The organism is Acinetobacter sp. C26M (assembly GCF_023702675.1).
Lineage (GTDB): Bacteria > Pseudomonadota > Gammaproteobacteria > Pseudomonadales > Moraxellaceae > Acinetobacter.
The window spans coordinates 1,324,293-1,381,963 of the sequence record NZ_CP098478.1; the positions used below are offsets into that span (position 1 = coordinate 1,324,293).

Sequence of the window (57,671 nt, forward strand, 5' to 3'; positions counted from 1 at the left end):
GTGTTCTATGAAAGAAAAACTCAAGTGGAATTGGGGCAACCCGCTGAGCGACTACGATTAGGTCACTATTATCGAATTGATGGAGCTATCAAACCTGCACATAGTTATGCAGTCGCAGGTGTATTTGATCAAGAAAAATGGTTCTTACAGCAGAATGTGATGTCGGCATTTTCAGTAAGACATATTCAGCCTCTAAGTCGTGATGAAATCTATCGCCTAGGTTATCAGCAGCATCTCAAGCAGCAACAAAGGCTTCAAGCAAGATTCTTATTAAAAATTGAGACTATGCGGCTGTCATTTCGAAACATGTTTCAAACTTCGGAATTTCAACATAAAGGGCTACTTCTCGCATTGCTGACAGGGGATGAAAGTCTTTTATCGAATCGTTTAAAGCAGCAATTTCAGCAGTTGGGAATTTCACATCTATTGGCGATTTCAGGGCCCCATGTGCTGATTTTTGCATTGCTGCTGACATGGTTATTGAAAAGTATTCTGCAACGTTACTGCCCAAAATTATATTTATGGCAACCGCGACAGATATTACTGTTATTTCCCTTTGTACTCAGTGTATTGCTTTATGTCGTCTTTGTTGGTTTTGAAATTCCAGCGATAAGGACGTTATTAACCGTCATTATTGCGAGTCTTTTTCTATTATTTCGTCAGTCGATTCTACCCTTATCACTCTTGGTTTATAGTGCCAGTTTGTTACTCATCTATGATCCATTTAGCATTCTATCCGCTGCATTTTGGCTGTCTTATGGAGCGTGTTTTATTTTGCTGAGGATTTATCAAACTTTAGCGCAACTTCCAAAAGATCATGTGTTGACCGCTGCTCAACAAATGATCTTTGGTGCAAAAATTTTAATTGAATCACAATGGAAGATTTTTGTTGCTCTATTACCTTTGATTTTAATTTTCTTCCAGCAAGTTTCATGGCTTGCACCATTGGGCAATCTTATTGCAATTCCATTATTGAGTGGGGTGATTGTACCTTTGAATATCATCGCAGCATGTGTTTGGTTAATTATTCCTGTGTGTGGACAAGTGCTTTTTCAATTCAATGACAGACTATTATCTGTATTGATGTGGATGCTAAATAGCTTAAAGCCGATTTCTCCAGACTTATATGGCGTCAGTTTTACCCCTGTGATGATACTGAGTTTAATATTAGGTCTGATCATTCTCTTTATGCCTAGAGGAACAATCCCAAAGATGTGGGCTGGGATTTGTTTATTGCCAATCGTGTTAGGAGTAAAAACCCAGCCTACCATCTTGAATATCCTTGATGTAGGGCAAGGGCAATCGATCTTTTTACAGCATCCGCAGCAGACTTTAATGTTCGATACAGGCGGCTCTTATGATGAAGCCAAATTTAATTTAGGTGAGCGGGTGGTGATTCCGTTTTTAAGGCAGCAAGGCATCCGCACATTGGATCACGTCATTTTGTCCCATTTAGATCAAGACCATAGCGGTGCATTTCCTTCCATTCAAAATGCGTTTGATATTACTCAGGTTCAATCTAATGAACGTAGCGATACAGTGCCTTTCAAAGATAATTTTTCATTATGTCAGCAAGGGCAAAATTGGTCTTATTCAAATCTAAAAATACAAATTCTATCACCCGATCTGGATGGTTTAGCGCTTACAAAACATCAGAAAAATGAGCAATCCTGCGTGGTATATCTTCAATTCTTAAATGCTCAACCTTATCAAAACTTCTTGATTATGGGGGATGCGGGTTGGGAAACCGAATATAAGCTATTACAGCAATATCCTGATTTAAAAGTAGATGTTTTGGTACTTGGTCATCATGGAAGCAAAAATAGTTCTGCATATGATTTTTTAGCAGTATTAAAACCTAAACTAGCGATTGCCTCAGCTGGGTTTGAGAATCGTTATGGTCATCCAAGCCAAGAATTACAAAGTCGTCTTCGAGCTTTAAATATTCCTTTGCTGAACACCGCGCAGACAGGCAGTCTGAGTTTTGTCTTTGAGCATGACACCGTAGCGTTAAAACAACATAGACAACAATTGAAGTGGTTGAGAAGAGAATAGCCTAAGTATTCTCTTTTTGTTGCGTTTGTAGACGAATTTCAGCAACTTTTGCGAGTGCTTCTTTTTCATCAATATCATAAATTTTCTTTAAAGCGGGATTTGCACGAAAACGTTTGTAGCTCCAGTGATAATGTTCTGGGTAGCGTCGAATTAGCTGTTCCAAAGTTTGGTGAACAATCAGGGTTCCATCTTCAGCATTACCTTCATAGATTTCAGGATTGATCGGTTCGATATACATATCAAAACCATCTTGATTATTTCTGATAGCATAAAATAATAAAGCTCGAGCTTTGGTTTTTTGGATGAGCTTGGCACTGAGACTACTCGATGCCAGCGGAATACCGAAATAATCGACCATATCTCCACCATGATCTGGGGTATGGTCTGGAAGAATAACAGTAGTACCACCTTGTTTTAATGCTTTAAAAATCTGTCGTACCCCACTTTCATCGGTAGGGACTAAATTTGCCTGATTGCGGCTACGTGCATCACGAACAAAACGATCAGCATCAGGATTTTTGACAGGTTTGTATAAAATGGTCATTTGCGTATGTTGCGCTAACCATGCGTTCATCACTTCCCAAGTCCCCAAATGAGGCATAATCAAGACTACGCCTTTTTTTTCTGCCAAAGCTTCAAGGAAATAATGCTCACCGTGAATATTGTGGATTCTCTGAATGTTTTTCGCATCTGTTGAGCCCCAAATACTGAAAAACTCAAAATAAGAAATCAGTTCATTTCGAATAGCTTGTTTGGTGAGTTGTTGTCTATGTTGCTGATCCATTGCTGGAAACGCGATTTGTATATTTAAACTAATCGTTTTGGAAAGCTTGGAAAGCGGAAGGGTAGTGACCAAGGCCGCAACCATACGTGCAAAGAAGCGCCCTAATTGAATTGGTTGGCGACTAACAAACTGAATAAGACGGTAACTTGTGCTGCTTGATTTAGGCTGAGTCATGTATCAATAATTAGAAAAAATTACAAAGGGAAGTATAAAGCAAAAAATAATTATAAGTTAAGACAAGTTATTTAAACAGTTTTGCCCAAATCCACGTATATAATAAAGCCACTTTAAAATATATTGGATTGGAATCTTATGTCCGATTGGCCACCAAAACCACAAAATGAATCTACAAATAGTAATAATGTAACAGGCAAAGAATGGCAGATTTTAGAAAAAGCTGTTCTTGCTTCTGTTGAAGAACAACGCCGTAGCCGTCGTTGGGGTATTTTCTTCAAATGTTTGGGCTTTGCATATTTGCTGATTGTATTATTGGCAATGACCAAGAGCTGTACCACCTCATCAGATAAATCAACCACAAGTATTAGTAGTAATCACTTGGCTGTGGTTGATATTGTGGGCACTATCGATTCATCTGCAGGACAGTCTACAGTGAATAGTGAAGATACCAACAAAGCTTTAAAACGTGCATTTGAGGCGAGTGGAAGTAAGGCAATCGCTTTGAATATTAATTCACCAGGTGGTTCACCAGTACAGTCTGATGAAATCTGGCAAGAAATTCGATATTTAAAAAAGCAGCATCCAGATAAAAAAGTTTATGCGGTGATTGGTGATATGGGTGCATCAGGTGCGTACTATATTGCTTCTGCAGCGGATGAAATTATTGTGAACCCATCAAGCCTAGTGGGTTCAATTGGTGTGATCATGCCGAATTATGGCCTAAGTGGCTTAGCTCAAAAATTAGGTATTGAAGACCGTACGCTTACTGCGGGTAGCAATAAAGATATTTTAAGTATGACCAAACCGCTTGACCCAGCACAGAAACAACATGTGCAGTCAGTACTTGATAATGTGCATACTCACTTTATTAATGCAGTGAAAGAAGGTCGTGGTAAACGTTTGAAGTCAAACGACCCTGCTATTTTCTCAGGTCTATTCTGGACAGGTGAGCAAGCGGTTGCTTTAGGTGTGGCTGATCGTAATGGCAGTCTGACGACGTTGATGCGTGATCTAAAAATTGAACAAAAAGTGGACTATACGGTGCAACGCAATCCGTTGGAGTCTATCTTGGGACGTATGGGGGCGCAGCTTGGAGCAGGTATTAGTAGTTCGCTTGCAGCACAACTAGAAACTCAGCAGAACGCGAAAATACAATAATATTTCAAAAAAGGGTTGTGTTGATCACAACCCTTTTTTTATTCTAAAAATAACTGGACAGTTATCCTTTTAATTTGCAATACCTATGTAGAGTAGGATAATTGACCAATCAGTGAAAATAAAAGACAAGCTTATGAAACCTTTGATTCATTTTGCCCATGCCAATGGCGTTCCATCTAAAGTTTATCAAAAGCTGTTTGATCAATTAAAAGATCAATACGACATTATTTATGTGGCAGAAATTGGAAACGATAAACGCTATCCAATTACCCACGGCTGGACGCATTTGGTCGATCAGATTATTGATAGCATTGTGCAGCAAGCACAAGGGCGTAAAGTGATTGGCTTGGGGCATTCATTGGGTTCAGTATTAACACTGATGGCTGCTTATCGTCGTCCAGACTTATTTTCACAAGTCATCATGTTGGACCCACCTTTGATCATTGGTAAGGCTTCTTTTGTTTTTCATCTTGCTAAAATCTTTAAGCCTAAACTCGTGGACAAGATTACCCCAGCTGGTTTGTCAGTACGTCGTCGTGATCATTGGGAGTCGCGTGAACAAGCTGCTGAGTTATTAGGTTCCAGAGGTTTTTATCAATACTTTGATAAAGATTGTTTCCAAGCCTATATTGATCATGCTTTGACTGATGATCCACAAAATGGTGGTGTAACACTCACCATACCTAAAGATGATGAAGTGGCAATGTTTAGAACTACGCCATCCATGTGGTGGCTGCCAATGCCAAAACCACCAGTACCGGTGCATTTGGTTGTAGGTCGTGACAGTATTTTCTTAAAGGAAAAGTTTCCGCAAGTGGCGAAAAAGAAATTAGGTATTCCTTTCTCTATTATGGATGGTGGACATATGTTTCCGTTAGAGCATCCGATGGAAACAGTAGAAAAAATTAAAAGTTTAGTTGTTTAAATTAATGAAAAACGCATCCTTAGATGCGTTTTATTTTTAGAATTGTGCAAACTGAATTGGCCGTTCTAAAGGTTTCTGATTGAAATAGGCTTGACCGTTTTGCCAAGTTAATTGACCTGTACAAAACCATTGTGCAACTTGAGGATAGATAAAATGCTCAAGTTCATGCACACGTTGCGCCAAGCTAGTTACAGAATCATGCAAACCAACTTGAATTGCCGATTGGGCAATGCTTTGTCCTGCATCGAGTTCGGCGGTGACAAAATGAACTGTACAGCCATGCAAACGATCTCCTGTATTTAATACTCGTTGATGTGTATTAATACCTTTATAGAAAGGCAGGAGAGATGGGTGAATATTTAACATTTTGCCTTGCCATTTGCTAACAAAACTTGGTGTTAAAATTCGCATGAACCCAGCCAGAATAACTAGATCTACTTGCCATGCTAACAATTGTTGATGCATAGCGTCGTCAAAGCTTTCTCGACTAGGGTAATCTTTATGAGAAATAACAGCGGTCGCAATATTGGTATCCTCGGCACGTCGCAATGCGTAGGCATCAGCTTTATTTGAGAGTACACCAATGATTTGCCCCGACAGATTTGCATCTATCAGGGCTTGTAAGTTGCTACCGTTGCCAGAGACAAGGACAGCAATTCTCATTATGCAAAGATCACACGAATTTTTTCGTCTGCACCTTCAACTGATTCAGCATTTTCTTGGATATAACCAATTTTCCATGCTTTTTCGCCTTGGGCATTTAAGAGGTCAATGGCTTTGTCTGCTTCACTTGCATCAACTGCAATCACCATACCAACGCCACAGTTAAATGTACGATACATTTCAAAGCGTTCTACATTGCCTTCACGTTGTAGCAATTGGAATAATTCAGACCATTCCCAGCTAGATTCATCAATAACCGCTTGTGCGCCATTCGGAAGTACACGTGGTAAGTTACCAGGTAAACCACCACCAGTGATGTGAGCCATGGCATGGACATCAACTTGTTTGCAAAGTTCTAATACTGGTTTTACATAAATACGTGTTGGTTCCATTGCGACGTCTGCAAGTGGGCGACCATCAACGATTTGAGTTAAGTCTACATTCTTAACATCTAAGATTTTGCGCAGTAATGAGTAACCATTTGAGTGGGCACCACTTGACGCAACACCAAGAAGTACGTCACCAGACTTTACTTTAGTCCCATCAATAATTTTGCTGTGCTCAACCACACCAACTGCGAAACCAGCTAGATCGTAATCTTCACCTTCATACATGCCTGGCATTTCAGCAGTTTCACCGCCAACTAATGCACAACCAGCAAGTTCACAACCCTTACCAATACCTGTCACTACATCTGCAGCAACATCAACATTCAAATGACCCGTAGCGTAATAGTCAAGGAAGAATAATGGTTCTGCACCACAAACGAGTAAGTCGTTCACGCACATTGCAACCAGATCTTGACCGATAGTGTCATGGCGATTGAGGTTTAACGCTAGACGTAATTTGGTACCTACGCCATCTGTTCCTGAAACTAATACAGGCTCTTCATAACCTTTTGGGATTTTGCATAGTGCACCAAAACCACCAAGACCGCCCATAACTTCAGGACGAGTGGTGCGTTTAGCGACAGATTTGATACGATCGACTAGTGCGTCGCCCGCTTCAATGTCGACGCCAGCATCTTTATAGCTTAAACCAGTATTTGGGGTAGAAGTTGAGTTGCTCATAGTGAAGTCTCCGCAGTGGCGGCAGATTATAACCTGAATATACGAAACTCTTATGTTATTTATGCTCGAAAATGCTATCTTTAATTAAAATTTTTTCCCATTTATAACGATTACACGAAAAAAGGCTAGATTTTATGCAAGATCAGGTACTACGTCGTATCTTTATCCTCGCTGGGCTCGCATTACTTCTTTGGGTGCTCTATCTATTGAAACCCATTGTAATTCCTTTTGTCGGTGCTTTTTTTATCGCCTACTTGTTTAGTCCACTTGTCGATGTTCTTGTTAAAATAAAACTACCGCGTTGGCTCGCAATTAGTATCGTGTTTATTGGCATTGGTGTGACTTTGACCATGGTTTTATGGTTTCTAGTGCCGCTGATCTGGAAACAATTGATGTATGCGCGGGATAGCATTCCTGCTGGTATTCATTGGGTTAATGCAACTTTCTTACCTTGGGTGTCACATACCTTTAATGTTGTGCCAATGGAAATTGATACGGAGCAGATTACCAAAGCATTGATGGATTATATTCAGACTAACTACAGTGCGGATAGCATTCAAACGATGGCGTTAAGAGTTGCCCAATCTGGGTTGAACTTTATTCAAATTGGCGGGGTAGTCATCCTTATTCCAATTATCTCTTTCTACTTCCTGCTTGACTGGGAAAGAATGCTGGAAAGTTTTAGACGTTTAATTCCACGCCCTTATGAAGCTTCAACTTTAAGAATTGTCCGTGAATGTCATAGCGTGTTGGGTGCATTTGTCAAAGGTCAATTCTTGGTGATGCTTTTATTAGGTATTGTTTATGCTGTTGGATTGCAACTGATTGGTTTAGAAGTTGGTTTAATCATTGGTATGATTGCGGGCTTGGCAAGTATTATTCCTTATTTAGGTTTTGGTGTCGGGATTATTGCTGCGGTGATCGCAACACTGTTCCAGTTTGGGTTAGATTGGACGCAGCTGCTTCTGGTTGGTGTTGTATTTATGATCGGTCAAATGGTTGAGGGGTATATTCTTCAGCCATTCTTATTAGGAGATAAAATTGGTTTATCTCCAGTAGCGGTTGTTTTTGCTGTATTGGCAGGCGCGCAGTTGGGTGGTTTCCTCGGTATGTTGATTGCTTTACCTGTGGCAGCCGTCATTGTTGTATTGTTAAAACATGCACGTGATAACTATGAAAAAAGCCGCTTATATGGATTACCAACAGAAGTTGTATTGGCACAAGGTGAAACTCAACATATAAATGTTGAAACAGGTCATGTAGAGCTTGATATTCAAATTAAAAACTCTCAAGATACAGAGACTTCAAACTCGAATGACTTAAAGTAATTGAGGAACAAATTAAGTATATGCGTCAACTACAACTGGATATAGAACCTCAACTCGATGCTCGAATTAGTGATTTTTCGGGGCCGGGTTGGGGACCTGTGGTTGATGCAGTTAGACAGTTACATGCAGGCTTAGTCAGTCGTTTTTATGTCTATGGTGGTGCTGGTACGGGTAAGAGTCATCTACTTTCAGCGATCTGTGATTCATATTTAGAATTGGGTCGACCTGCAATCAAAGTTTCTTTATTGGAATTATTAGATGCCCCAATTGAAGCAATTACCTCTTTAGAATTTTATGATTTAGTTGCGCTAGATGATATTGATTCGATTAGTGGAGTTCCGCATTGGCAGAAAGCGGTTTTTCATTTGATGAATAATCATGAAGGGCAATTGGTATTTTCATCTCGTGTTGCACCAATTGAGCTCAAGCTTGAATTACCAGATTTACAGTCAAGATTGACCCAGGCAGTCAGTGTCAAAGTACCTAATGGAAGCTCGTATATTGATCGGCAAGCCTTATTACAATCGGTGATGACGCGGCGTGGTATTCATTTTGATCAACAGATTGTTGATTATCTTTTAAGTAACGGACCACATCAGGCATCAATTTTATTACAAACACTTGCTCAGCTCGAAAAAATGTTAAAGGGCGAGAAAACTAAGCTTTCAAATACAACACTTAAGCAAATTTATGCGCTGATTGATGAATATCGCCAATAGTATAAAATTTCTTGAGTAATTTCGAGAGCTATGACAAAGTACGCACAAAGGAATGTGGTTGCAAACACTGAGTTTGCAATACGAAGAAAAATGAAAAATAGAAGGAGATCGGTATGCTCAAACGGACGCTTGCCTGCGCTTTATTTGCGATTACTGGACATGCATATTCTGCGGATATTCAAGTCACAACATTGGTTGATGAAGACAAAGATGATGCCGTTTGTTCATTACGAGAAGCTGTTGAGTTTTTAAATAAAAGAAGCCAAAAAGAATTCGAAAATGGTTATCACGGATGTGGTAATAAAGATGCAAGCGCTAATATTCTTTTAAAGCGTGATCAAACCTATCAACTCAATTCTGCATTAAATATTAAAGCAGCTACAACAATTAGGACAGCAAGTAGTGACGACTTTAATGATAATAAGCGAGGACTAAATAATGCAACCATTAAAATGCAGGGTTCTGATCGCCTTTTTGTAATTGATGATGGTAGTGTTGAGAATGCTGTACTTTCTGTAAACTTTATTGAATTAAACTTGCAAGGTGCTTCAGCTAAAATAAATGATGGTGGTTTAATTTTAAATCGAGAAGCTCTCATTATACAATATTCTCGTTTATCTGGTGGGTTTGCTAATAAAGGTGGGGCAATTTATAGTGCAGGTTTAATCTCTAATAGTCAGCCAACAGCTAGTTCAGTCACGATTAATAATAGTCTCTTGCAAAATAATAAAGCTGATCAAGGTGCTGTTATTTATACTGAGATGCCGTTGTATAATATTACTCAATCTGTTATTCGTGATAATGAAGGCGTGGCTGGTGAAAGTGGCGCATTATTTTATGTTCAAACAGGTTTTCAAGATCCAACAATCGGTTCAAATATTTTAAAAAGTGGTGTTGCAGGGATTAAAAATAGTACAATTTTTCATAATAAGGGTGGGTATGTTGCCAATATTCGCGAAGGTATGTTCTTCAATAATGTGACAGTGATTAAAAATGCGGCAGGATTGTATTTACAATCTCCGAAGTGGAAGGCTACAACCACTAATAATGGAGTGAGCACAGTAACCGAGGCTGTAAGTTCTTATATTTCAAATAGTATTATTGTTGCGAATGAGAAAAAAAATTGTAGCGCTGCTACAAATGATGAAACGGTCGTACAAAGTAATTTAACTGAACCTGAATGTGATCGGAATGCAAAAGACTCATTACCTAATTTTATGTTGGGGAATAATAAATTAATAGTTGGTAATGTGGATGAAAAGCAGACGTGTGAGCTTCCATCGGCAGACGGTTTGTTGTGCCCTTACTATACACCAAAGGATCAAATGTTAGGCTTTTTTAAGCCACGCCTATTGATATCTTATAATAAATTATCTGACTCTTTAATTGTGAATAAAGGGCGAATTTATAGTGATGGCTCAACCTTTAGTTCAGCTAGCTGTGAGTCTGCTGATCAGCGTGGGAAAAGCCGAAGTGGTTATGACGAGCTTTGTGATCTGGGAGCATTAGAACTTATGGTTGACCGTAGTGATATTCAAATTGCTGGTCAAGATATTCTTTATGGGCAAATCGCAAAGTTTAGTATTGCGGCTAATCTACAAGATGGTGAATTATTAGATCCTGAATCATGTAAGGTCATTTTAAAAAGAGAAACAAATTCAAAAGGACAACCATGGCAGCCAGGTTGTTTGGAGATAGTCCAAACACAAACCCCTTCTAAAGGTAAGCTAACAATTGATCAGGATGGCAATGTTACTTATGTACCAGATGGGGATTGGCATGGCGCGGATAAGTTTAATCTTAGAATAATGACGACAACCACTCGTTTCAATGATGAATCTAATTATTACATTACGGTTCCAACAACAATTGTTCAAGACCCACCAAATAATTTTCCAAGTAAAACCGTAAAGGTAAGTGGTGGAAGCCTTGGTGCTGGTGCAATTTTTGTATTACTCGGCTTGGTAAGATTGCGTCGCTTTAAATCAAAATTAGGGATGATGAGATGAAAAATTATAAAAAGACATTATTGGCAACGATGGTTCTAGCAACAATGCCATTGATGGCAGCTGGAACGAGTGGTACACCAATTAAGGTTACAACGTTTGCTGATGAAGATAATGAGAATATGAATGCCTGCTCGCTACGCGAGGCATTAATAACAGCTGAAACACGCAAATCATATGGTGGGTGTAGTGTTACAGATACGCTATCAACATCAAAAAAAGTTATTCAATTGGAGGCTGGTGTTTATACCTTAAAAAAAGAGTTAACACCGAATGTTGATGTTGCTATTTTAGGAGCAAGTCCATTAGATTGGCAGGAAAAGAGTGTTTTAACAAATGATGTTGTAATGCAATACCCAGCGCAAACAGCATTAAAAACAACCATTAAAGCAGAAAATTCACGTATTTTTAATACTACCTTTGGGGCAAAGGAATTATCTCTGAATAGCTTAATTTTATCAGGTGGGAACACTGCAGATCGAGGTGGGGCAATCTATGCAGGGGCGAATTTATTATTACAAAATACACAGATTTTAAACTCAAAAGCAAAAGAAGGTGGGGCAATCTTTTTAGCAGGACCTTCAGCCTCTTTAACATTAACCAATAGTTTAATTCAAGGGAATCAGGCTGAAATTGGTAGTGTATTATCAATGAGCTGTAAGAATGATTTAAGTTATTCGAAACGTGAGATCAATATTACAGCGAATAGCTTTATTGGCAATGGGGCTGATAGCTCAAGAAGTATGTTGGAGTTCTGTGGTGAGCCAAATGTAACTATGAGCGCAAATACAATTGCTAAGAATAGTGCAAATATAGCGTTTGGTAATTTAATTAAGTTTTCTGGTGATACTAGAGCAGGAACAGAACCTAATATTGATTCAAGTGTTTTAAGTAAGCTTAGTAGTTTAACGTTAACTAGTAATACAATTGTTGAAAATCAGTCATTTACAACGGTTTTATATGATAAATTAGGTACGAAAAAATTATACTTTAATGTTTTAGCATATAATGGTGATAATAATACCTACGCTTGTCGTTATTTGTTAGGGGCTGCTGAGAAGCAGGAAAAGGTTAATTTAACAATCCAAAATAATGCTATTTCACGAACAGGTAGTAATAAATGTGATTTACCTGAAGAGTCATTAAAGGATAATACAACGAATATTGATGTAGGAGGAGTTTCTTTTGGGACATTGTTAGGCCCACTTCAAACTCCCTCAGCCTATACCGTTTTTTTACCAATCTATTATCCTAAGAACAATCACACAAAAACAGATTTAGTTGATATCGATAAACCAGGATGTACTCCTACAGATCAGCGTGGTTTGGCGAGGATCACAGAAGGGACACTCTTTTTCGATCCTGATGCACGTAATAGTTGTGATATTGGTGCCATAGAGTTGATGAAGTTTACAGCGGGCGATATACAGGATTTAAGGAATACTTCGCTTAAGAAGTTGATTTCAGAATATCAAGCACAGTATGATTTCTATGACGATTTGGTGAAAAACCCGAATGATCCTGATTTGGTAACGTATTATAAATCTCGTGTAGCGCAATATAAGAGATTATTGGAAGGGACGAAAGCAAATTTCAAATATCGTGCTATTTATCTCGACCTAAGTACAATACCATTGCCTGAAGAAATAGAGCAGGCTGATGGATCACATAAGCTAAAGTTTTTTAATCAGGATGATTATAATATTAAGGTTGAAGCGTTAGGGACGGGTTTAATCAGTGACTCAGTGATGCATATTCAACCAGATGAAGGCCTAGTATGTAATTGGAACTCAAATTTACAGCAGGTCATTATTTATCGTAAAGATGATAAGATTACACAGGCTGGTGACCAAAGTTTCTGTAAATACACGCTTACATCTAAATTGGATTCTAATGTCACCTCATCGGGGTTGTTGAGCGCAACTTTTGTCAATATTGCACCTGTAGCAACAGACACATCTATAACGTTTAAATATCGCGAGAAACAGAGATTAAGCCTTAATTTGTTGAGTTTTGCTAATGATGCTGGCGATACTGGTGAGGGTGGTTCTGGGCCAGAAAAAAATCCTAATAAACCTCAGTTTTGGAAAAATAAAGATGGTGTAGAATTGCCGATCCGTTTAACGAATGTACCTAGAGATCTGACTATCTCTGCTGATCGCCAAGGAGCCTGTCCTGAACCTAACGAAAAAGAAACATGTTACGGTGGGAATATCTACGTTCAGGAATTAAATGCTTTTAACCCATTTAATTTCGATTTTAAATATCAAGTTTATGATGCAGATGCAGAGTCATCAAATGTGGCAACAGTCAGAACAATTAATACGGCTACAACCACTGATGATACTCGTCCTGCCGGTGGTGGTGGTAGCTTAGGTTTTTATTCTATATTTGGTTTATTGGGGTTACTGGCTTATCGTCGTTTTAAAAAATAAGTAGACCAAAGAGAAAATAGCGCCTAAAAGGCGCTATTTTTTTATTCTTATAAGAGTAAAATTAATGTTCAGCATATTTGCTGAGATATTCTTCTCTAATGTTTACACGTTCTTCAGTGCTAGCATTGAGCATACGTTTACGTAAAGTATTGCGTTCTTGAGTACTCATTTTTTGCCAAACATCACGCATTTTCTGCTTTTCGTCTTCAGGCAGTTGTGTAAACCATTCCATCCGTTGTTGTAGTTGTGAGCTCTGATTGGTCGGAATTTCCTTCAATGTCTGATAGCGTTTAATTAAAACGCGTTGCTCTTCTGGTGATAAGTCATCCCAAGCTTCTTCTGTTGCCGCTTTATTTGGTTTGGAGAATACCCAAAAGCGTTCTGAACCTGCAAAACTTGTTTGTAATAAGCCGAGTGTACACACAACAAGTGCTAATTTTTTAGCTGCCATGTGGAACTTTATCCTCACCTAAGACCAATAACATTTCCATATCTTCAACCATTTGTGGCGAAAGTTTTGGATTCACGACAACTTGGTTCTGTGGTTGATCAGCCAATTGCAGAGAGCTAGGCAGAACAACAATTCCCATAATTGCGGCAGCGAAGGCAAAACCTGTCATTTTCCAAATACTGTAATAAGAAGTTGGCTTCTTTTGGACAGTATCAAGAACATGATTCATCACTAACATTTTATTGCGATGTTGTTCTTTCGCAAGCTGGTCAAGTTTGGAAGTCACATGTTTAGTGAACTCATCTTTTTTCATCTGATGATCCTCCTGTATGTGGGTTTAAATGCTCTAGAGCAATTCTGAGCCCCTGAATTGCGCGGTGGTAATGTGTTTTAACACTGCCTTCACTGCAATCCATAATTTGTGCTGTAGTCATTGTGTCAAAACCCTCCCACGCTCTTAGCATAAATGCTTGTTGTTGGCGGACGGGTAATTGATTAATTGCAGCTTGAATTTCCTCCATAGTGACTTCTTGATTAAGAAACTCAAACGGATTAGGAGTTGATTCATCGACAACATCAATAATTTGTTCATCATCATCTAAACTAATTTTTTTAAATAATGAAAATGGATTGGCACGACGGGCTTCTTTGCGTCGCCAGTCCTGAAGTTTATTATTTAAGATTGTATAGAACAGGGGATACCATTCTTCTGTGCTTTTATCAGCATATGACTTATGCAATGAAATAAATGCTTCTTGCACTAAATCCATGGCAATGCCTTGTTGTCCCTGAGTGGCGCTTTCCATCATAACCAAGGCACGACCTGTTACGTCTTGCATAAAAAAACGCAGACGTTGTTCAACAGTACTACGATCGGTACTGTTTTCAGTTCGAGCCTGTTTCGGTGCTAAATCCATAGAGATGGAAAATCCTGTCATGGATACCCACCATTAATTCCAATTCATTAATCATATAACGTTGAAAATGGTGGGCGCGTTGACAACTTAAGCAATTATTTTTAGTAGTGTAATTGATTTTCTCAGTAAAAAAATCGTATTTAAAATAATTTAACGTTTTTACTGACGTTGGCGAACCATTTCAAAGAAGCAAACTGATCCAGCAATCGCGACATTGAGTGACTCTTGCCCACCAGGTTGAGGGATCGCCACTGCCTGAGCATGTTCAAGAGCATAGTCACTTGCACCTTGACCTTCGTTGCCTAAAATCCAGACGCAGGCTTGAGTTAAATCTTTGCTATATAAACTGGTTGAACGATGTGAACTGGTCACAAAAACTGGGATTTCAAATTTTGGAAGAATATCTGTGAGCTGGAAATTTTCAAAACATTGCAGACTAAAATGGGCACCCATACCAGCCCTGAGTACGCGTGGAGACCAAAGTGCAGCTGAACCTTGTGTACAAATAATCTGTTTGATGTTTGCAGCAGCAGCAGAGCGAAGCAATGTACCTACATTTCCAGGATCTTGAACATTTTCTAGAATTAAAGTATCGGCCTTAAAATCAATGGTGGCAGCGGTTTTGGGTAGATCAACAATCGCTAGACAAGGCAGGGTTGTGCCTAAGGTGCTTAAATCCTTATATAGGACTTCACTAATCACGAAGATATGACCTTGATGAAGTTCAATCACTTCTTGTAAATCTGGATGTTCTAATGCTTGTTCAGTGGTAAATAAAGAAAAGATTTTTTTCTGCTGTTGCAACCAAACCAAGCACAGATGTGTACCTTCTAGAACGGTTTGCTGATGTTTTTTTCGAGCACTGTTGAGTTCGATCAGACCACGCAAATGTTTGATTTTTGCATTGTCTTTTGATTCTAGAAAAATAACCGCCATAAGATAAACATCCAAAAGGGCATTATAGATTTATAATGCCCTGATTATAAAAGTAATTAGTGATAACTTGTTACGCGTTCGACTTCATTTTTCGAACCAATAATCACTGGAACACGTTGGTGTAATTCAGTTGGTTGAATGTCTAGAATACGAACGCGACCTGTAGTAGACGCACCTCCAGCCTGTTCGATCAACATACTCATTGGGTTTGCTTCATACATCAGACGTAAACGACCTGCCTTTTTAGGGTCTTTTAGATCGTAAGGATAAAGGAAAATACCACCACGACATAAGATACGGTGGATGTCACCTACCATACAAGCAACCCAACGCATATTGAAATCTTTTTCACGTACTGATGTTTTACCCGCTAAAAGCTCATCAATATAACGTTTTACAGGGTTTTCCCAATGACGTTGGTTTGAAGAGTTAATCGCAAATTCTTGTGTATCTGCTGTAACTTGTACTTGCTCAGTAGTCAGTAAGAAGCTTTGTGTGGTTGGATCAAAAGTAAAGAAGGCAACACCTGCGCCCACGGTAAGCGCTAACATGGTTGATGGGCCGTAAAGGACATAGCCTGCAGCAACTTGTTCTGTCCCTGCTTGCATGAAGTCCGCAGATTGAGTGACTGTATTTTTCGCAGGTAGGATAGAGAAAATCGTACCGACACACATGTTAATATCGATATTGCTTGAACCATCCAAAGGATCGAACAAAACTAAATATTTACCATTTTCTTGGGCAGGGGTGAAGTCATCTAATTCTTCTGAAGCTAAACCACCCACTTGAGGGTGTACTTTTAAAGCATCAATCAGGTAATCATTAGATATAACATCTAATTTTTTTTGTGTTTCGCCTTGAACGTTTTCATTGCCTGCACTGCCCAAAATATCGGCTAAAGCACCTTTTTGAAGTGCTTGATCAATGGTTTGGCATGTCGCAGCAATTGTTTCGATGACTTGTGCCAACTCTGGAGTCAAATTCCCATTTTGTTGTTCTAGGTATTGGGTCAAAGTAAGGTTTGACATATTGAATAGCTCCGATTTGGCCGTGTCAAAAATTGATAAAAAAGAATGTGGGTATTCTAGATGAGATCGTGCAAAAATAAAAATTATCTTACTTTATTTATGTTGCTTTTATGATTACAAGTACAGCATTACATGCTATGTTGCATAGATACTAAACAGGATGTTTGGAGGCTAACGATGTCAACCAAGAATTTTGAGGCAACTCCCACGCCGAGTGAGCCAATTAGCTTAGATACGATTTCTAAAGAAAATGTGAAGGATGCATGGAAAGAGTATGAAGCGAAACCAGAATACAAAGAGTTTAATAAGCATGATTTGATTGAGTCGATGCAAAACAAGTCTGACTCTCCATCTTCTTCTTAATCGATAAATAAAAATGCTCACCTGAAGTGAGCATTTTTATTTATCGTGAAACCACTATTATTTTAATAGTGGTGGAACCGCTTCGTAGTTGATTTCTACACGACGGTTTTCTTTCCACGCAGCTTCATCATGTCCAGCATTCACTGGTGACTCTTTACCGTAACTAACAGCTTCGAGTTGTTGTGGATTAACGCCATTGGTAATCAAGAAGCTTTCAACCGCTTTTGCACGACGTTCGCCAAGTGCCATATTGTATTCACGTGTACCACGTTCATCTGTGTGGCCAGTAAGGGCAACACGAGAGTTAGCATTGGCAACTAGGAATTGAGCATGTGCTTGTAGGGTCTGATAATCTTCGTTAGATAAATCGCTGCTATCAAAGTTGAAGTGTACAACGCGCTTAGCTAAGAATGCTTTGTTTGCGGCCGTTACGCCCTTAGAAGATGCACCTGCCAAGTTTTGTGCATTTAAAGCTGCATCTTCGCTTAAACCATCTGTACTTACAGTGGTTGAGCCATTTGGTGTATTACCCGCAGTGATATCAGTTGCTGGTTTGCGACTTGCACAACCAGTGAAAACTAAAGTTGCAGCAATCAGTGGAAGCGTTAGATATTTAATGTTCATATGATTCTCCAATCGATTAAACTTATTTTGGTGCCCAAGCTGGTTCACGAACTTCACCTTGCTCGCTTGGTAAATTCATGCGGAAACGACCATCAGTCGACATGACTGATAACAAACCACGATTACCTTCACGCGTTGCATACACCACCATTTGTCCATTTGGTGAGAAGCTTGGTGATTCATCTAAACTGGTCGGGGTCAGAATATTGGTGATACCAGTATTGATATCTTGGATTGCAACTTTGTAGTTGCTGCCGCTTGGACGATGTACTAACGCAATCTTTTTACCATCAGCACTCAAAGTCCCGCGTGCATTAAACGCGCCTTTGAAGGTCAAACGTTTTACCGAACTATCATCAAAGCTGTAGCGGTAAATCTGTGGTGAACCACCACGATCAGAAGTAAAAATAAATGACTTACCATCTGGTGAGTAACGTGCTTCAGTATCAATCGCAGAGTCATTGGTCATGCGCTGTACTTGACGTGTGCTTAAATCCATTTGATAAACTTCAGGATTACCATGCATGGATGCAGTAAACAACATCGATTTACCATCTGGTGAGAAACTTGGCGCACCATTTAAACCACGGAAGCTTGCTAAAACTTCACGTTGGCCAGTGGCTAAGTCTTGCAGATAAATCGCAGGGCGTTTGGTTTCAAATGATACATAAGCAATTTTCTTAGCATCAGGTGTCCAAGCAGGAGAGAGGATTGGATCACGTGACGACAGTACAGTTTTAGGTTGCTCACCATCAGTATCTGCAATTTGTAAGGTATAGCGTTGAGCAGGTGTCGCCTGATTACGCAGTACATAAGCAATACGACCACTAAAGTCACCTGCAATACCAGTCAAAGCCTGATAAATCGTATCACTGATTAGGTGACCCGCTTGGCGTACTCGTGAACTTGGTACAGTCAGAACTTCATTGAGCAAATATTGTTGTTTCTGTACATCATATAACTGGTAGTGAATCTCAAAAGTATTGGCATCAACCGCTTTTAATTGTCCAACGACAACATACGGCACACCTGCATTTTGCCAGTCACTCGCTTGAATCTGATTCAAACTTGCTGTAGCTGGTAAATTTTGAGATGCACTGGTAAATCGACCTGAACGGTTCAAGTCGCTTTCCACAATTGGATAGATCGCATTGTCATTTGCAAATGGGATAATCGCAATTTTAGGTGCTTGTTCAGGTGCTTTAGCAATTTCGAGATGTAATTGTGCAAAAGTTGCTGTTGGAACAACTGTGCTAATTGCAGCGAAAACTGCCAACGAGAGGAGGTGTTTACGAGTCTTGTCCATAGTTACAATTACTTGCGTTCGTATTTTTGTGGCTGTTGATTGTTTAACATAGTTACAGGCTTTGTGCTATTAAAAGCCTGTAACGTTAACTATTCATTACTATTTTGCAGTAAAACTTGAAGTAAAGCTTCTTGCTTCACGACGGGCGGTTGGATCATCTGGCATTGGGTAGGGGGCAGCAGCTCGCACTGCAGCTTCTACACTCGCCTTAACGTCAGGGTCACTCGCTGTTACAACGACAGAAAGTACAGCACCACTATCACTTAAAGTCACACGAGCACTTGCACGCTGACCTGATGAGCCTGATGGCATGTTCCAAGCACGATAGATTTTTTGTTCGAAATCACGTTTCGCAGTTGAAGCAACTCGTTTTGCATCCGCCTTTTTCTGTGCGGCTTCCTGCTCAGCTTTTTTAGCAGCTGCAGCTTTGGCATCTGCTTCAGCCTCAGCTTTACGTTTCGCGTCTGCATCAGCTTTTGCTTTCGCATCGGCCTCAGCTTTACGTTTCGCGTCTGCATCAGCTTTTGCCTTGGCATCAGCATTTGCTTTACGTTTTGCATCTGCGTCAGCTTTTGCTTTCGCATCGGCCTCAGCTTTACGTTTCGCGTCAGCATCAGCTTTTGCCTTGGCATCAGCATTTGCTTTACGTTTTGCATCTGCGTCAGCTTTTGCCTTTGCATCGGCCTCGGCTTTGCGTTTTGCATCAGCATTTGCTTTACGTTTTGCATCTGCGTCAGCTTTTGCCTTCGCATCGGCCTCGGCTTTGCGTTTCGCATCAGCATCAGCTTTTGCCTTCGCATCTGCTTCGGCTTTACGCTTCGAATCCGCGTTGGCTTTTGCTCTCGCATCTGCCTCGGCGCGTGTCTTTGCATCTGCCTCAGCTTTGCGTTTCGCATCCTGTTGCGCTTGAAGTTTTGCATTTTCGGCAGCTTTTTGCTGTCTTAATTTCGCATCTTGTTCAGCTTTTTGACGTGCTTTGGCTTCAGCCTCGGCTTTAGCATTTTGTTCAGCTCTACGCTTCGCATCAGCCTCAGTCCTCGCTTTTGCCTCAGCTTGGCGTTTAGCTTCAGCGTCTGTACGTTGTTTTTGTGCTTGAGCCTCTGCAAGTTTGCGTTGTTCTTCAACTTGTTGAGCTCGAGCAGCTTCATCCGCTTTGCGTTTTTGCTCAGCAAGCTTGGCTTGTTGTGCTTGTTCAATTTTTTGCTTTTCGGCAGCAAGCTGTTGTGCAGTTGGTGGTGGAGGCGCTACTGGAATATTCTCAGGGAGCGTTTTATCCACAACTGGGCTTTGCACTTCCTCCGCCTGATGCTCTGCAGAGACTTGTTGTTCGGGATTTTGTAAAGATTGTGGTAAATCTTCTGGCTTCACCAAAATGGTGGTCAGTTTTTTAGGTTCTTCAGGTGGTTTACTCAAGCCTAAAAACAGTAAGCCAACAATTGCGATCGCATGGACACCGAGTGTGAAACCCAGCGCAATCGCATTTTGTTTAAAAGGCGGCTCTTGAAATTTTTTCATAGCTTATTTTAACGGCTCTGTCAGTAAGCCAACTTGAGTCAGGCCAGCTTCTTGTAGACTCGCCATGAGTGAAACGACTTCACCGTAAGGACGAGATTTATCACCATTTACTAGAACAGTCAGTTGTTTATTTTCTTGCTCAGCTTGCGTTTGAGCTTCGCTTAAAAGAGTTTCAAGCTGTGCAAGTGATAGCGGTTCACTACCTTTGTGTTCTTGATATTGCAAAAAGATATTACCATCTTTACCAATGGTGACCATCGCTGGCATATCTTTTGATTCAATAGGATGATTATTGGCCTGAGGTAAATCAACTTTGATACCACTGGTAATCATAGGTGCAGTGACCATAAAAATGACCAAAAGTACCAACATCACATCGATATAAGGAACGACGTTCATATCGCTTTTCAGTGGTTTTTTAATCCGCTCAAAACGTCCAGATCGTTGAATCGCCATTATGCATCATCCTGTGTCGTTCCAATCGCTTGACGCTGTAAAAGGGCAACCATTTCTTCTGCAAATAAAGCACGGTCTGAATAGGTTGATTCACCTTTAGCCGTAAAGTGGTTAAATGCAAGTACAGCAGGAATTGCGGCAAACAAACCAATTGCGGTTGCAATCAGAGCTTCTGCAATACCAGGTGCAACGGTAGCTAAGGTGACTTGATCAACTGCTGCAAGGCCAATAAAAGCATTCATGATGCCCCAAACTGTACCAAATAAACCGATATAAGGCGCAACTGAACCAATGCTGGCAAGAGCTCCCAAGCCGACTTCTAAACCACCTTGATCACGACTTAAACCTACACGAAGGATACGCTCTGTCCCTTCGATGGTTTGATTGGCGTCTGCTTTGCGCTTTTGCAGCTTGAAGAACTCGCCCAGACCTTGGTAGAAAATATCTTCTAAACCGCGACGTTTAGAGTTGAGTTGAGCATTATTGTAAAGCGTATTTAATTCGGCACCTGACCAGAACATTTTTTGAAAATGCTCATCCTCTTGTCCAGATTTTTTAAAGCCCATATATAATTTGGCAATCAAATACCAGCTATAAATTGAAGAGAGTAGAAGGATCAGCATGACCAGTTGTACAACAGGACTTGCTTGTAAAATTAGGTCAGAAATATGCAGGGAAGATTCTAAGTTAGTTGCCATAAGTTGCTGTGCCGAAAGTTTATTTTAGTCCTGTGCTAATTCTTTTTGAATCAGATCACGAATTTCATCAGGAAGTCTACGTGGCATTAACTCTTTGTTTAAACATGCCAACACAACCTCACCTGAAGCCAGCAAGATTTCACCACGATAAATATTTTGTTGCAACACAAAAGATGCGGCTTTACACGAAATAACACGTGCTGTAACGGTAATTAAATCATCCATTAATATTGGGCGTACATATTTCACTTGAATTTGATGTACCACGAAGTTGTAATCTTTCTGGTGCCAGTAGTGGTCTACACCTGCTGCACGTAACCATTCGGTACGAGCACGCTCCATAAAACGGATATGATTGGCATGGTAAACGATACCGCCTGCATCTGTATCTTCAATATAAACGCGAATGTTGAACTCAAAATGATTTGCCATGTCTATTACCTATTTTTGCGTACTGTCAGCAATCAGGAATGATATTGCCTCAAAAGAGTTAAGGAAATAGTAATAAATAACATATTGTTGACCTAGATAAAAAAGAGGCCCTTAGATAGGGCCTGTTTTTTAATAGTTTAGTTCTTCCCAAGCGACGACTTTAGGGAAGCCTGTGACGGTAACGCCATTAGCATAGGCGCGCATTAACGCTTTATAGTCAGTAGTTCTGGTGATATTAATTGAATTTTTATTGTTGTTGGTGTCTTCAATAAAAATTTCTGCAAAGTTTGGATAAAAAGCCAAAGCATCTTCGACACTTCCAAATTTGATTTGATTGTCAAAATTCACAGAGAATTCTTTATTATTGTTTATCCCAACTAGACGTCCTTTGGTAATTGATCCAGTAGACCATGGTTCAAAACTATAGTTCGTGAGTTTGTAGGTTTCTATATGTTTTTTATCGGACCAGGTGAAATCCATTTGGCTGATATCATATTTAAATGGATAAATATTAGGGTCATATGCTTGGCTGCTTTTGCTACCATTATAGGTGGTTGTTTCATTATCTACTTCTACTTTAAATTGGTTCAGTGTCGTATCAATTTTAAAGTTATTCTGGAACCAATATCCTCGTGTGCTAATGGTTCCGGATATAAGAAGTGGCTTCTCTAAAATTAGATGAGCTTTATTGTCTTCGATAACTTGTAGATAGCAATTGTTTAATGTAACGCTATGATTATTTCTGGATATAGTTCCATCTTTATTTTGACAAGAAGCTTTATAACTTGTGCTTTGTTCATTTTGGACTAAATAAAAGATGGATTCAGCAAGCGTAATCGTATCAATGAGTTGATTTTCATTAATGCTTGATAAATTGATAATTGGTGCATAAATCAATTCAAGATTTTCTGGTTTGCTATAATCTAGTTTTTCTTTGCCTTGAAATGAATTGCCGTTATTTGCATTATCACCTCCACCCCCGCAGGCTGTTAAAAATAAGCTACTCAAAAATACGGAAGTTAAAGTTTTATTTTTCATTGTTACCCTAAACATAATGAGACGATTAAAATCAGGCATATCCTATTCTAATCGCCTCATTATAAGAAGCATTAAGTTGAAAATATTTTTATGATTCAGGCGGTGTCATACCAAACTGTAAATACGCCATATTGGTTGCAATTCGGCCACGTGCTGTACGCATCACATAACCTTGCTGAATCAAATACGGTTCAATCACATCTTCAAGTGTTCCACTATCTTCAGCCATTGCAGCAGCCAAAGCTTCAACACCTGTTGGTCGCCCTTCAAAGCGTTCCAGCAACATACTGAGATAACGACGATCGAGCGTATCTAAACCTGCTTTATCCACGTTAAGCATGTCCAAAGCACGTTGTGCCATGTCTTGAGTCACTTCGCCCGTGCCTTTGACTTGGGCATAGTCACGAACACGACGTAATAAGCGGTTGGCAATACGTGGTGTGCCGCGAGCACGACGGGCGATTTCAGTCGAACCTTCTTTGGTAATCGGAACATCCATTAAATTGGCAGAACGTGTCACGATATGGGTCAAATCTTCAACTGAATAAAACTCTAAGCGCTGCACAATCCCAAAACGATCACGTAAAGGAGAGGTGAGTAAGCCAGCTCTTGTTGTTGCAGCAACTAAAGTAAAGGGTGGCAAATCGAGCTTAATTGAACGAGCCGCAGGACCTTCACCAATCATAATATCTAATTGGTAATCTTCCATTGCAGGATAAAGAATTTCTTCAATCACGGGTGAAAGACGGTGAATTTCGTCAATAAACAGAACATCACCTTCTTCTAAATTGGTCAGCATGGCAGCCAAATCGCCAGCACGTTCCAATACAGGACCAGAAGTAGACTTTAAATTACCACCCATTTCTCTTGCGATAATATTGGCAAGGGTTGTTTTACCTAAACCTGGTGGACCAAAAATCAAGGTATGATCAAGTGCTTCACCGCGGCCACGCGCTGCACCAATGAAGATTTCCATTTGCTCGCGTACGACAGGTTGACCAATATAGTCCACCAATGAGGTAGGACGAATCGCACGATCAAATTGATCTTCAGGTTTTTCTGTTCCGCTTATAAGACGATCTTGCATATATCTATTACTTCATCATTGATTTAAGCGCAGCACGAATAATGTCAGCAGATTCAGTATAGTCTGCTTTAACTGCCGCCACGGCTTTTTGTGCTTCTGCTGGTTTATAACCAAGAGATTGTAATGCGGCTTCTGCTTCTGCAACAGGTGAATTTGACATAAATTGGATTTGCGTTGCTGCTGTAGTGCTTATACTGCCAGTTGATTGTGCTAAGGCTTTGAAACGATCTCGTAATTCAATCATTAAACGTTCAGCAGTTTTCTTGCCCACACCTGGAACTTTAATCAGGGTATTAATATCATCATGTTCAATGGTATGAATCAGCAATTCAATACTTAAGGTAGACAGGATACCTAAAGCCATTTTAGGGCCTACACCATTTACTTTAAGTAAAGTACGGAAAATAGTTTTTTCTTGAGCATCGCTAAAGCCATAAAGTTGTTGAGCATCTTCACGAACGACTAAGTGGGTCCATAAAGTAACTTTCTGTCCTTTTTGTAATTGGCAAAATGTCGAAAGTGGTGTGTCTATTTCATAACCCACACCATTCACATTGAGTAATACGGTTGGGGCTTCTAGGGCAAACACTTCGCCAATTAAACATCCGATCATGAGTTAAATTTCACTATTTTAAAAAATTTAGTTTGAGCTTGAAAAAAGTCTTGGTCTAATTTCAACTGTTAAAAGAATCCAATTTTATTGCCTTGCAGCTCTTGCGCCAAGCTATAGGCTTGGTGGTCAGAAAACTTACTAATAATATCCAAGACTTGCATAATATTATTATAGTGGTTGTTTTGCAGATTTACCCCTGAATGTTGCAAAATCGACATTAAACGCTGTTCTTTAAAGCTTAATGTCTTATGCGGCATGGTTAAAGGGATAAAAGCATCTAATATAGTTTGCAAACTTTGATGCGCAATAATCTCTAAACCTGATTTTTGTGGATGCTCAAAAATACGGTCTCTGGCCAGATTTTTCGCCGTTTGAATGCCAGCTTCAATATCGGGTGAGCAATATTGCAATAGGCTGCCTTTGAGCTGACCAGTTAAAATTTCATACTGATGTTTGGCAAACGCCGTGGTCACTTCATCGACTAAACGCTTCATTACACGGCCACGTAGGGCAGCTATTTTTTGTTGCCATGTGGTATGCGATAAATGTAATTCTTCTGGATAGCCGTAATCCGCGATTAGATTCAGAAAGATCGGCTCAACTTCGGCATAGTTCAGCATATTAAGAATAATGCCATCTTCTAAATCAATTAGCGCATAGCAAATATCATCTGCTGCTTCCAATAAATAGGTCAGTGGGTGGCGACAATAGTGATAGTCACCGAGCTGAATAAGACCGAGTTGTTCTGCTAACTGTTTTAAAATTTCTTTTTCAGATTGATAACAACCAAACTTTGCCCGTTGATGGGATGGCATATCGCCTTGTTCTTCGATGGTTTTGGATAACCATGGATATTTTAAATAAGCACCGAGTGTTGCACAGGTAAGACGCATGCCACCATCATCGGGATGGTAATCAATACGGCTGAGTAGGCGAAGTCCTTGCGCATTGCCTTCAAACTGGCGCACATCGGCAGCTTCTTCTGGTGTGAGTTTAGTCAAGAAATCACGATGCGATGCATCATCAAACCATTCTCGAATCGCATATTCGCCAGCATGACCAAATGGGGGATTCCCAATATCATGCGCCAGACAGGCGGCTTGGATAATCGCACCGACATCTGCTGGGGAAATCCACATTGGTAATTCATCTTTGATTTTTTCTGCGGCTAACATGCCGAGCGAACGCCCAATACAAGAGACTTCAAGCGAGTGGGTTAAGCGAGTATGAATGCCATCATGTTGAGTCAGTGGGTGAACCTGTGTTTTTCTATTTAATTGACGGAAGCTTTGAGAAAATATAATTCTGTCATAATCTTTGTGGAATGGGCTTCGAGCCAATTCAGTACTGCTTTTTTTACTACCTAAACGAATTGCAGATAGCAATTCTACCCAACGCATTTGTTCCATTCATCATTATTCACTATGAGTTCAGGATCATCATGCCAAAAAAAAGATTAAAGCACTAGAGTAGGGCGACATAAGTTGTCTTAATTCATTTAGCCACTTAATTTCAAAAGCGTTGATTTGTCTTTTTTGACCATTACAAAAGGTTAAAGGGCGATATAGCTATTAATATACACATGTTATTTTATGCGCTATTTCATCACGCGATACTAAAATGAAAAATTCAATTAATTACTTAAATGACAAGATAAAAAACTATACTCAGACTCAATCCAACACGGTATTGATTGCCTATCATGCATTAAAAAAAATACCAGGGGGATTAACTGTACTTTCAAGAGTCATTAGTCGAGTCGCACCATACTTTCGGACAGTTGATCCTGTTATTACAAAGCTAGAGGTAGGTTTATGCCAAGCATCTATGGCTAAGTGTAGAGCAGTTGAAAATCACATCGGAACAGTACATGTGATTGCAATCTGTAATGGTTTGGAATTTGTGATGGGCGTTGCTGTAGAGGCGTCAATTCCATCCCATCTTCGATGGTTGCCCAAAGGGATGCATGTTGATTATGTCTCTAAAGCAAATTCTGATATTCAATTGATCGCAAAGATTAACGACGATTGGAATGTGGGTGATATGCAGGTAGAAGTCATCGCTAAACGAAATGATGGACAGCCCGTTGTAAAAGGTTACATCACGCTTTGGGTAACTGAAAAAAAATAATCAAGTCTCGAAAACATAGAGAAAAGGAAGCTAAATTGAACATATGGCTTATTTATATTAATTAAATGAATTGTTACGAATAAAGTAAAATGGATAAAGCTACAAGAAATTAAGCCATTTGCTGTAGAAAACTCTGATTTTTAAGATGGATATAGCTAGCTGAAATGAGCCTTTCACAGTAGAATATGCGCTCTTTCATAAGTCACATTGTGGTAGGTTCGTTAGACCCACCCGTGGAGCCAAAGTCAACATGTTTATCGTGGCCGGTGCATCAGCACATTCTTCTTTCAAGAAAGCTCAACTCTTAAACCGATTAACGTCAATGAGTTCTGTTCAATCTTTTGACAGCCAGTGGGTTTATTTGTTTGATCAAGCGCTCAACGAGCAGCAACATCAATCGGCATTACAACTTTTAAACGATGGTCAATCTTTCGAACTTCGCCAAGCTGCAAGTGATGAAATCCAGATTTTAGTGACACCACGTGTGGGAACAATTTCTCCGTGGTCATCTAAAGCAACCGATATTTTCCAAAACTGTAATACGCCCATTCACCGTTTAGAGCGTGGTCTGTTATTTACACTGAAAGGTGTGAAAGAGATTTCGAACGAAGTGAAATTGGCCTTGCATGACCGCATGACAGAGAGTGTTTTTGCTCAAATTGATGATGCAAAAGCTTTATTCTCAGAAACAGCACCGAAGCCATTGAACTCAATTGATATCTTGGGTCAAGGAAAAGAAGCGTTAGTTAAAGCCAACAATGAGTTTGGCTTTGCTTTATCTGAGCAAGAAATTGATTACTTAACCGAAGCATTTACCAAGCTGGGTCGTAATCCAAATGACATCGAATTGATGATGTTTGCACAAGCAAACTCTGAACATTGTCGTCATAAAATCTTTGGTTCTGAATGGACAATTGATGGTGAAAAACAGCCATTATCATTGTTCCAAATGATTAAAAATACTTATAAAGAATCTCCAACAGATGTGTTATCAGCATATAAAGATAACGCCTCTGTCATTGTGGGTTATGACACGATGCGTTTTTATCCGAAAGCGGATGAAAATGGTCACTTCGTTTATAAATATAAGAGCCAAGCTGCTCATATTTTAATGAAGGTTGAAACACACAACCACCCAACTGCAATTGCTCCATTTGCAGGTGCTGCAACAGGTTCGGGCGGTGAAATCCGTGATGAAGGTGCAACAGGCCGTGGTGGTAAACCAAAAGCAGGTTTAACTGGTTTTACTGTTTCAAACCTAAATATTCCTGGTTTTGAACAACCTTGGGAAGATAACTACGGTAAACCTTCACGTATGGCATCGCCATTACAAATCATGATCGAAGGCCCATTGGGTGGTGCTGCGTTTAACAACGAGTTTGGTCGCCCAGCTTTAAATGGTTATTTCCGTACTTTTGAACAGAATGTAAATGGTGATGTGAAAGGCTTCCATAAGCCAATCATGATTGCTGGTGGTTACGGTAACATTCGTCCTGACCATGTTGAAAAAGATGCGATTCAACCAGGTGACTTGCTCATTGTATTGGGTGGCCCTGCAATGTTGATCGGTCTTGGCGGTGGTGCAGCATCTTCTGTAGACAGCGGTACTATGGGTGAGAGCTTAGACTTTGCTTCGGTACAACGTGAAAACCCAGAAATGGAACGCCGTTGCCAAGAAGTCATCGATACCTGCTGGCGTTTAGAAGACTTTAACCCAATCGTGTCTGTACATGATGTGGGTGCAGGTGGTGTATCTAATGCGATGCCTGAACTTGTGAATGATCATGAGTTGGGTGCAGTGCTTAACCTACGTAAAATTCCATCATTAGAGCCAGGTATGAGCCCGATGGAAATCTGGTCAAATGAAGCGCAAGAACGTTATGTGCTTGCGATTCGTCCAGAGTCTTTAGAACAGTTTGAAGAAATTTGTGCACGTGAGCGTTGTCCGTTTGCAGTACTTGGTGAGGCGACTGAAGCGCGTCATTTAACTGTTGAAGATCCTTTGTTTGAGAACAAACCTGTCGATATCCCAATGCAGGTGATTTTAGGCGGTACACCGCGTATGCAACGTTCGTATGAAACGATTGAGCGTACAGGTAATGACTTTGATGCAGCAAAAGTTGATTTAAAAGATGCGATTTTCCGCGTATTGAAAAATCCAACAGTTGCGTCTAAATCATTCTTGATCACTATTGGTGACCGTTCGATTACTGGTATGGTTGCACGTGATCAAATGGTGGGTCGCTGGCAGGTTCCTGTTGCAGATGCTGCTGTAACCACCACGAGTTTGCAAGGCTTCACAGGTGAAGCAATGGCAATGGGTGAACGTCCACCAGTTGCATTATTGAATCCTGCTGCATCTGCACGTTTAGCTGTTGCTGAAGCAATCACCAATATTGCTTGTGCCAACATTGAACAAATCAGTGATATCAAACTTTCTGCAAACTGGATGGCAGCGGCAGGTCAAAAAGGTGAAGACCAAGCTCTGTTCGAAGGTGTGAAAGCGATTGGTATGGAAATGTGTCCTGCATTGGGTATCGCAATTCCAGTTGGTAAAGATTCACTTTCAATGCGTACCACTTGGAACGATGGTGAAGACAAAGCAGTGACTTCGCCAATGACAGGTGTGATCACTGCATTTGCTCCAGTGTTAGATGTACGTAAAACCTTAACGCCTGAATTGAAGAACTTAGCAGATTCTGTATTGGTTCGTATTGACCTATCTAAAGGTCAATTCCGCCTAGGTGGTTCGATCCTTGCGCAGGTGTATAAAGCGATTGGTTCAGTGACGCCTGATGTCGATAGTTTTGATGACTTCAAAGCATTCTTTGCCTTGATTCAAGACTGGAACAATCGTGGTGTGATTAAGGCTTACCATGATATCGGTGATGGCGGTTTATTGGCGACTGTTGCTGAAATGATGTTTGCTTCACGTTTAGGTGTTGCATTAGAAAATCAAAGCACTGAAAGCTTATTTGCAGAAGAAATTGGTGCTGTATTACAAATCACAGCAGCTGATTGGGCGCAATTGCAAGTTGAAGTTGCAGCATCAAGCCTGAAAGATGCAATCGCAGTTGTGGGCCGTGTTAATACAGCTGATCAATTGGCTGTGAATGGTTTGACTTTAGAACGTGCTGAATTACAACAAGCATGGGCAGAAGTATCACACCAGATCCAGCGTTTACGTGACAACGTTGAAACGGCTGATCAAGAATTTGCATTGATTGCGGATAAAAATCACAAAGGTTTAATTGCACAAGCAACCTATGATTTAAATGAGCCAGTTGAAGCGCCGTTTATCAATACACGTCGTCCAAACATGGCCATCTTGCGTGAGCAGGGTGTTAACGGTCATGTTGAAATGGCCGCTGCTTTTGACAAAGTCGGCTTTAATACCATCGACGTACACATGAGTGACTTGCTTGCAGGTCGTGTTAGCTTGAGCGACTTCGAAGGTTTAGTGGCGTGTGGTGGTTTCTCATACGGTGACGTGATGGGTGCTGGTGGTGGCTGGGCGAAATCAGTATTGTTCAATGCGAAATTACGTGACCAGTTTGAGCAGTTCTTCCATCGTCAAAATACATTCAGCTTAGGCGTATGTAATGGCTGTCAAATGATGTCGCAACTTGCACCACTGATTCCTGGTGCAGAGCATTGGGGTCGTTTCCACCGCAATACATCAGAAGTATTTGAAGCGCGTGCCGTGAACGTTCGCGTAGAAAAATCAGTTTCTGTATTGCTTGAAGATATGCAAGGTTCGATTTTACCAATCGCTGTTGCGCATGGTGAAGGTCGTCTGGTTGCAACTGAACAGCAAATTGCTGCTTTAAATGCTGAGAACCAAGTGATCTTGCGTTATGTGGATAGTTTGGGTAATCCAACTCAACACTATCCGTTGAACCCGAACGGTTCACCTGAAGCGATTACAGGTTTAACCTCTAAAGATGGCCGTGCAACAGTGATGATGCCGCACCCAGAGCGTAACTTCCGTGCTTTACAGCATTCTTGGAAGCCAGAAGACTGGGCTGAAGATGGTGCTTGGTTGCGTATGTTCCGTAACGCACGTAAATTTATTGGTTAATTAAACCCATGAAATAAGCCACCGTCAGGTGGCTTATTTAATTCAATATAAAATAATGATCAATGGACAAGAACAATGAAATCAAAAATCCATTTCCGCGAATTTGCTCTGCTGATGGCATTACTCATGTCTATCGTTTCATTTTCAATTGATGCTGTTTTACCTGCACTGGGTGAAATTGGTCGTGTTTTTACTTTGCAAAATAATAATCAGGCGCAATGGGTCATCATTAGTATTTTTTCAGGAATGACCATCGGTCAATTGATTGCAGGACCATTGTCTGATGCGATCGGACGAAAACGAATTTTATTCACTGGCATCGTGATCTACTTTTTAGGCAGTTTATTATGCTATTCCACCCAAAGTTTTGAATGGTTTCTGCTGGGTCGTTTTATTCAGGGTGTCGGTGTTTCAGGACCTTATGTGGCTTCGATTTCCATTGTTCGGGATAAATACAGTGGTGCCCAAATGGCGCGGATCATGTCTCTGATCATGATGGTGTTTATGGTTGCACCTGCAGTTGCACCGAGCTTGGGGCAGTTGATCATACATTTCTTTGGCTGGCGCGATATTTTTGTATTGTATATGGTCTATGCCATCGCTGTTGGAGCTTGGGTCGCTTTACGATTGGAGGAAACGCTGATTCCTGAAAATCGGTTGCCGATGCGAGTACAAGCATTTAAGGATGGCTTTAAGGAAGTGGTGAGCAATAAAACCACCATGAGCTATTTACTATGTGCAGGTTTCTGTTTTGGCGGCTTTATTGGATACCTTGGAACGTCACAGCAAATCTTTATGCAGCAATTCGGTAAAACAGGACAGGAATTCAGTGCCTACTTTGCTTTATTAGCAGGTGTGATGGGGATTGCATCTTTTACCAATTCTCGAATTGTCATGAAGTTTGGCATGCGTCCAATCTGTATTTATGGCTTTCTTGGCCTGTGTTTAATTTCATTGGTATTTCTGATTATTCAGCTAGTGGGTGTACCAGTTTCGTTCTGGATGTTTATGCTATATGCCTGCATCTTGTTTTTATTGTTTGGAACACTGTTTGGAAATCTGAATGCGATTGCAATGGAACCGATGGGGCATGTGGCAGGTATGGCATCTGCGATTATTGGTGCATCGTCTTCAGTATTGTCTTTGATTTTAGCTTCGATCATTGGGCAGTTATATAACGGTACTTTGATTCCGATGACCAGTGGTTTTGTGATTTTATGTGGTTTGGCTTTTGCGATGACACAGTATGAAAAAAGATATTTAAAAACTTTAAATACTGGTAGTTAAGTAGAGAAGAGAGGGCGTAGGTGCTTCTCTTTTTAGACTTAGAAGATAATAAAATATGAAAAAAGTCGTTCCTGTAATTTTGCGGCAGCAAAATCAAGTTTTAGAAATATTAGCTTTTCAACATCCGCTCGCAGGGAGCCAGTTGGTTAAAGGGACGATAGAACTCTATGAAAAATATGATGAAGCTGCAATCCGTGAGTTATCTGAAGAATCGGGGGTAATTGCAGAGCCAAATCCCAAGTTTATTGGAAATTTTACACTTAAATCTAATCAGCAAAACTGGTATTTCTATTTATGTGAGCTAAGAACAGATTTAGCCGAAACTTGGATACATCATTGTCAGGATGGCGGTGGCTTAGATTTTAAGTTCTTTTGGTATCCCTTAAATCAAAAGCCAAATGAGAGCTGGCATGGAAGCTTTCAGGAAGCATTGGCATTTTTGAGAGATAAGCTAATCATGTAATATGATTAGAGTATCCTTTCATTATATTGGCATTACATCTTTTGTAATTGGCTCAATTCTTGCTACTTATATTTCAACAATGAATAAGATATGCGAGAGTAGCATGATGAAAAATGAAAACTATTTGAGAGCAAGCTATTCAAAAGACAAAGGTTGGTTTTGGTTTGGCTTAACTGTGCTCATTCAACTGCTTTTTATCGTCGTGAGTTATTTCATTATCAACATTTCTCTTTGATTGTTCAGCTTTTATAACGTTATGATTGAAGTCTCATTGATTTCGATTTGAGCCATTTTACGATGCTGAAACTGATTTATTACGTGCCGGAATCTCATCTGGAAGCTACCAAACAAGCGGTTTTTGGAGCAGGTGCGGGTGGTATTGGTAATTACGAGCACTGTGCTTGGCAAGTCAAAGGCATTGGGCAATTTAAGCCCGTTAAAGGTGCAAATCCTTTCTTAGGGCAATTAGATGAATTAGAGCAACTCGAAGAATGGCGAGTTGAAACTATTGTCTCTGAAAAAAAGGCCAGTGCTGTGGCAAAAGCTTTAAAGGCAAGCCATCCCTATGAAGAGCCTGCTTTTGAGTTTATACAGATTTTAGATATTCAATAAACTTTATTCTTTTCTAAGCATGCTGCTTTGAATCAACCGTGCGATATCTGTTGTCCGTGCACGAATCAGCTCTGCTGCATTTTGACAGGCTGCTTCTAGGCTGGTCGGGCCTGAAGTTAAAGAAAAAGCAGCACTAATACCATGTGAGTAAAGTGCTTGATAATTCTCTCCAAGCGTTCCTGCTATCACGATGACGGGTACATTGGCAGCTTGTGCAATTTTGGCGACGCCAAAAGGTGTTTTTCCATTTAAAGTCTGCTCATCAAACTTTCCTTCACCTGTAATCACCCAATCCGCCCCTTGGATTTTGGCAGTAAGCTGATTTAGCTCTGCAATGACTTCGACTCCAGATCGAAACTCAGCCTTTAAGAATGTTTTTGCGGCAAAACCAAGCCCGCCTGCGGCTCCTGCACCAGCCTCATTGCGTTGGTCAAAACCAAAGTATTGAGCAGTAACATCGGCAAAATGGGCGAGGGCTTGATCTAACTCCAACACTTGATGAGGTGAAGCCCCTTTTTGTGGTCCAAAAATATGTGAAGCACCATTTGGTCCACATAAAGGATTGGTCACATCGGCAGCCAATAAAAATTTAGTCTGTTGAATTCGTGAATCAAAATTTTGCAGATCGATCTGTACTAAGTTTAGCAGGGCAAGACCACCAGCAGGCAAGACTCGATGATCTGCATCTAGAAATTTAGCACCTAATGCATTGAGTAAACCTGTACCTGCATCATTGGTTGCGCTACCGCCAATCGTCAGAATGATTTGCTTAGCACCTGCATCTAGTGCTGCGAGAATCAGTTGTCCAGTGCCATAAGTACTGCTATGACATGCATCGCGTTGTGATGGTTGAAGCAGTTGAATACCACTGGCTTGAGCCATTTCAATGATGGCAATCTTTTTAGCATCTAACCAGCCCCATTTTGCTAGTACAGGTTCACCAAGTGGGCCTTGTACCATCTGCTCACGCCATTGCCCCGAACAAACTTCTAATACTGCTTCGATAGAACCTTCACCACCATCCGCCATAGGGCATTGAATGATTTCTGCATCAGGAAAGACTTGTTGCCAACCTAAAGCAATTGCTTGAGCAATGCCATGTGCAGATAGGCTGTCCTTAAATGAGTCTGGGGCAATCACAACTTTCATAAATTCTTTGTAATCTAATTTTAATCTAACTTGAGCTTAGTCTGTCCGATGTTGAATATCTAGATAAATGACAAAAATAAAAAAGCCACTAAGTTGAGCAACTTAGTGGCTTGGTTTAATCAACGACTAGCGCATTAATTAAACTGAGAAAAATCAGGTTTACGCTTTTGCATAAAGGCTTGAACAGCTTCCATCATTTCAGGAGAACGCACACGTTGCATAAAGATTTCAGCTTCATCATCTACACAAGCGATGATTTCAGCCAAGTCTTGTTTCATCAAAGCCTTACTTTGTTTGATTGAAGCCAATGGCAATGCAGCTAAATGTTGAGCTGTTTGTTGTGCAGTTGCATAGACATCTTCAACCACATCATTTACCAGATTTGCTTTAACAGCAGTTGCTGCATCAAATTTCTTCGCAGTAAATAGCAACTCAGCTGCTTTTTGATAACCTGCTTGTTTAACCAATAAACGACTTGCAGCACCTTCTGGAGACAGACCAAGGCTGACAAATGGAATTTGGAACAGGGCAGTATTATCTGCGAAAACGAGGTCAGCATGTAATAGCAGCGTTACACCAATACCAATTGCGACACCTTTGACCGCAATGATCAATGGCTTAGAAAAACGTGCAGCAGCTTTTAACAATACAAATGGAGGTTGATCGCCAGCTTTACCTTCATGTGGCTTTTGGATAAAGCCCATAAAGTCTTTCATGTCATTACCCGCAGTAAAGTCTTGTTCTGCACCACGGAAGATCACCACACGAACGTTTTTATCGGCATCGGCTTCATCCAAAGCTTTTGCAATCCAAAGATAAAGTTCGCCATAGAGTGCATTTTTTGCTTCTGAACGGTTAATGGCTAAGGTGAGTACGCCATCTTCTAAATTTGCTTGCAAATGTTGATGAGGTTGTTGAATACAGCTAAGTGTCATCGTACTATCCTTGCTTTAATCCAGATTGATTTTTAAGTGCCCTCATTATGTCGCATATTTATCTGAATGACACAACTGATGAGTTCACAAAAAGTGAAATTACGCCTATGTACACATTTGACTATCTTGTTTTTATTGGACGCTTCCAGCCATTTCATCTGGCGCATATGCAAACCATTGAAATTGCATTACAGCAAAGTCAGAACGTGATCTTGGCTTTGGGCTCGGCTCAATCTGAACGGAATATCAAAAATCCCTTTTTAGCCACTGAACGTGAACAGATGATTTTGTCGAATTTTTCTGCACAAGATCAAAAACGGATTCATTTTGTTCATGTTGTAGATGTGTATAACGATGAAAAATGGGTTAAACAAGTTAAAGATTTGGTCAATACTGTTATTCAATCTAATGTGAAAGTGGGTTTAATCGGTCATTTCAAGGATGAATCTTCGTATTATTTACGTTTATTCCCAGAATGGCAGATGGTGGAACTGGATAGTTTGAAAGATTCAATTTCAGCAACGCCAATGCGTGAAGCTTATTATCGGGGAGAGATTCAAACTGAATTTTTTCCTGAAGGGACAATCCAGTTTCTGAGAGAATTTCAAAAATCAGAGATATATCAACAATTACAGCAAAAATTTAAGCACAATGATCGCTCCAATATCGATGAGTCTTAATACAAATGGAAGATTAGGCATCTTCCCAAAAGATAATTCGATTTGAAAATGGATCGGTGATACTCAGTTCCAATGTTTCCCAGTCCGTTTTCTCAATTTGAGGTTTGGCAAATTTATAATCTTTTGCATCCAATTCTGCATGAAGCAAACTGAGATTCTCCCAATAAATACGAATCGCACTATGCGGGCTAGCATCACCGAAATGTTCAGATAAATGAATGATGCAATCATCTTTGGAAATCTGTAGATAAATAGGGAAGTTATCCCCAAAAGTATGTTGCCAATCGAGCTGGAAGCCTAAGTAGTCAAGGTAAAATGATTGGGCGAGTTTTATATCGAAAATACGTAGAATCGGTGTAATTGAGCCAGATTGCATGCTTATTCCTTGTTATCGGACACCAAATTGTTGAGTCCAATAACTCTTTTGCTTGGTTGATGTATCGACTGTACAGGCTAGCGCATAATCTGTAAATTTTGGATGCATTAAATTGCGACAATGCACTGGACTGGCTAGCCATGTAGCCATCACATCATTTAAGTTTTTTTGCCCACGTGCAACGTTTTCACCACCGCCTCGACCTTTAAATTGTGTTTGTTTTAAACGGGTTCTAAAATCCTGACCTGTGCTACTCACATGTCCAAGCACACTGTACTGTGCCATGTCTTCAGCATGAGCATAGGCACTTTGATATAAGTGATTGTTCCATCTAAGTGGTGCAACTGCGGGAAAATGCTGTCCACCACATTGACGTGGATGTTGTCGAATTTCATTAATTGCATTCAGAATGACCTGTTGATAGGCAGGGTTTTGTAGGTCTTGGCAGCGTATTTCGGTCGCTGATTTTTGAATTTGTGTGACTAAGGGGAGAGAGTCTTGAAAAGTGGTCGGTGCATTGGAGTTACATGCCGCTAGAAAAAATAACAAGGATAGGGGCAAAAAAGCATTGAGATGAGTCATTTTAAATGTCTTTCATTTAATTATTTTAATCTATTCATCATACGTCAAGCGCGAAGCTGACAGCAATTTGCTTGAATAAAAAAAGCGAGTCTTTAACTCGCTTTTTTGTTACTCAACATGATTATGCCGATTGTAATGCTTTTAAGTCTTCAAGCACTTGCTCAGCATGTCCTGCAGCTTTGACTTTACGATAGCTTTTCACCAACTGTTTATTATGGAAAATAAAAGTTGAGCGCTCAATGCCCATCACCTGTTTGCCATACATATTTTTTTCTTTAATCACATCGAAATGCTTGCACAGTACTTCTTCTTTGTCACTGATTAGATCAATTGTCAGCGCTTGTTTTTCAGTAAAGTTCTGATGTGTTTTAACTGAATCGCGTGATACACCAATAATTTGACAGTTTAATGCATCAAATTGATCTTTTAAGCAAGAAAAACCTACCGCCTGAGTAGTACAACCAGGAGTTGAATCTTTTGGATAGAAATAAAGCACCAACCATTCACTGCTAGTCTCAGCCAGATTGATTTCACCTTGTGTGGTTGGGAAAGTGTGATTCGGTAATTGAATATTCTCAGACATTGTTCATCCTTCGATAAAATTAATTTTGTTCAAACTCAAGCGGTAAAAAAGCATATTCCTCATGATAAACAATATCGCCACGACGTACAGGAATAGCTTTGTTAAAAATTGGTCCATCAATCACAGTGGTGTGGAATTCTCCACCTTCACCACATGGGTCAATGCCACGATTTTCTAATTCTTGGATATAGTCTAGGGTTAAAATTTTACCCAGATCCTCAGCTTGCATACCAAGCTTTAGGTTGACTGTCACAATGACACTTTTGAATCCCAGATTAATAAATTCTTCGACCACTTCACGGTGGGGGCGTAACCAAAGTGGCATGCCCAATTTTAGTCCCACTTGCTGAGTCACTTGATCATGCCAACAGCCATGTTCAGGCATATCTAGATCACCTGTTACCAGTACTTCAGCACCTTGTAGTTTGGCTTGATTGAGTAGCGCAATAAACTTTGTTTCATAATCAGCCCAACTCGATGACGTCATATACACAGGTAAACCAATTGAATCTGCTTGTGCACGGATAATATCCAGCGGCATCGCGTGTGACCGAGAACGTTGACCCTGTTCTTCCAGCATCACAATCAGCCCGATCACAGTACCTGTCTGCATAGCATGGTATAAGGCGAGGGAACTGTCTTTGCCACCACTAAAAGAGACGATTGATCGCCTTTGATCCGCATTGGTTTTCCATTGGTCTTGCATGGTGTTATTCAACTTATTCATGATAAAAAGATTTTAACAAACCCTATAAAAAAGCCTGCATAAATGCAGGCTTTGTTCTGAGCAAGACAAGCTTATTTTTTTGGCGCTTGTTGCTGCTGTTGAGCAGCTTTCATTGCTTCTTCAGTTAGCTTTTCAAGCTTAGTTACAAGCGGTGCACCTAGGCAAGCTTGTAAGTCTTTATTTTGCTGTTGTACAAAACCTAAAGAACTTGGGCTTTTCTTCGCGTTGATTGCGCTCTGGATTTCCCATTTTTGCGCTTCAGTTACTTTACCTTGTGCATCAATTTGGCATCCACAGAACTTACTTACTTCTGCCGCTGTTAATTTGCCGCCTTTCGCAGTTTGGTCTTTACATACATTGACCAACGCTGCTTTTACATTGGTACTTTTATACGCAGTTTGTAATGGATTATCAGCTGCGTGAGTTGCTGTTGCAAATAATGCAGCAGCTGACATCATTGTAGAAAGAATAAGATTTGATTTAGAAAACTTCATATAATGTACCTAATTTTTTACCCTATATCGGTTATTCAGCGTAACGCGTTGGATCCGCAATACCTGCTTCGATAAAACCTTGTTGACGTAAACGACAGCTGTCGCATTTGCCACATGCACGTCCTTGAGCATCTGCCTGATAGCAGGATACCGTTTGACTATAGTCTACGCCATGTTCAATACCTAAGCGTATAATATTCGCTTTGGATAAATGTAACAGAGGTGTTTCAATTTTAAGGGGTTTTCCTTCAACGCCAGCTTTTGTTGCAAGACGAGCCAAATTGGCAAAAGCGTCAATAAATTCAGGACGACAGTCTGGATACCCTGAATAATCAACAGCATTGACTCCAATGACAATGGCTTCAGCGTCAAAAACTTCTGCTGCTGCAAGGGCATAAGACAAGAAAATTGTGTTACGTGCTGGAACATAAGTTACAGGAATGCCTTCTTGTAATTGTTCTGGGACTTCAATGTTATGATCTGTAAGCGCTGAACCGCCTAAATTGCCTAAATCAATATTAATGACACGATGTTCAACACCTGCACGTTGTGCAAGCGCCTTTGCTGCATCAAGCTCAGTCGTCGAACGTTGACCGTACATAAAACTTAAAGCAATACATTCATAGTTTGCTTGTGCCCAGGCAAGACACGTTGTTGAGTCTAAGCCACCAGACAATAATACGATGGCACGAGAACGCATATTATTTTCCATGATTCAACCTAAAAATAAATTTGAAAAAGCCGATCGATGTTGCAGAACGGTCTTTGTGAGCTTTTTAACGACCAGATTCATCATTCCATAACAGCTTATGTAACTGTAGTTGGAAACGAACAGGGAGATGGTCTTCTAAAATCCATTGAGCTAAGTCACGCGCCAAAGCAGGCAGGGCGACAGCACCTTTTTCAATTGCAAAAGCAGGTGAGAACCATACAGTACTCACTTTATCTTGCAACTGGAATTGTTCAAGTTGTTGTTTAGACCACTCATAATCCGCACGATTACAAATCACAAATTTAATCTGATCATGGGGTGTTAAATAGTCAAGATTACTGTATAGATTTCGATGATCTTCTTTAGAGGTCGGTGTTTTTAAATCAAGCACTTTAGAAACACGTGGGTCGACTTTAGACACATCTAAGGCGCCACTGGTTTCTAGGGAAACTTCAAACCCGAGGTCACACAGACGCTGTAATAAAATCAGGCAATTTGGCTGAGCAAGCGGCTCGCCGCCAGTGACACAAATATAGGGGGTTTTATGCTGACTTGCAGTTTCGATAATGTGTTCAAGCGATAAACGCTCACCGCCTTCAAAAGAGTAGGTGGTATCGCAATAACTACAGCGTAAAGGGCAACCTGTTAAACGAATAAAAACAGTCGGTAGACCAAACGTATTCGCTTCGCCTTGCAAAGAGTAAAAGATCTCCGTGATGCGCAAACCAGCCGCAGGATCAGAGACAGGAATTGCAGAAGAACGTAAGGAAGCCATAAACAGTTACCACAAACAGGTGCTACACAAGCAGCATGCTACATAAAAAACAAAATCTCTACGACCATGACTGATCGTAGAGACAGGGAACGATCAAGTTCCGCAATAAATATTAGAAATTAGTCAGCGCGTAATAAATCGTTTAGGCTAGTTTTTGCACGTGTTTTTGCATCAACTTTTTTCACGATGATAGCAGCGTAAAGGCTATAAGTACCGCATTTAGATGGAAGGCTACCCGCAACAACCACAGAACCTGCTGGAACGCGACCGTAGTGAACTTCACCAGTTTCACGATCAAAGATCTTAGTTGATTGACCAATGAAAACACCCATTGAGATTACAGAACCTTCTTCAACAATCACGCCTTCAACGATTTCAGAACGTGCACCGATGAAGCAGTTATCTTCAATAATCGTCGGGTTTGCTTGTAATGGCTCTAAAACACCACCGATCCCAACACCACCAGATAAGTGAACATTTTTGCCGATTTGTGCACATGAACCTACAGTTGCCCATGTATCAACCATTGTACCTTCATCTACATAGGCACCAATGTTGACATATGAAGGCATTAAAATCACATTCTTCGCTTGGAAACTACCACGACGAGCTACAGCTGGCGGTACAACACGTACACCCGCAGCTTTGAATTGTTCTTCAGTCCAACTTGCGTATTTAGTATCTACTTTGTCATAGAAACGAAGATCACAAGCTTCGATTGGCTTGTTGTCATTGAGTTTGAATGAAAGTAAAACTGCCTTTTTTAACCATTGGTGAACAACCCATTCACCATCGATTTTTTCCGCAACACGAAGTGTGCCGTTGTCTAAAGCAGTCAATGCTTCTTCTACAGCTTGGCGAATTTCTGTTGGGCAGTCCGTTGCGCTATAGTTGGCACGGTCTTCAAATGCTTGCTCAATGATTGTAGAAAGCTGAGACATGATCTTCGTTCTTCCAAAAAAATTTTCAAGATTTTACACTAATTTTCGGTAAGAATCTTTGAAAAAAGTAGTTACAATATATTGTTTTAAATTTGCGCAACAAAACTGTAATAAAAATGGAGTTCATTGTTTTTTATCTATAATTTGCAAATACATAATTCATTCGAATTTGTATCAAAAAATAACAAAAAGTAATCAGTTTCTGTATAAAAAGTTAGCGATCATTCTTTTATGCTTATTCCACAAGCAACAATTATATATTTATTTAAATAAAAGCGTTTTGTGAGGAGACTTCAATGAAAGCTTTGCGTGTTATGTTAGCAGCAGGTGCTTTAACAGCGATTGCAGGTACTGCATTTGCAGCAGATGAGCAAGTTGTGAAGGAATCAGTTTATGCATTCCCTTCATACTTAGATCCAGTTTCAGTTCGTGCTGAAGTAGGTACAACAGGCTATGGTGGTGCTATTTCATATAAAGTCAATCCATATGTAGGCTTGTCATTGGGTTACAATGGTGGCGATATCTCTTGGTCAGATGACATCAAAGTAAATGGCTCAACTTATGATGTAGACATGGACAATAAAACTGCATATTTAAATGCTGAAGTGCGTCCATGGGGAACAAGTGAAAGCGTATTTGCTAAATCTCTATATGTAGCAGCTGGTGTGGCTTATTTAGATAATGATTATGATTTAACTCGTAATGTAAGTGCAACTCGTGCTTTCCGCGTGAATAATCAAGACTTCTTGGCGAATGCTGGTGGCGTTAAAATCGATGGTAAGATGGAGTATAAAAATGACATCGCACCATATGTAGGCTTTGGTTTTGCACCAAAAATTTACAAAAATATCGGTCTTTTTGGTGAAGTAGGTGCATATTACACTGGTAATCCAAAGGTTACTTTGACATCTACAGGTACAGCAACGACTACGGGTAGTCAGTCTTTAACTGAAGCTGTTAATGCTGAAGCTCATAAAATTGCGAATGACGACAAATATCAATGGTTGCCAGTTGGTAAAGTGGGTGTAAGCTTTAATTTCTAAGCCGCGCATTTGACATAAAAAAACGAGCTCAATGCTCGTTTTTTTATGCTCTTTAATAAGTAAAACAAAAGGCTCATATGAGCCTTTTGTTTTTAGATGATTTATTCTTCAGGGTAAGCCACTTTTTTCAGTGCTTTAATGTCGGTCTCTGGTGAGCAGAGCGAAATAAACTCATAACCATAGCCACGGAGAAGGTGTCCTTTGCGTACCGCAATCCATGTGGTATTCACACCAAACACATCAGTTTTAATTTGTTGCAAACGGTAGTCACGTTCAGCATCATAAGCGACATCATTGACAATCCCAACGCCCATATTCAGTTCAACATAGGTTTTGATGACATCGGCATCGAGTGCCGACATTACAATATCGGCATGCAATTGTGCATCTTCAAATGCCTTGTCAATTTTCGAACGTCCAGTAAAACCACCATGATAAGTAATCAACGGATATTCAGCTAAGACGTCCAAGCTGATTTTATCTAGTTTCGCTAGAGGGTGATCTTTCGGTGTAATGATGCTGTGGTGCCATTCATAATAAGGTACGCTTGCCAAATTATCTTCTGTTGTTAATGACTCGGTTGCAATACCAATATCTGCTTCACCTTGAAGTAGCATTTCTGCAATCTCAACAGGGCTCGCTTGTTGTAATACCAAATGTACTTTTGGAAATAACTTTTTAAACTGATTCACAATTGGTGGCAGTACATAACGAGCCTGAGTATGCGTAGTCGCGATAGTCAGTGTACCTTCATCCACTTTATTAAAATCATCGGCTAGACGTTTAATATTGTCAGCATCGACTAGCATGCGTTCTACAATACTTAATAATGATTGACCGGGTTCGGTGAGGCCTAATAAGCGTTTACCTTTACGTACAAATAGCTGTACGCCTAATTCATCTTCTAAATCTTTAATGTGTTTACTGACACCAGATTGGGAGGTATAAAGTGCCGCAGATGCTTCGGTTAAATTAAAGTTTTGGCGAACAGTTTCTCGAATAATTCTGAGTTGTTGGAAGTTCATAAAAGTTTTTCCTCATAAGAGGATGGGGTGTGTTTTTACCCCATCAATATTATTTTAAGCAACTTGCGTTGTTTGATCTGCGAATAAATGAAGTTGAGCTGCACTGATCCAAACGGTTTGATTTGGTTTGAATTGATGTAAGTTCGCTTCTTCTACACTTAATAAAATTTCGATAGTACGTCCACTACGATCTTGTAATTCCGCCACAACTCTGCCTGCAATCCACACCTCACGTAAGAACGTTGCCTCAATGGTATTGGCTTGAGGTTGGGTATGAATATGTAATTCATTTGGTCGTGCAAATGCAATGACTTTCCCTTGTGGCGCATCTAGTAGAGTCGGTAGCTGAATACGGTCATCGCCGATACGGATAATACCGTCAGTATGCTCACCTTCAAAACGATTTGCTTGACCAAGGAAATCAAAAACAAACGGGGTTGCTGGTTTTTCATACACTTCACGTGGTGAACCGATTTGCTCGACATCACCTTTGTTCATGACGATGATCTGGTCAGCCACTTCTAATGCTTCTTCTTGGTCATGGGTTACAAAAATTGAAGTGATATGTAGCTCATCATGTAAGGTACGTAACCAGCGGCGTAATTCTTTACGAACTTTGGCATCAAGTGCACCAAAAGGCTCATCTAAGAGTAAAACACGTGGCTCAACGGCTAAGGCACGTGCCAATGCAATACGTTGACGCTGACCACCAGAAAGTTGAGCAGGGTAACGGTCTGCCAAGAAGCCGAGTTGTACCAAATCCAGTAAGCGCGTTACACGTTTTTTGATTTCAGCTTCTGAAGGGCGTGTTGCACGAGGGCGAACGCGTAAACCAAAGGCAATATTGTCAAAAACAGTCATGTGGCGGAACAGGGCATAGTGTTGAAACACGAAACCAACCTGACGCTCACGTACATGGATGTCCGTTGCATCTTCACCTTCAAGTAAAACCTGACCACCATCTGCAGATTCTAAGCCTGCGATAATACGTAATAAGGTAGTTTTTCCGCAGCCTGAAGGACCAAGTAGGGCAACCAATTCACCTTCAGGAAAGTCTAACGAAATATTTTTGAGCGCATGGAATGCACCAAAGTGTTTTTCAATATTTTTAACTTGAATACTCATGTGTTCATTCCTTAGTGATTTGGTTGATGTTCATTTGCTTGGTCTTGGCGTACTTCAAGCCAAGTTTTCAAAATCAATGTAATGATCGCTAAAAATGCCAGTAATGAAGACACAGCAAATGCAGCACTAAAGGTATATTCGTTATAAAGAATCTCGACGTGTAACGGTAAGGTGTTGGTTTGACCGCGAATATGTCCTGAAACGACAGAAACGGCACCAAACTCACCCATTGCACGGGCATTACATAGAATCACGCCGTAAATCAAACCCCATTTGATATTTGGTAGGGTTACTTTCCAGAAGGTTTGCCAACCTGAAGCACCAAGTACAATCGCTGCTTCTTCTTCCTCAGTCCCTTGCGCTTCCATTAATGGAATTAGTTCACGAGCAACAAAAGGAACAGTAATAAAAATCGTGGCTAATACAATCGCAGGCACGGCATACAAGATTTTGATGTCATGATCCATTAACCAACTGCCCATCCAGCCCTGTGTACCAAAAATCAGAACCAACATTAAACCTGCAATGACTGGTGATACCGAAAAAGGCATATCAATAATGGTGGTTAAGATCGCTTTACCACGGAACTGGAACTTTGCCACCGCCCATGCTGCTGCAACACCAAACATCACATTAATTGGCACTGCAATCGCGGCAGTGAGTAAGGTCAGTTTCACAGCAGATAAAGTATCTGAATCGGTTAAAGCATTGATATAAACGGTCAAACCTTGTTTAAATGCTTCAACAAAAACCAAAATCAGCGGTAGGATTAAACAGCTCAGGAAAAAGATCAGAGCAACACCAATCAAGGTATAACGGACCCAAGTGGGTTCTCGGGTTGCATCTCTGGCTTGTAATTTAAGCGCTAAAGCATTGCCATTGGTATTTAGACTCATTGTGCAACTCTCCCTGTACGACGGCTAGCCCATGCTTGCACCAAGTTAATTAAAAATAAGATGCCGAAAGAGAGGACGAGCATAACCACAGCGATGGTGGTTGCACCTGCATAATCATATTCTTCTAAACGCGAGATAATCATTAACGGTGCAATTTCTGTTTTATAAGGTTGATTACCTGCAATGAAAATAACAGAGCCATACTCGCCAACACCGCGTGCAAAAGCTAAGGCAAAACCTGTCAGCAAGGCAGGGAATAAAATTGGTAAAATGATTTTGATAATGGTTTGCCAGCGATTGGCGCCTAGGGCAGAAGCAGCTTCTTCCAACTCGGTTTCAATATCACTGAGTACTGGTTGTACGGTACGAACCACGAATGGTAGACCAATGAAGATTAAAGCAAGTGTGATACCAATCGGGGTATAGGCTACTTCAATTCCAAGTGGAGAAAGATATTGCCCGATCCAACCTGTTGGAGCATATAAAGAAGTTAATGCAATACCTGCAACAGCAGTGGGTAATGCAAAAGGCAAGTCTACTAAAGCATCTACAATACGTTTGCCAGGGAAGGTATAACGAACCAGGCACCAAGCCAATAACAGACCAAAAATAACATTAACTAAAGCTGCAATCAGTGCGGCACTAAAGCTAAGCTGTAAGGATTTTAAGATTCGTTCTGAAGTTAAGATTTCCCATAAGCCATCCCATCCAATCCCAAAAGATTTGATAAATACAGCAGATAAAGGAATAAGCACAATCAAAGACACGTAAGCGAGGGTGAAGCCTAATGAGAGACCAAACCCAGGCAGCACTCGGGAACGCTGCGACATGATATTTCCTCAAAGAGAAATGTTTGCTAAAACAAGCAAATAAATAATGCGAATACTAGAATTACGGAAAGCTGGGGCTAGGCAAATTTCAAATTAAAATTTGCCTGACTCATTCGGGCAACCAGCTGAGTCTTTTTTTCAGGCAGCAGGTAGTTCAGGATCTCTGGAAAAGGACCAAATCCAGAAGCAACATTGATATGACCAACTGGACCTAAATTGATTGGTGTTAATTTCCATGCTTGTGCGAGTTGTAATGCATCGACATAACCTAACCAAGGGTCATTTTCACTAATCAATAATGTGGTTGGCACTTCAATTTTGAGCTGTTGAAAATACTGCTTATAGTCAGTCAGGCTATGGCGTGCAAAGCCTGCTTCGCCAAACCGTGCTGGGTTCGCAGGTGCAACCAAAATCAGATTTTTAACTTTTGCTCTAAGTTCTGGATGTTCAGCAAGTGCCGCAACACTGGTTAAGCAGCCAAAGCTATGTGCAACGATTTGAACAGGCGCTGGAGCTGCAACAACAGTTTTAACAAATTGAGCAACCCATTCACTCAACACAGGGCGATCCCAATGTTGCTGTTGAACGCGAGAGCTAGACACGAGTTGCTGTTGTAACCAAGATTGCCAATGCTGCGCTTCGCTACCACCTACACCTGGAACAATTACGGTATGAATCATGTCTATTCTCCTTATCCCCTTAGAATCCCTCCTAATCTCCCTTTAAGAAAGGGAGGAGTAACACGAATTTAGTAACTAAACTAAAATCTGTGTAATTCCCCTCTTTCAAAAGAGGTGAGCTGCGTTTATAGCAGCGCAAGGGAGATTTTTATTTGCCTGTGTTGTTGAGCTTGACGATTTGATCAAACACACCACCATTATCAAAGTGCGTTTTTTGCACTTTGGTCCAACCACCAAACTCTTGATCAATCGTCACTAATTTAAGTGGTTTAAATACGTTACTGTATTTCTTTAACACCGCTGCATTACGAGGACGGTAGAAGTTACGTGCAGCAATTTCTTGTCCTGCTGGTGAATACAGATAGTTCAAGTAACCACGAGCAATTTGTAGATTGCCTTTTTTCTCAGCATTCTTTTCAACGACAGCAACTGGTGGTTCTGCAAGAATCGAAAGAGAAGGTGTGACGATTTCGAATTTGCCTGGTTGCTCACGTACCGCTAGGTAGGCTTCATTTTCCCAAGCCAGTAAGACGTCACCAATACCCCGTTCAGCAAAGGTTGTGGTTGCACCACGGGCACCTGAATCAAGTACTTTGGTTTGTTTATAAATTTGACGAACAAATTCTTGAGCTTTAGCGTCGTTACCACCTTTTTGATGTTTCGCCCATGCCCAAGCACCTAAGTAGTTCCAACGTGCACCACCAGATGTTTTTGGATTTGGTGTGATGATTTCTACACCTGGCTTAACGAGGTCACCCCAATCTTTGATTTGTTTTGGGTTGCCTTTACGAACAAGGAATACAATTGTTGAGGTATATGGCGTAGAGTTGTTCGGTAGTTTCTTTTGCCAGTCTACTGGAAGTAGTTTTGCATTTTCCGCAATCTCATCGATATCTGCTGCAAGCGCAAGTGTGACTACATCTGCATTTAAGCCATCAATCACGGCACGGGCTTGTTTACCTGAACCACCGTGTGATTGTTTAAAGTCGATGTCCTGACCTGTACGCTGTTTCCAGAACGTACCAAATTGTTTATTGAAATCTGTATAAAGTTCACGCGTTGGGTCATAAGAAACGTTTAAGAATTCTTGCGCCGCGAATGAAGAAACTGAGAGTAATGCGGCAATGACGCCGACTTTAACTTGAGAAAAACGCATGGAAAACCCCTTAAAAACTAAATCACTGTTTGGAATATGTACGCAGCATAACGCCAGTTTTTTTGCAAAAAAAATAATTAAAATCGAATTTGTTATGAAAAAAATAGAAATAGATAAAACAGATAAGCTTTGCTGAATTATTGATATATAAGCGATTTTTAATTTTAGGTTTTAATTGTTATACTTATTTAAAATCAATGGTTTATTGGTTTTTGTAGTGCTGGCTTATAAAGTGGAAAGGTATCTAGATTATGCATTGTTATAAAAATGGGCAATTTGTTGACTCCATCCCTTTACTAGACCGAGCTTTTCATTATGGTGATGGCTGCTTTACCACAGCACGTATTTTTCACGGAATTTTTGAACTAAAAGAACTTCACTTTGCACGTTTAAAATTAGCATGTCAGTCCTTGCAGTTGGATGCAGATTTATCCTGTGTAGAAAAGTCACTTGTACAATTAAAGCAGCAATATTCAAATCTCAATGGCACATTAAAAGTTGTGATTAGCCGTGGTGAAGGCGATCGCGGTTATAGTCTTCCCTTACATGCCGCTGATGTGTATGTCTGGTATTACCCAAGAGTGACACAGGCTTTTCAGCCTGAATGGATTGAAAGTGGTATGTTAAATCATGCTTTGGGTTTGAATATGCCTCATTTAGTGGGGTTGAAAACCCTGAACAGGTTAGAACAGGTCTTACTAAAACAAGAAGCTGATCAGCGTGGTTGGTTAGAAGCTCTCGTTAGTGATGTACAAGGCTATATTGTTGAAGGGGTGAGCAGTAATTGTTTTATTCGTATAAATGATCGGTGGATTACGCCTGAACTTCGTTATAATGGCGTCCACGGTGTGATGAGAGCCAAAATCTTATCGAGAATGCAGCAATATCAGATTGAATGTGAGCAGCGGTGTATCGATATGAATGAGATTGGTCATATCCAAAGTTTATTTTTTTGCAATGCGTTACATCCAATGAAAGCGGTTGTTCGATTTAATGATCGAGCCTTAGCGCAGCAACCCTATCTTGATTTATTTGAAACTTTAAAACTTAGCCAGATTGATTAATATGCCAAAGCCGCCAAATTCCAGCAAAAGTAAGAAAAAGCCCAAAGCGAAACCGAAATCTAGATTTTCTTTTTTTAAAGCCTTATTGATTGCCATCGTTATTTTTGTATTGGCGATCTTTGGAATTGTATGGTCTAGTTTATTTAAAAATTACCCTGTAGACAGTAAAAAACAGCTTTTGGTGATTTCTTCTGGTGATACCTATTCACGCTTTATTGATCGTTTAGCCAAAGAAAATAAGGTGAATTTTCCAATAGTTTTAAAGCTGTATCAGAAGTTTATGATTCATGACACTATGAAAGCGGGTGTTTATGAAATTACAGAAGGCATGAGTATTCGTCAGGTGATGGATATGTTGTCTGATGCGGATAATGCGCAGATGAACCGTATTCTAGTCATTGAGGGAACAACTTTTTCACAATTGATTCAAAGTCTAAGAAAAGACCCGAATGTCACCAATACCTTACTTGATCTTCCGCACAGTGAATTATTAAAGCAATTAAATATCTCATATACGCATCCAGAAGGTCTATTTGCGCCTGATACTTATTTTTTCGCCAAAGGTGAAACGGATAAAAAAATCTTAACGGATTTGTATCGCCGTCAAATGAAATCCTTGGATGACGCTTGGGCCAAGAAAGCACCGAACTTACCGTATAAAGATAAGTATGAAGCCTTGATCATGGCTTCAATTATTGAGAAAGAAACTAGCCTTGATAGCGAGTTAGAACAAGTTTCGGGTGTATTTGTTCGTCGTTTGAAAATAGGGATGCGCTTACAAACAGATCCAACGGTGATTTATGGCATGGGTGACAACTACAAAGGCAATATCACCCGTAATGACTTGCGTACGCCAACGGCCTATAACACCTATACCATCAATGGTTTACCGCCAACACCAATTGCTTTACCAAGTAAAAAAGCGATTGAAGCAGCGATGCATCCAGATGATGCCAAAAATATTTACTTCGTTGCCACGGGCAATGGTGGGCATAAATTTACCGCGTCTTTAGAAGACCATAATCGTGCAGTGCAAGAATATTTAACTGTGCTACGTTCAAAGAAAAAGCAGGGCGAATAATGTTTATCAGTTTTGAAGGGACGGAAGGTGTTGGTAAGACGACACTGATTCGTAAAATTCATCAGTACTTTGAACAGCAAGGTAAAGAAGTGGTGTTGACCCGTGAACCGGGTGGAACACCATTGGCTGAGCAGATTCGCTCCTTATTATTAGCAGTGAATCATGAAGAGCAAATGAGTCATGATACCGAGTTGTTATTGATTTATGCAGCACGTGCACAGCATTTACAACAAGTGATTTTACCTGCATTAGCGGCAGGTAAAATTGTGCTGAGTGATCGTTTTACCGATGCCAGCTTTGCTTATCAGTGTTCTGGACGTGGTTTAAGTCAGGAAAAGTTGCAACTGTTAAATCAAACCTTTGTGGCGAAAATGCCGAATATTACCTTTTGGTTAGATGCACCGATTGAATTGGGTATGACCCGTGCGCGAGAGCGTGGTGCATTGGATCGTTTTGAGCAAGAGAAATTAAGTTTCTTTACTAAGGTGAGTGCAGGTTATGAGACCTTGTGGCAAGCAGAGCCTGAACGGATCAAGCGCTTAGATGCAACACAGAATGCGGATGTGGTGTTTGAAGATGCTTTGCAATATTTGAGATAGGCCAGTTCTAATGAATAAAGATCATGATAGCGATCATCTAGATAAGGCAATTGATGCGATATCTAGTCATACTGAACTCGCGATTTTTATTAAGAAATTACGTCAGAACCTTATAGATGATCCAAACAATTGGGAGAATATTAATTTGTCTGATTTTCTTGATGCTTTAGCTTCATGGACTGAAGATATGGAGGGATATTATAAAAATATCGATCAGAGTAACCGTTTGGATAAACTTGATTGGAAAGTTTTTGCAGAAATGCTGATGGCTGCTCGAATTTATGAATAATTTTTAGGGTTAAAGATATATAGATAAACATCTTTAACCCTAATTTCATTACTCATTCACCAACGGTTGTTCTACCTTGAAATTTGGTGGTGTTAACACTGTCTTACGAATCTCATGTGAGAGTTCTGGATAATCCAGCGTGTAATGCAAACCCCGTGATTCCTTCCGCTCCATCGCACAACGTACAATCATTTCCGAAACTAGAACCAGGTTACGCAATTCAATCAGATTCTTGCTGACGCGGTAATCCTGATAATACTCAGTGATTTCACGCTTTAGCATTTCAATACGGTGCAAGGCACGCTGTAAACGTTTGGTGGTGCGAACAATACCCACATAGTTCCACATGGTGGAACGAAGCTCATCCCAGTTTTGTAGGATCACTACATCTTCATCGGCATCGGTGACTTGCGTTTCATCCCATGCTGGAACATCTGGGAATTGAAACTCAGAATCAAATTTCTGTTCGATGTCTTCTGCTGCGCTCATGCCATAAACGAAACATTCAAGTAGTGAGTTACTCGCCATACGGTTAGCACCATGCAAACCTGTATATGAGGTTTCACCAATGGCATATAAGCCATCTAAATCAGTTTGGCTATGCTCATTGACCACCACACCGCCACAGGTGTAATGCGCTGCTGGAACCACAGGAATCATATCTTTGGTGATATCAATACCGAGTTCAAGCAAACGTGCATACAGTGTAGGGAAGTGTTCAGTAATAAATTCTGGCGATTTATGGGTGATGTCTAACCAAACATGACGAATCCCTAAACGTTTGATTTCATGGTCAATGGTACGCGCCACAATATCACGTGGTGCAAGTTCAGCACGTTCATCAAAACGCAGCATGAAACGTTCGCCATCTGGTAGGCGCAAATAAGCACCTTCACCACGCATCGCTTCGGTAATTAAGAAAGAACGCGCTTTCGGATGATATAAACAGGTCGGATGGAATTGGTTAAATTCCATATTTGCTACGCGACAACCTGCACGATAGGCCATGGCAATTCCATCACCAGTCGCAATATCAGGATTGGAGGTATAGAGATAAGCTTTCATTGCACCGCCACAGGCAAGTGCGGTGAATGGCGCTAGGAAAGTATGAACCTGTTCATTAGCTTCATCTAAAGCATATAGACCGATTGAACGGTTGGCTTGGTTTTGATGCCCAAGCTTGTGTAGCGTAATCAGATCAATCGCAATATAATTTTCAAAAATCGTAATATTTTTTCGTTCTTTCGCACGTTCAACCAATGTAGTTGAAATAGCTTTGCCTGTTGCATCGGCAGAGTGAATGATACGACGTTGTGAATGACCACCTTCACGGGTAAGGTGTAATTGTTCATCATCATCTAGCGTAAATTGCACGCCTTGTTTGAGTAGGAAATCAACGGAAGGTTTACCACCTTCGACGGTATGTTTTACGGCATCCAACTCACAAAGATGACCACCTGCAATCATAGTGTCATTAATATGTTGTTGAATAGAATCTGTCTCGTCTAATACTGCAGCAACACCGCCTTGAGCATAGAAGGTACTGGCTTCTGTCAGCGCAGCCTTAGCTAAAATTGCAATGTTGTAATGACTTGGTAAAGAGAGTGCAAGACTTAAACCTGCACCGCCACTGCCCACAATAATCACATCAAAATGGTGAATTGTTTTTAAATCAGGCATGTCAATCTGCTTCAGTTTTAAACGTTCGCTAATGACACCGCTTTTTTGTCAAAAAGGCAAGGGCTAATCTGCCTGAAATTGAGTGAATTTTTAGCGAATGCCATTTATTCGCTTATTATTTTTGTCTGATCTGTACGAATGAGAAAATGATTACGTTTCAGTACATTGTTTTAATCTATCGTTAAGCTGTTCAGGATAAAACCATTTCTATCAAGTAAGTTATGGCGTATTTCTCCACAGTTTATTCACATTTCATCATTCTAGATCGTTGTATGCATTGAAAATATAAACATATTTTTACGAAAAGAATGATAGGGGTGTGCTAGAAATATAGACCTAAATTTCATTTTAATTATCAGTATGTAGGTTCTTGCTTCATGAAAAGTCGCTATTTACAACAAGGAATGTATGCTGCGGTATTTACGATAGCAGCGTCTCAAGTCAATGCTGCTGCGCCAGTAGATTTTTCAAACCTCGTTGAGCAGGTCAGTCCTGCTGTTGTGAGTGTCAATGTTGTAAAGAAAATGACTCAGGAAGAGTTGTTGCAACAACAAGTCCCTGAAATTTTAAGACGTTTTTTTGGTAATCAAGTGATTATCCCGCAACAGCAGGGCCCGCAAGAAAAAACTGCATTCGGAAGTGCATTCTTTATCGGCAAAGATGGTTATTTGCTTACCAACCGACATGTGATTGCAGATGCGTCACGTATCAGTATCACGCTGAATGATCGTCGTGAGCTTGATGCGACGCTTGTGGGAAGTGACGAACGTACCGATATCGCTTTGCTAAAAGTGACTGGCAATAATTTCCCAGAGTTGAAAGTAGGTGATGTGAATCAACTTCGCGTTGGTGAGCCTGTGCTCGCGATTGGTTCGCCATTTGGCTTTGACTACTCGGCTTCTGCAGGGATCGTCAGTGCAAAATCACGAAATATGAGTGGGGAAACTTCGGTTCCATTTATTCAAACTGATGCAGCTTTAAACCCTGGGAACTCTGGCGGTCCATTGTTTAACCAGCGTGGTGAAGTGGTCGGTGTTAACTCACGTATCTTTAGTGGTACGGGAGGTTATATGGGCTTATCATTCTCGATCCCAATTGATGTGGCGATGGATGTCGTACAACAATTGAAGACGACTGGTAAAGTAACCCGTTCTTATCTTGGTATTAAGATGCAAGATATTGATCGTAACTTGGCAGAAGCCTATAAATTGCCGAAACCAGAAGGTTCGTTGATTACTCAAGTAGAGCCAAAGTCTCCAGCTGACAAAGCAGGTCTCAAATCAGGTGATGTGATTTTAAAAGCCAATGGTGCTCCAATTCTGCGTACCAGCGATTTACTTTATTCACTCAACCGAATCGCACCAAACCAAACAGTTCAACTGGAAATCCTTCGTGATGATAAAACACGTATGATTTCTGCAACTCTGGGTACTGCACCAGATGATACGGCCGCTGATGCCGAGAAGAATAACCCAACCAGTGGTTTAGGTATGAGCATTCGTGACTTAACCGCAGCTGAACAAGCACGTTTGGAAGTTCGTGGTGGTATTTTGATTCAAGATGTGAAGCGTGGTGGTACAGCATCTTTATCTAATTTGGTTGCAGGTGATGTGATTGTACAAGTGAATGGTACAGCAATTACCAACAGTCAAATGTTTGCAAAAACTGTTTCTGCTTTGCCAAAAAATAGCGTTGCGCGTGTAACAATTATCCGTCAAGGTCAGCGTGCAATTCTTGGATTACGTTTACCTTAATGATGGAATGAAGGTTATGTTGCTAAAACCACTCTAGAATTAGGGTGGTTTTTGTTTTGAAATCCTGTTGTGTTTAGACTAGTGTAGCTAGCGAAACGTTGGTCGTGATGAAATACGCAAAATTATGAGTACAATTTTTGATTTAAAAATACAAGTCCAGCCTAAGCATATCGATGTATTGGGGCATGTGAACAATGTAATGTATATCCAATGGATGCAAGATGTTGCTTCAGCACATATCGAGACATTGGGTTTAGGTTTGGCTCAATATTTAGAACTCAAACATGCAATGGTCGCAGTAGAACATCATGTTCAATATCGCAAGGCTGCACTGGAAGGTGAAGAAGTCATCTTAAGGACATGGTTAGATGATATTAATGCACTTTACTCGTTTCGTCAGTACGCCTTCTATAGACCTAAAGATCAGAGCATTTTATTTGTTGGTAATACCAAATGGGCATGTATTGAAATTGATTCAGGGCGTCCAAAACGTATGTCACCAAGTTTTACTCAAGCGTATCAGCCAATTGCAGCTGATTTAGATCCGATGGATTTCTCTATTTCATATGACGCAGTTTAATTGGTTTAAATATAGATAAATTGTTCGGTTGTTCATATCAAAGCGTTTATTATTTTGAATACTTTGAAAGCCTGTTCTGTTATAATCGCGGGCAATTTTATTAAACCATTTGGCTCACTACTTTTTAAAAGTATAGAGCGTTCTATTTTGTTAAGGTAACCCATGGCGCAAGCTAAAAAATCCGTAGATATCAAAAATATACGCAATTTCTCGATTATTGCTCATATTGACCATGGTAAGTCGACTTTGGCTGACCGTTTCATTCAAATGTGTGGCGGTTTACAAGATCGTGAGATGCAAGCTCAAGTATTAGACTCTATGGAGCTTGAGCGTGAGCGTGGGATTACCATTAAAGCTGCCTCGGTAACGTTGTATTACACGCACCCAAATGGTCAAGAATACCAATTAAACTTCATTGATACCCCAGGACACGTCGACTTCTCTTATGAAGTTTCTCGTTCTTTGGCGGCATGTGAAGGTGCGTTGTTGGTGGTTGATGCTGCTCAAGGTGTTGAAGCACAGTCAGTTGCAAACTGTTATACCGCGATTGAGCAGGGCTTAGAAGTTTTACCAATCCTCAACAAGATTGATTTACCTCAAGCTGAGCCTGAGCGTGTAATCCACGAAATTGAAGAAATTATCGGGATTGAAGCGACAGATGCACCAACCTGTTCAGCAAAAACTGGCCTAGGTGTTGAAGGTGTTCTAGAGCGCTTGGTTGATGTGATTCCTGCGCCAGAAGGTGATCGTGATGCACCGTTACAAGCATTAATTATCGACTCATGGTTCGATAACTACCTTGGTGTTGTATCGCTTGTTCGTATTAAACAAGGTCGCATCCGCAAGGGCGACAAGATGTTGGTGAAATCAACGGGACAAACGCATCCTGTGACTTCTGTCGGTGTGTTCAATCCAAAGCATACCGAAACTGACATCCTTGAAGCAGGTGAAGTTGGCTTTGTAATTGCAGGGATTAAAGACATTTTTGGTGCGCCAGTCGGTGATACCATTACGCTTTCAAACACACCTGATGTTGCGACTTTACCGGGTTTTAAAAAGGTTAAACCACAAGTTTATGCAGGTCTGTTCCCGATTGATTCAAGTGACTTTGAACCATTCCGTGAAGCATTGCAAAAATTACAGATCAATGACTCTGCTTTATTCTTCGAACCTGAGAGTTCAGATGCTTTAGGCTTTGGTTTCCGTTGTGGCTTCTTGGGAATGCTGCACATGGAGATCGTACAAGAGCGTTTAGAGCGTGAATACGATCTTGATCTGATCAGCTCTGCACCGACTGTTATTTACGAAGCGTTAACCAAGAAAGGCGATATCATTTATATCGACAGCCCGTCAAAAATGCCAGATGGCTCGACGGTTGAAGATCTACGAGAACCGATTGCTGAATGTCATATCCTCGTGCCGCAAGAATATTTGGGTAACGTGATGACTTTGTGTATCGAGCGTCGTGGTATTCAAAAAGATATGAAATTCTTGGGTAATCAAGTTTCAATTACTTTTGAAATTCCAATGGCAGAAGTGGTCATGGATTTCTTTGATAAATTAAAATCATGCTCGCGTGGCTTTGCTTCACTTGATTATAACTTCGTTCGTTTCGAGAGTTCAGCTCTGGTTAAGGTTGATGTTTTAATTAATAGCGAAAAGGTTGATGCCTTAGCAATGATCTGCCACCGTCAAGATGCTCGCCATCGCGGTATTGCATTGGTTGAGAAAATGAAAGATCTCATTCCTCGTCAAATGTATGATGTTGCGATTCAAGCCGCGATTGGTGCGCAAATTATTGCGCGTTCTACTGTAAAAGCAATGCGCAAAAACGTATTGGCAAAATGTTATGGTGGTGACGTTTCGCGTAAGAAGAAACTTCTTGCGAAGCAGAAAGAAGGTAAGAAGCGCATGAAGCAAGTGGGAAGTGTTGAGATCCCGCAAGAAGCATTCTTAGCCGTATTGAAAGTTGATAGATAAAGAATGATGAGGCTGGGGAAACGTTTGTTTTACCCAGTCAAAATACGAGCAGTTACACTGCAAGAGAGGGTTTGTGGATTTTGATTTTAACTTGATTCTGGTACCAGCAACACTGATTTTCTTTTTGGTGTGGTTACTGGATAAGTTGGTATTGAAACAGCGTGCAACACGTGGGCGTAATCAGGAAAACTTTGCTATCACATGGGCATATGATTTCTGGCCAGTGTTAGCTGTTGTACTTGTACTACGTTCTTTCTTGTATGAGCCATTTAATATTCCGTCGGACTCTATGGTACCTACCTTAGAAACGGGTGATTTTATTCTGGTGAATAAATTTGATTATGGCGTGCGTTTACCGATTGTAAATTCAAAAGTAATTAATGTTGGCGAACCGAAACGTGGCGAAGTAATTGTATTCCGCTATCCACCACAACCAACGATTAGCTATATTAAACGTGTTGTTGGTTTACCAGGTGATCATATTCAATTTAAAGATGGTGAATTGATTATCAATGGTCAGCAGATTGCAAAAGTTGCAACACAGTTTGCTCGAGCTAAAGATCAGCAAGATACGCCTA

General features: G+C 40.4%; 59 protein-coding genes (2 of these 59 cut by a window edge). 24 read left to right on the top strand and 35 right to left on the bottom strand.

Translation table 11 applies throughout. From position 1 onward, the window contains the following. Window positions 1-2,055, top strand: partial view of a DNA internalization-related competence protein ComEC/Rec2 gene (locus NDN11_RS05920; protein WP_251111068.1) — the 3' portion only. Its footprint begins 375 nt before the window's first position; only the last 2,055 of its 2,430 coding nucleotides appear in the window; the start codon falls outside the window, past its left edge; it ends in the stop codon at window positions 2,053-2,055. Between the two features lies 1 nt (window position 2,056). Here the strand turns inward: NDN11_RS05920 and NDN11_RS05925 are convergent, their stop codons facing one another. Further along, the gene (locus tag NDN11_RS05925; protein WP_251111069.1) at window positions 2,057-3,013 is read right to left on the bottom strand and encodes a lysophospholipid acyltransferase family protein; all 957 of its coding nucleotides are present in this window, start codon (window positions 3,011-3,013) and stop codon (window positions 2,057-2,059) included. 138 nt (window positions 3,014-3,151) lie between these two features. Between NDN11_RS05925 and sppA the strand changes: the two genes are divergently transcribed. Together sppA and NDN11_RS05935 are read left to right on the top strand one after the other, a co-directional pair. Then, complete coding sequence (sppA, locus tag NDN11_RS05930) at window positions 3,152-4,174, top strand: signal peptide peptidase SppA (protein ID WP_167248220.1); 1,023 nt, start codon at window positions 3,152-3,154, stop codon at window positions 4,172-4,174. Between the two features lie 133 nt (window positions 4,175-4,307). Further along, window positions 4,308-5,099 carry an alpha/beta fold hydrolase gene (locus tag NDN11_RS05935; RefSeq protein WP_251111070.1) on the top strand — a complete coding sequence of 264 codons (792 nt, stop codon included), beginning with the start codon at window positions 4,308-4,310 and terminating at the stop codon, window positions 5,097-5,099. 36 nt (window positions 5,100-5,135) lie between these two features. Here NDN11_RS05935 and purN read toward each other — a convergent pair whose 3' ends face one another. Continuing rightward, window positions 5,136-5,765 carry a phosphoribosylglycinamide formyltransferase gene (gene purN / locus NDN11_RS05940; RefSeq protein WP_251111497.1) on the bottom strand — a complete coding sequence of 210 codons (630 nt, stop codon included), beginning with the start codon at window positions 5,763-5,765 and terminating at the stop codon, window positions 5,136-5,138. After that, window positions 5,762-6,832: a phosphoribosylformylglycinamidine cyclo-ligase gene (gene purM, locus NDN11_RS05945; protein WP_004805639.1), complete on the bottom strand. Its 1,071-nt coding sequence runs from the start codon at window positions 6,830-6,832 to the stop codon at window positions 5,762-5,764. Before purM ends, purN begins: the two co-directional genes overlap by 4 nt. A 134-nt stretch (window positions 6,833-6,966) precedes the next feature. Here purM and cxpE point away from each other — a divergent pair, with 134 nt between their 5' ends. The 4 genes from cxpE to NDN11_RS05965 all read left to right on the top strand — a co-directional run bounded on the left by cxpE (window position 6,967) and on the right by NDN11_RS05965 (window position 13,320). Next, window positions 6,967-8,160 carry a chloramphenicol efflux transporter CxpE gene (cxpE, locus tag NDN11_RS05950; RefSeq protein WP_167248223.1) on the top strand — a complete coding sequence of 398 codons (1,194 nt, stop codon included), beginning with the start codon at window positions 6,967-6,969 and terminating at the stop codon, window positions 8,158-8,160. A 20-nt stretch (window positions 8,161-8,180) separates the two neighbouring features. Beyond that, window positions 8,181-8,879 (top strand): DnaA regulatory inactivator Hda, encoded by a 699-nt coding sequence (locus NDN11_RS05955; protein WP_167248224.1) that lies wholly within the window; start codon window positions 8,181-8,183, stop codon window positions 8,877-8,879. Window positions 8,880-8,992: 113 nt separating this feature from the next. Continuing rightward, the gene (rbtA, locus tag NDN11_RS05960; RefSeq protein WP_251111071.1) at window positions 8,993-10,888 is read left to right on the top strand and encodes a rhombotarget A; all 1,896 of its coding nucleotides are present in this window, start codon (window positions 8,993-8,995) and stop codon (window positions 10,886-10,888) included. After that, window positions 10,885-13,320, top strand: coding sequence for a CSLREA domain-containing protein (locus NDN11_RS05965; RefSeq protein WP_251111072.1), 2,436 nt, complete (start codon window positions 10,885-10,887; stop codon window positions 13,318-13,320). Before rbtA ends, NDN11_RS05965 begins: the two co-directional genes overlap by 4 nt. Before the next feature lie 61 nt (window positions 13,321-13,381). On the opposite strand, the gene NDN11_RS05970 is transcribed toward NDN11_RS05965, so the two are convergent. The 5 genes from NDN11_RS05970 to NDN11_RS05990 all read right to left on the bottom strand — a co-directional run bounded on the left by NDN11_RS05970 (window position 13,382) and on the right by NDN11_RS05990 (window position 16,652). Beyond that, a complete protein-coding gene (locus tag NDN11_RS05970; RefSeq protein ID WP_251111073.1) occupies window positions 13,382-13,771 on the bottom strand; it encodes a DUF3106 domain-containing protein in 390 nt (129 codons plus the stop codon). After that, on the bottom strand, window positions 13,761-14,084 hold the full coding sequence (locus NDN11_RS05975; RefSeq protein WP_251111074.1) for a hypothetical protein: 324 nt from the start codon (window positions 14,082-14,084) through the stop codon (window positions 13,761-13,763). The genes NDN11_RS05970 and NDN11_RS05975 overlap by 11 nt, the downstream gene beginning before the upstream one ends. Next, window positions 14,071-14,688 (bottom strand): RNA polymerase sigma factor, encoded by a 618-nt coding sequence (locus NDN11_RS05980; protein ID WP_167248393.1) that lies wholly within the window; start codon window positions 14,686-14,688, stop codon window positions 14,071-14,073. Before NDN11_RS05980 ends, NDN11_RS05975 begins: the two co-directional genes overlap by 14 nt. A gap of 159 nt (window positions 14,689-14,847) precedes the next feature. Further along, complete coding sequence (locus NDN11_RS05985; RefSeq protein ID WP_251111075.1) at window positions 14,848-15,624, bottom strand: TrmH family RNA methyltransferase; 777 nt, start codon at window positions 15,622-15,624, stop codon at window positions 14,848-14,850. 56 nt (window positions 15,625-15,680) lie between these two features. Beyond that, entirely contained in the window at window positions 15,681-16,652 is a 972-nt protein-coding gene (locus NDN11_RS05990) for a class 1 fructose-bisphosphatase (RefSeq protein WP_251111076.1), read from the bottom strand. Between the two features lie 177 nt (window positions 16,653-16,829). On the opposite strand from NDN11_RS05990, the gene NDN11_RS05995 reads away from it, so the two are divergent. After that, window positions 16,830-17,015: an NF038105 family protein gene (locus tag NDN11_RS05995; protein ID WP_167248231.1), complete on the top strand. Its 186-nt coding sequence runs from the start codon at window positions 16,830-16,832 to the stop codon at window positions 17,013-17,015. Between the two features lie 57 nt (window positions 17,016-17,072). Here the strand turns inward: NDN11_RS05995 and pal are convergent, their stop codons facing one another. From pal to NDN11_RS06045, 10 genes are all read right to left on the bottom strand, one after another. Next, a complete protein-coding gene (pal, locus tag NDN11_RS06000) occupies window positions 17,073-17,639 on the bottom strand; it encodes a peptidoglycan-associated lipoprotein Pal (RefSeq protein ID WP_167248232.1) in 567 nt (188 codons plus the stop codon). Between the two features lie 22 nt (window positions 17,640-17,661). Further along, window positions 17,662-18,945: a Tol-Pal system beta propeller repeat protein TolB gene (gene tolB, locus NDN11_RS06005; protein WP_251111077.1), complete on the bottom strand. Its 1,284-nt coding sequence runs from the start codon at window positions 18,943-18,945 to the stop codon at window positions 17,662-17,664. A gap of 99 nt (window positions 18,946-19,044) precedes the next feature. Beyond that, complete coding sequence (gene tolA, locus NDN11_RS06010; protein WP_251111078.1) at window positions 19,045-20,460, bottom strand: cell envelope integrity protein TolA; 1,416 nt, start codon at window positions 20,458-20,460, stop codon at window positions 19,045-19,047. A gap of 3 nt (window positions 20,461-20,463) precedes the next feature. After that, window positions 20,464-20,916, bottom strand: coding sequence for a protein TolR (tolR, locus tag NDN11_RS06015; RefSeq protein WP_167248235.1), 453 nt, complete (start codon window positions 20,914-20,916; stop codon window positions 20,464-20,466). After that, window positions 20,916-21,614, bottom strand: a complete 699-nt coding sequence (gene tolQ, locus NDN11_RS06020) for a protein TolQ (protein ID WP_251111079.1) — start codon at window positions 21,612-21,614, stop codon at window positions 20,916-20,918. Before tolQ ends, tolR begins: the two co-directional genes overlap by 1 nt. A gap of 24 nt (window positions 21,615-21,638) precedes the next feature. Further along, entirely contained in the window at window positions 21,639-22,046 is a 408-nt protein-coding gene (gene ybgC / locus NDN11_RS06025) for a tol-pal system-associated acyl-CoA thioesterase (RefSeq protein WP_251111080.1), read from the bottom strand. A 129-nt stretch (window positions 22,047-22,175) separates the two neighbouring features. Continuing rightward, on the bottom strand, window positions 22,176-23,084 hold the full coding sequence (locus NDN11_RS06030) for a hypothetical protein (RefSeq protein WP_251111081.1): 909 nt from the start codon (window positions 23,082-23,084) through the stop codon (window positions 22,176-22,178). Between the two features lie 88 nt (window positions 23,085-23,172). After that, entirely contained in the window at window positions 23,173-24,171 is a 999-nt protein-coding gene (gene ruvB, locus NDN11_RS06035; RefSeq protein WP_005189990.1) for a Holliday junction branch migration DNA helicase RuvB, read from the bottom strand. A 7-nt stretch (window positions 24,172-24,178) separates the two neighbouring features. After that, window positions 24,179-24,784: a Holliday junction branch migration protein RuvA gene (gene ruvA / locus NDN11_RS06040; RefSeq protein ID WP_005211487.1), complete on the bottom strand. Its 606-nt coding sequence runs from the start codon at window positions 24,782-24,784 to the stop codon at window positions 24,179-24,181. Window positions 24,785-24,852: 68 nt separating this feature from the next. Continuing rightward, window positions 24,853-26,193, bottom strand: coding sequence for a deoxyguanosinetriphosphate triphosphohydrolase (locus NDN11_RS06045; RefSeq protein WP_251111082.1), 1,341 nt, complete (start codon window positions 26,191-26,193; stop codon window positions 24,853-24,855). A 211-nt stretch (window positions 26,194-26,404) separates the two neighbouring features. Between NDN11_RS06045 and NDN11_RS06050 the strand changes: the two genes are divergently transcribed. The 6 genes from NDN11_RS06050 to NDN11_RS06075 all read left to right on the top strand — a co-directional run bounded on the left by NDN11_RS06050 (window position 26,405) and on the right by NDN11_RS06075 (window position 33,357). Further along, a complete protein-coding gene (locus tag NDN11_RS06050) occupies window positions 26,405-26,914 on the top strand; it encodes a hotdog fold domain-containing protein (RefSeq protein ID WP_251111083.1) in 510 nt (169 codons plus the stop codon). Between the two features lie 250 nt (window positions 26,915-27,164). Beyond that, window positions 27,165-30,995, top strand: a complete 3,831-nt coding sequence (gene purL / locus NDN11_RS06055) for a phosphoribosylformylglycinamidine synthase (protein ID WP_251111084.1) — start codon at window positions 27,165-27,167, stop codon at window positions 30,993-30,995. 75 nt (window positions 30,996-31,070) lie between these two features. Then, on the top strand, window positions 31,071-32,282 hold the full coding sequence (locus NDN11_RS06060; RefSeq protein ID WP_251111085.1) for a multidrug effflux MFS transporter: 1,212 nt from the start codon (window positions 31,071-31,073) through the stop codon (window positions 32,280-32,282). A 55-nt stretch (window positions 32,283-32,337) separates the two neighbouring features. Beyond that, complete coding sequence (locus NDN11_RS06065; RefSeq protein WP_251111086.1) at window positions 32,338-32,745, top strand: NUDIX hydrolase; 408 nt, start codon at window positions 32,338-32,340, stop codon at window positions 32,743-32,745. Window positions 32,746-32,848: 103 nt separating this feature from the next. Beyond that, on the top strand, window positions 32,849-32,980 hold the full coding sequence (locus NDN11_RS06070) for a KGW motif small protein (RefSeq protein ID WP_251111087.1): 132 nt from the start codon (window positions 32,849-32,851) through the stop codon (window positions 32,978-32,980). A gap of 62 nt (window positions 32,981-33,042) precedes the next feature. Then, complete coding sequence (locus NDN11_RS06075) at window positions 33,043-33,357, top strand: YqfO family protein (RefSeq protein ID WP_251111088.1); 315 nt, start codon at window positions 33,043-33,045, stop codon at window positions 33,355-33,357. A 3-nt stretch (window positions 33,358-33,360) separates the two neighbouring features. Here NDN11_RS06075 and NDN11_RS06080 read toward each other — a convergent pair whose 3' ends face one another. Together NDN11_RS06080 and NDN11_RS06085 are read right to left on the bottom strand one after the other, a co-directional pair. Next, window positions 33,361-34,506, bottom strand: coding sequence for a glycerate kinase (locus tag NDN11_RS06080; protein WP_251111089.1), 1,146 nt, complete (start codon window positions 34,504-34,506; stop codon window positions 33,361-33,363). A 134-nt stretch (window positions 34,507-34,640) separates the two neighbouring features. After that, entirely contained in the window at window positions 34,641-35,441 is an 801-nt protein-coding gene (locus NDN11_RS06085) for an enoyl-CoA hydratase-related protein (RefSeq protein ID WP_167248247.1), read from the bottom strand. 107 nt (window positions 35,442-35,548) lie between these two features. Here NDN11_RS06085 and NDN11_RS06090 point away from each other — a divergent pair, with 107 nt between their 5' ends. Beyond that, window positions 35,549-36,121 (top strand): nicotinate-nicotinamide nucleotide adenylyltransferase, encoded by a 573-nt coding sequence (locus NDN11_RS06090; protein WP_251111498.1) that lies wholly within the window; start codon window positions 35,549-35,551, stop codon window positions 36,119-36,121. A 13-nt stretch (window positions 36,122-36,134) separates the two neighbouring features. Here NDN11_RS06090 and NDN11_RS06095 read toward each other — a convergent pair whose 3' ends face one another. From NDN11_RS06095 to dapD, 8 genes are all read right to left on the bottom strand, one after another. After that, entirely contained in the window at window positions 36,135-36,497 is a 363-nt protein-coding gene (locus tag NDN11_RS06095; protein ID WP_167248248.1) for a glyoxalase superfamily protein, read from the bottom strand. A gap of 12 nt (window positions 36,498-36,509) precedes the next feature. After that, complete coding sequence (locus NDN11_RS06100) at window positions 36,510-37,079, bottom strand: CAP domain-containing protein (RefSeq protein WP_167248249.1); 570 nt, start codon at window positions 37,077-37,079, stop codon at window positions 36,510-36,512. 121 nt (window positions 37,080-37,200) lie between these two features. Next, on the bottom strand, window positions 37,201-37,662 hold the full coding sequence (locus NDN11_RS06105; protein WP_251111090.1) for a peroxiredoxin: 462 nt from the start codon (window positions 37,660-37,662) through the stop codon (window positions 37,201-37,203). A gap of 19 nt (window positions 37,663-37,681) precedes the next feature. Then, on the bottom strand, window positions 37,682-38,368 hold the full coding sequence (locus tag NDN11_RS06110) for a Dph6-related ATP pyrophosphatase (protein ID WP_251111499.1): 687 nt from the start codon (window positions 38,366-38,368) through the stop codon (window positions 37,682-37,684). Between the two features lie 92 nt (window positions 38,369-38,460). After that, window positions 38,461-38,883, bottom strand: a complete 423-nt coding sequence (locus NDN11_RS06115) for a hypothetical protein (RefSeq protein WP_005292853.1) — start codon at window positions 38,881-38,883, stop codon at window positions 38,461-38,463. A gap of 31 nt (window positions 38,884-38,914) precedes the next feature. Continuing rightward, entirely contained in the window at window positions 38,915-39,583 is a 669-nt protein-coding gene (gene queC / locus NDN11_RS06120; RefSeq protein ID WP_216076270.1) for a 7-cyano-7-deazaguanine synthase QueC, read from the bottom strand. Between the two features lie 76 nt (window positions 39,584-39,659). Beyond that, on the bottom strand, window positions 39,660-40,370 hold the full coding sequence (gene queE / locus NDN11_RS06125) for a 7-carboxy-7-deazaguanine synthase QueE (protein ID WP_251111091.1): 711 nt from the start codon (window positions 40,368-40,370) through the stop codon (window positions 39,660-39,662). A 119-nt stretch (window positions 40,371-40,489) separates the two neighbouring features. Continuing rightward, a complete protein-coding gene (gene dapD, locus NDN11_RS06130; RefSeq protein WP_251111092.1) occupies window positions 40,490-41,311 on the bottom strand; it encodes a 2,3,4,5-tetrahydropyridine-2,6-dicarboxylate N-succinyltransferase in 822 nt (273 codons plus the stop codon). 296 nt (window positions 41,312-41,607) lie between these two features. Here dapD and carO point away from each other — a divergent pair, with 296 nt between their 5' ends. Next, a complete protein-coding gene (carO, locus tag NDN11_RS06135) occupies window positions 41,608-42,354 on the top strand; it encodes an ornithine uptake porin CarO (protein ID WP_167248254.1) in 747 nt (248 codons plus the stop codon). A gap of 101 nt (window positions 42,355-42,455) precedes the next feature. Here the strand turns inward: carO and NDN11_RS06140 are convergent, their stop codons facing one another. The 6 genes from NDN11_RS06140 to NDN11_RS06165 all read right to left on the bottom strand — a co-directional run bounded on the left by NDN11_RS06140 (window position 42,456) and on the right by NDN11_RS06165 (window position 48,066). Then, a complete protein-coding gene (locus NDN11_RS06140) occupies window positions 42,456-43,379 on the bottom strand; it encodes a CysB family HTH-type transcriptional regulator (RefSeq protein WP_167248255.1) in 924 nt (307 codons plus the stop codon). 54 nt (window positions 43,380-43,433) lie between these two features. Beyond that, entirely contained in the window at window positions 43,434-44,504 is a 1,071-nt protein-coding gene (locus tag NDN11_RS06145) for a sulfate/molybdate ABC transporter ATP-binding protein (RefSeq protein ID WP_151714739.1), read from the bottom strand. Window positions 44,505-44,515: 11 nt separating this feature from the next. Further along, entirely contained in the window at window positions 44,516-45,400 is an 885-nt protein-coding gene (cysW, locus tag NDN11_RS06150; protein WP_251111093.1) for a sulfate ABC transporter permease subunit CysW, read from the bottom strand. Continuing rightward, a complete protein-coding gene (cysT, locus tag NDN11_RS06155) occupies window positions 45,397-46,230 on the bottom strand; it encodes a sulfate ABC transporter permease subunit CysT (RefSeq protein WP_251111094.1) in 834 nt (277 codons plus the stop codon). The genes cysW and cysT overlap by 4 nt, the downstream gene beginning before the upstream one ends. Before the next feature lie 77 nt (window positions 46,231-46,307). After that, window positions 46,308-46,910, bottom strand: a complete 603-nt coding sequence (locus NDN11_RS06160) for an RBBP9/YdeN family alpha/beta hydrolase (RefSeq protein WP_251111095.1) — start codon at window positions 46,908-46,910, stop codon at window positions 46,308-46,310. A gap of 148 nt (window positions 46,911-47,058) precedes the next feature. Beyond that, entirely contained in the window at window positions 47,059-48,066 is a 1,008-nt protein-coding gene (locus tag NDN11_RS06165) for a sulfate ABC transporter substrate-binding protein (RefSeq protein WP_251111096.1), read from the bottom strand. 251 nt (window positions 48,067-48,317) lie between these two features. On the opposite strand from NDN11_RS06165, the gene pabC reads away from it, so the two are divergent. From pabC to NDN11_RS06185, 4 genes are read left to right on the top strand one after another with little or no spacing between them, the layout of a single operon-like run. After that, window positions 48,318-49,130, top strand: coding sequence for an aminodeoxychorismate lyase (gene pabC, locus NDN11_RS06170; protein ID WP_251111097.1), 813 nt, complete (start codon window positions 48,318-48,320; stop codon window positions 49,128-49,130). A 1-nt stretch (window position 49,131) separates the two neighbouring features. Next, window positions 49,132-50,211 carry an endolytic transglycosylase MltG gene (gene mltG, locus NDN11_RS06175; protein WP_251111098.1) on the top strand — a complete coding sequence of 360 codons (1,080 nt, stop codon included), beginning with the start codon at window positions 49,132-49,134 and terminating at the stop codon, window positions 50,209-50,211. Then, on the top strand, window positions 50,211-50,810 hold the full coding sequence (gene tmk, locus NDN11_RS06180; RefSeq protein WP_251111099.1) for a dTMP kinase: 600 nt from the start codon (window positions 50,211-50,213) through the stop codon (window positions 50,808-50,810). The genes mltG and tmk overlap by 1 nt, the downstream gene beginning before the upstream one ends. 10 nt (window positions 50,811-50,820) lie before the next feature. Then, window positions 50,821-51,099: a DUF7660 family protein gene (locus tag NDN11_RS06185; RefSeq protein WP_251111100.1), complete on the top strand. Its 279-nt coding sequence runs from the start codon at window positions 50,821-50,823 to the stop codon at window positions 51,097-51,099. 48 nt (window positions 51,100-51,147) lie between these two features. On the opposite strand, the gene nadB is transcribed toward NDN11_RS06185, so the two are convergent. Continuing rightward, window positions 51,148-52,785 (bottom strand): L-aspartate oxidase, encoded by a 1,638-nt coding sequence (gene nadB / locus NDN11_RS06190; protein WP_251111500.1) that lies wholly within the window; start codon window positions 52,783-52,785, stop codon window positions 51,148-51,150. A 371-nt stretch (window positions 52,786-53,156) separates the two neighbouring features. On the opposite strand from nadB, the gene NDN11_RS06195 reads away from it, so the two are divergent. From NDN11_RS06195 to lepB, 4 genes are all read left to right on the top strand, one after another. Next, the gene (locus tag NDN11_RS06195) at window positions 53,157-54,533 is read left to right on the top strand and encodes a Do family serine endopeptidase (protein ID WP_251111101.1); all 1,377 of its coding nucleotides are present in this window, start codon (window positions 53,157-53,159) and stop codon (window positions 54,531-54,533) included. 124 nt (window positions 54,534-54,657) lie between these two features. Beyond that, a complete protein-coding gene (locus tag NDN11_RS06200; RefSeq protein WP_167248266.1) occupies window positions 54,658-55,113 on the top strand; it encodes an acyl-CoA thioesterase in 456 nt (151 codons plus the stop codon). Between the two features lie 162 nt (window positions 55,114-55,275). Continuing rightward, the gene (gene lepA, locus NDN11_RS06205) at window positions 55,276-57,093 is read left to right on the top strand and encodes a translation elongation factor 4 (RefSeq protein WP_167248267.1); all 1,818 of its coding nucleotides are present in this window, start codon (window positions 55,276-55,278) and stop codon (window positions 57,091-57,093) included. 73 nt (window positions 57,094-57,166) lie between these two features. Further along, window positions 57,167-57,671, top strand: partial view of a signal peptidase I gene (lepB, locus tag NDN11_RS06210; RefSeq protein ID WP_251111102.1) — the 5' portion only. 359 nt of this gene lie beyond the right edge of the window; only the first 505 of its 864 coding nucleotides appear in the window; its start codon is at window positions 57,167-57,169; its stop codon lies beyond the right edge, outside the window.

Bases quoted from the DNA above. Each gene is read 5' to 3' on its own strand.
- cysW (WP_251111093.1), bottom strand. From the start codon at position 45,400: ATGAGTCTAAATACCAATGGCAATGCTTTAGCGCTTAAATTACAAGCC.
- NDN11_RS06145 (WP_151714739.1), bottom strand. From the start codon at position 44,504: ATGAGTATTCAAGTTAAAAATATTGAAAAACACTTTGGTGCATTCCAT.
- NDN11_RS06090 (WP_251111498.1), top strand. From the start codon at position 35,549: ATGTACACATTTGACTATCTTGTTTTTATTGGACGCTTCCAGCCATTT.
- NDN11_RS05995 (WP_167248231.1), top strand. From the start codon at position 16,830: ATGTCAACCAAGAATTTTGAGGCAACTCCCACGCCGAGTGAGCCAATT.
- queC (WP_216076270.1), bottom strand. From the start codon at position 39,583: ATGCGTTCTCGTGCCATCGTATTATTGTCTGGTGGCTTAGACTCAACA.
- NDN11_RS06065 (WP_251111086.1), top strand. From the start codon at position 32,338: ATGAAAAAAGTCGTTCCTGTAATTTTGCGGCAGCAAAATCAAGTTTTA.
- NDN11_RS06140 (WP_167248255.1), bottom strand. From the start codon at position 43,379: ATGAACTTCCAACAACTCAGAATTATTCGAGAAACTGTTCGCCAAAAC.
- mltG (WP_251111098.1), top strand. From the start codon at position 49,132: ATGCCAAAGCCGCCAAATTCCAGCAAAAGTAAGAAAAAGCCCAAAGCG.
- NDN11_RS05925 (WP_251111069.1), bottom strand. From the start codon at position 3,013: ATGACTCAGCCTAAATCAAGCAGCACAAGTTACCGTCTTATTCAGTTT.
- purL (WP_251111084.1), top strand. From the start codon at position 27,165: ATGTTTATCGTGGCCGGTGCATCAGCACATTCTTCTTTCAAGAAAGCT.
- cysT (WP_251111094.1), bottom strand. From the start codon at position 46,230: ATGTCGCAGCGTTCCCGAGTGCTGCCTGGGTTTGGTCTCTCATTAGGC.
- pal (WP_167248232.1), bottom strand. From the start codon at position 17,639: ATGAACATTAAATATCTAACGCTTCCACTGATTGCTGCAACTTTAGTT.
- NDN11_RS06030 (WP_251111081.1), bottom strand. From the start codon at position 23,084: ATGAAAAATAAAACTTTAACTTCCGTATTTTTGAGTAGCTTATTTTTA.
- NDN11_RS06195 (WP_251111101.1), top strand. From the start codon at position 53,157: ATGAAAAGTCGCTATTTACAACAAGGAATGTATGCTGCGGTATTTACG.
- dapD (WP_251111092.1), bottom strand. From the start codon at position 41,311: ATGTCTCAGCTTTCTACAATCATTGAGCAAGCATTTGAAGACCGTGCC.
- queE (WP_251111091.1), bottom strand. From the start codon at position 40,370: ATGGCTTCCTTACGTTCTTCTGCAATTCCTGTCTCTGATCCTGCGGCT.
- NDN11_RS06080 (WP_251111089.1), bottom strand. From the start codon at position 34,506: ATGAAAGTTGTGATTGCCCCAGACTCATTTAAGGACAGCCTATCTGCA.
- NDN11_RS06085 (WP_167248247.1), bottom strand. From the start codon at position 35,441: ATGACACTTAGCTGTATTCAACAACCTCATCAACATTTGCAAGCAAAT.
- NDN11_RS05965 (WP_251111072.1), top strand. From the start codon at position 10,885: ATGAAAAATTATAAAAAGACATTATTGGCAACGATGGTTCTAGCAACA.
- NDN11_RS06110 (WP_251111499.1), bottom strand. From the start codon at position 38,368: ATGCAAGACCAATGGAAAACCAATGCGGATCAAAGGCGATCAATCGTC.
- NDN11_RS05990 (WP_251111076.1), bottom strand. From the start codon at position 16,652: ATGTCAAACCTTACTTTGACCCAATACCTAGAACAACAAAATGGGAAT.
- ruvB (WP_005189990.1), bottom strand. From the start codon at position 24,171: ATGCAAGATCGTCTTATAAGCGGAACAGAAAAACCTGAAGATCAATTT.
- NDN11_RS05955 (WP_167248224.1), top strand. From the start codon at position 8,181: ATGCGTCAACTACAACTGGATATAGAACCTCAACTCGATGCTCGAATT.
- NDN11_RS06200 (WP_167248266.1), top strand. From the start codon at position 54,658: ATGAGTACAATTTTTGATTTAAAAATACAAGTCCAGCCTAAGCATATC.
- NDN11_RS05980 (WP_167248393.1), bottom strand. From the start codon at position 14,688: ATGGATTTAGCACCGAAACAGGCTCGAACTGAAAACAGTACCGATCGT.
- purM (WP_004805639.1), bottom strand. From the start codon at position 6,832: ATGAGCAACTCAACTTCTACCCCAAATACTGGTTTAAGCTATAAAGAT.
- ybgC (WP_251111080.1), bottom strand. From the start codon at position 22,046: ATGGCAAATCATTTTGAGTTCAACATTCGCGTTTATATTGAAGATACA.
- tolB (WP_251111077.1), bottom strand. From the start codon at position 18,945: ATGGACAAGACTCGTAAACACCTCCTCTCGTTGGCAGTTTTCGCTGCA.
- NDN11_RS06075 (WP_251111088.1), top strand. From the start codon at position 33,043: ATGCTGAAACTGATTTATTACGTGCCGGAATCTCATCTGGAAGCTACC.
- carO (WP_167248254.1), top strand. From the start codon at position 41,608: ATGAAAGCTTTGCGTGTTATGTTAGCAGCAGGTGCTTTAACAGCGATT.
- NDN11_RS06050 (WP_251111083.1), top strand. From the start codon at position 26,405: ATGAAAAATTCAATTAATTACTTAAATGACAAGATAAAAAACTATACT.
- tolR (WP_167248235.1), bottom strand. From the start codon at position 20,916: ATGGCGATTCAACGATCTGGACGTTTTGAGCGGATTAAAAAACCACTG.
- NDN11_RS06105 (WP_251111090.1), bottom strand. From the start codon at position 37,662: ATGTCTGAGAATATTCAATTACCGAATCACACTTTCCCAACCACACAA.
- NDN11_RS06165 (WP_251111096.1), bottom strand. From the start codon at position 48,066: ATGCGTTTTTCTCAAGTTAAAGTCGGCGTCATTGCCGCATTACTCTCA.
- NDN11_RS05935 (WP_251111070.1), top strand. From the start codon at position 4,308: ATGAAACCTTTGATTCATTTTGCCCATGCCAATGGCGTTCCATCTAAA.
- NDN11_RS06100 (WP_167248249.1), bottom strand. From the start codon at position 37,079: ATGACTCATCTCAATGCTTTTTTGCCCCTATCCTTGTTATTTTTTCTA.
- tolA (WP_251111078.1), bottom strand. From the start codon at position 20,460: ATGAAAAAATTTCAAGAGCCGCCTTTTAAACAAAATGCGATTGCGCTG.
- sppA (WP_167248220.1), top strand. From the start codon at position 3,152: ATGTCCGATTGGCCACCAAAACCACAAAATGAATCTACAAATAGTAAT.
- NDN11_RS06095 (WP_167248248.1), bottom strand. From the start codon at position 36,497: ATGCAATCTGGCTCAATTACACCGATTCTACGTATTTTCGATATAAAA.
- NDN11_RS06045 (WP_251111082.1), bottom strand. From the start codon at position 26,193: ATGGAACAAATGCGTTGGGTAGAATTGCTATCTGCAATTCGTTTAGGT.
- NDN11_RS06160 (WP_251111095.1), bottom strand. From the start codon at position 46,910: ATGATTCATACCGTAATTGTTCCAGGTGTAGGTGGTAGCGAAGCGCAG.
- NDN11_RS05985 (WP_251111075.1), bottom strand. From the start codon at position 15,624: ATGGCGGTTATTTTTCTAGAATCAAAAGACAATGCAAAAATCAAACAT.
- NDN11_RS06060 (WP_251111085.1), top strand. From the start codon at position 31,071: ATGAAATCAAAAATCCATTTCCGCGAATTTGCTCTGCTGATGGCATTA.
- NDN11_RS06115 (WP_005292853.1), bottom strand. From the start codon at position 38,883: ATGAAGTTTTCTAAATCAAATCTTATTCTTTCTACAATGATGTCAGCT.
- NDN11_RS06070 (WP_251111087.1), top strand. From the start codon at position 32,849: ATGATGAAAAATGAAAACTATTTGAGAGCAAGCTATTCAAAAGACAAA.
- cxpE (WP_167248223.1), top strand. From the start codon at position 6,967: ATGCAAGATCAGGTACTACGTCGTATCTTTATCCTCGCTGGGCTCGCA.
- tmk (WP_251111099.1), top strand. From the start codon at position 50,211: ATGTTTATCAGTTTTGAAGGGACGGAAGGTGTTGGTAAGACGACACTG.
- lepA (WP_167248267.1), top strand. From the start codon at position 55,276: ATGGCGCAAGCTAAAAAATCCGTAGATATCAAAAATATACGCAATTTC.
- ruvA (WP_005211487.1), bottom strand. From the start codon at position 24,784: ATGATCGGATGTTTAATTGGCGAAGTGTTTGCCCTAGAAGCCCCAACC.
- NDN11_RS06185 (WP_251111100.1), top strand. From the start codon at position 50,821: ATGAATAAAGATCATGATAGCGATCATCTAGATAAGGCAATTGATGCG.
- NDN11_RS05970 (WP_251111073.1), bottom strand. From the start codon at position 13,771: ATGGCAGCTAAAAAATTAGCACTTGTTGTGTGTACACTCGGCTTATTA.
- pabC (WP_251111097.1), top strand. From the start codon at position 48,318: ATGCATTGTTATAAAAATGGGCAATTTGTTGACTCCATCCCTTTACTA.
- NDN11_RS05975 (WP_251111074.1), bottom strand. From the start codon at position 14,084: ATGAAAAAAGATGAGTTCACTAAACATGTGACTTCCAAACTTGACCAG.
- tolQ (WP_251111079.1), bottom strand. From the start codon at position 21,614: ATGGCAACTAACTTAGAATCTTCCCTGCATATTTCTGACCTAATTTTA.
- rbtA (WP_251111071.1), top strand. From the start codon at position 8,993: ATGCTCAAACGGACGCTTGCCTGCGCTTTATTTGCGATTACTGGACAT.